Genomic DNA, 41,170 nt, shown 5'->3' on the forward strand with positions numbered 1-41,170 from the left:
GCCGCTGAACGACATCGCCAGGCATCTCGTCTATGCGGAAAACGGCAGCTCGATCGAGATGGTGATGGTCGACGGCGCGATCGTGCTCGAGGACGGCAGGCTCACTACCATCGACGAGCCGGCGGTCCTCGCCGAGATCCGCGAGACGGTGCCGGCCTGGCTCGCCGAGCACGCCAAGCTGGAGGAAAAGAACGCGGTCTTCGAGCCATATTTCGCCGAGATCCACCGCCGCGCGACGATGCAGGACATCGGCCTCGACCGCTATGCGGGGGATGCCCCGCAATGGCCGGGGGCGAACCGGTAGAACCGCGCTTGCGTGCTTCGAGGCTCCGCCGCGCGGAGCACCTCAGCATGACGAGGTGGGTGAAGACGGTTACCAAAGGGCCGTGCAGCACTTCTTCCAGGACTGGTCCGAAAACCCAACCTCGCCATCCTGAGGTGCCCGACCAAAGGTCGGGCCTCGAAGGACGCACGGCGCGGCGGAGCCTCGAAGCACGCCCGGAATCCCGAACGCGCATCCTCAATAGGGCGTCTCGCCGCCGTCGATATTGATCGACTGGCCGCGGATGATGACCGCGGCATCGGAGAGCAGGAAGGCGACGACGCGGCCGACCTCGACCGGTTCGACATGGCGCTTGAGCTGGGCGGGGACCATGCCGGCGAACAGGGTCGCGGCGTCGCCGAGGCCGTCGCGTTCGAGCTCTGCCGCGACCTCGCGGAGCATCGGCGTCGCGACGCTGCCCGGGCAGACCGCGTTGACGTTGATGCCGTCCGCCGCCCACTCGCCGGCAAGCGAGCGGGTGAGGTTGATGACCGCCGCCTTGGAGGCGTTGTAGGCGGCCATGTTGCCGAAGCCGACCTTGCCGGCATTCGAGGCGATGTTGACGATCGCCCCGCCCCTGCCGGCGAAGGCGCGCCAGGCGGCCTGGGCGCCGAGCATGACGCCGCCGGCATTGACCCGGAGCTCGAAGTCCCAGCCTTCCGGGGTGATGGCCGCCGCCGGGCCCATCCGGACGATGCCGGCATTGTTGACCCAGCCATGAAGTGCGCCGAAGCGTTCGATCGTGGCCGCGACCGCCGCGTCGAGCGAGGCGGGGTCTGTGACGTCGGCGGTGATAGCGACGGTGCGCCCTCCGTCCGGGTCGAGGCGTTTTGCGGTTTCGGCCGCAGCATTCGCGTCGAGGTCGAGGAGTGCGACATGGCCGCCCGCCTCGAGGATCGCTTGCGTGATGCCGGCGCCGATGCCGCGGGCGGCGCCGGTGACGGCGATGGTGCGGCCGGCAAGCGCCGTCTCGGAAAGGATGGACATGGCCGGGTTCCTCAGAAGGAGGGCGTGGCGGTGACGCCGCCGTCTATAACGAGGTTGGCGCCGGTGACGAAGCGCGACGCGGGCGAGGCGAGGAAGAGCACGGCGTCGGCGACGTCGTAGTCGTCGCCCATCCGGCCGAGCGGCGCGGCGGCGAGCCACCGCCTGACGCCTTCCGGCCAGTTCTCCTCGATGCCCTCGGCATGGATGACGCCGGGCGAGACCGCATTGGCGCGGATGCCGTGGCGGCCGAATTCGAGGGCGGTGGCGCGGGTGAACATGATCAGCCCCGCCTTGGTCGTCGCGTAATGGCCATGGGTCAGCGCCGGCTGCAGCCCCTCGATCGAGGCGATGTTGACGATGGCGCCGCCGGCGCCGCGCGCGACCATCGCGTCGGTGACGACGCGGGTGGTGTGGAAGACGCCGTCGAGGTTGGAGGCGAGCATGTCGCGCCACTCGCCGGCCTCCATCCCGGCGATGGTCGAATGGGTCTGGCGGGCGGCGTTGTTGACCAGGATATCGATGGGTCCGAGGGACTCCGCGACTTTCGCGAAGGCCGCCCGGACGGAGACGAGGTCGGTGAGCTCGGCACGGATGGCGATGGCCTTGCCGCCCTTTGCCGTGATGGTCGCGACCAGCGCAGCCGCAGCGTCCCGTCCGCCGCGATAATGGACGGCGACCGCGGCCCCGGCCTCGGCGAGACGGCGCGCGATTCCCGCGCCGATGCCGCCATGCGCGCCGGTGACGACGGCGGCCTTGCCGGAGAGGTCGAGGAGGCGGTCGACCGGGAGTTCGGGATCATGCATGGCGGATCTGCCCTGTTCGCAGGATGCGGGGTCCCATCATCGCCGACCCGGATAGAAAGGCCAACCGGCAGGAGGGCGAACGGGTATCCGCGTGCCCGTTGTGAGAGGGAAATCCGGCGCCGATGCCGCCGCGCTCCCTTCCATCGCGGTGATGGCGGCGGGGACGCGTATTCTCTATGATCCGCGCCGTTCGATTTTCCGGCCACTCCGGAAGTTCCGTCGAAACCCGATTCCAAGAAGGGCCGGGTCCGTCCCCCTCGCGGGCCGCCTGTCCGGTGAAGAGCTGAAGCCTCGAATGGAAGCCCCCGCACCTCCCGCCGACGACAGGTTGCGGGGCATCCTGCTGATCGTGGTGGCGGCGGTGCTGTTCGCCGGGATCGATGTCTTCAGCAAGCTGCTCGCCCCGACCCAGTCGGTGGGCCAGATCGTCTGGGCCCGCTACACCATGGCGCTGCCGCTGCTCTTGGCGACGACCCCGCCGTCGCGGTGGCCGGGCATGTTCCGGACGGCGCGGCCGCTGTGGCAGATCGTCCGCGGTGTCATCCCGATGGGGACGAGCGTCGGCATGGTCCTGGCGGTCCGCCATCTGCCGCTGGCGGAGGCGACGGTCATCCTCTTCACCGCCCCGTTTCTGGTCGTGGCGCTTTCGGCGGCGGTGCTCAGGGAGCAGGTGGCGGCTGCGAGCTGGATCGCGGTCTTCGTCGGCTTCGCCGCGGTGTTGCTGGTCGCCCGGCCCGGATTCAGCGAATTCTCGGAATATCTCATCTTTCCGCTGATCGGGGCGCTCTTCTTCGCGCTGCTCCAGCTTGTCACGCGGCTGCTGCGCATGCGGGGCGAGGCCGCCCATACGACGCTTGCCTGGACATTGGCGACGGGCTGCGTGCTGGCCACGCCCTTCGCAATCGCCACCTGGCGGCCGGTCAGCGGCGAAGCGTGGCTGCTGATGGCGGGCCTGGGCCTCGTCTTCGGCGGCGCGCAGGCGTTGCTGGTCCGCGCCTTCGCCTATGCGCCGGCCGGCGTCCTGACGCCTTTCACCTATGTCCAGATCATCGCCGCCGTGGTCATGGGCATGATCGTCTTCGGCGTCATCCCCGACATCTGGTCGCTGATCGGTATCGTCATGATCATTGCCGCGGGCGTCACCGTGGCGCGAACCAGAATGCCTTCGTGAGCGGCAACACACTACCGGACGGCCGCCGTCCGTGCTTTGTTGCCGCCAGTCTGTGACAGGAGATATTCGACAGAATGCTGGACTTCGACATTTCGCGATTCATCGGTATCCAGTCGGGCGCCGTGGCGCTGATGGAACGGCTGGACAGGACAATCGGCGCGCTGCTCGACGAGGGCGCCAACAACATCTTCTTCCTCGGCGCCGGCGGCGCCGCCATCCTGATGCAGCCGGCCGTCCAGCTGTTGCGGACCAGGTCGACATTCCCGGTATTCTGCGAGAACGCGGCGGAGCTGGTGATCGGCGGCTCGCGGCACCTCGGTCCCGGATCGATCGTGGTCATCCCGTCGCTTTCCGGGACGACCAAGGAGAGCATCGAGACGCTCCGCTATTGCCGGGAGAAGGGCGCGACGATCCTGACGCTGGTCGGCCATGCGGCGACGCCGCTCGGCGAGGGCGGCGACCATGTCTTCGTCAATTTCGCCGAGGACGACACCTCGTGCGAATCCTTCTACATCCAGGCGCTGGCGATCGTGCTGTCGATCATGGAGCGGCGGGGAGAGGCGAGCGGCTTAGCCGGCTTCATGGAGGAGGCGAAACGCCTGCCGGAGGCGCTGGTCGCGGTCAAGGAGCGTTTCGAGACGGAAGCCGAGGCCTTTGCCGAGCAGATCAGGGACGAGCCCTATCACATCATAACCGGGGCGGGATCGACCTGGCCGGAGGCCTTCTATTACGGCATGTGCATCCTCGAGGAAATGCAGTGGATCCGGACCCGGCCGGTGCATGCCTCGGACTTCTTCCATGGCACGCTGGAGCTGCTCGAGCCGGGGGTCAGCCTGATCCTGCTGAAGGGGGAGGACGAATACCGGCCGCTGGTCGACCGGGTCGAGGCCTTCGCCGCCGGACACACCGACAAGCTCACCGTCTTCGATGCCGCCGGCGCGGAACTGGACGGCATCTCGCCGGCCTTCCGCGCGCTGATCTCGCCGGTGGTGCTCGCCACCATGCTGGAGCGGGTCAGCGCCCATCTCTCCGCCAAGCGCGACCATCCGCTGACCACGCGCCGCTACTACCGGCGCGTCGCCTATTGAGCGGATGAGCGGGATCGCGATGCTCGCCACGGTCGGCGACAACTGCATCGACCGCTATCTGGCGCTGAAGCAGTCGACGGTCGGCGGCAACGCGGTGAATGTCGCCGTGCATCTTGCCGCCGCCGGCCTCGCCGTCGCCTATTTCGGGGCTGTCGGGTCGGACGGCGAGGGGCAGCGGATCCTCGCCGCCCTGCGGGAGAATGGCGTCGATGCGAGCGGCGCGCGGGTCCTCGCCGGGACGACCGCCTTTACCGACATCGCCGTCGACACGGCCGGCGAGCGGATCATCGCCTTCGAGGATTTCGGCGCCTGTGCCGGCTATCGGCCGACGGCGGCGGAGACCGACGCGTTGCGCCGCTGTCGCCATGTCCATATCGGCTGGCTCGACGACGGCGGTGAATTGAAGGATGCGCTTGCCGCCTCCGGCACCAGCGTCTCGCAGGACCTGTCGGTGAGCCAGGCGCCGGACCATGGCAAGAGCGAGGGCCTGGCGATCGCCTTCATTTCCGCCGGTCCGTCGATCGAGGACGGCCGGCGGCTGCTGGCTGAAGCCCTGGCCGGCGGAGCGCGGACCGCCGTCGTCACCTGCGGTGCGTCGGGCAGTCTCGCAGGCAATGGGCTCGAGATGGCGGAGACGGGTGTCCTGCCCGTCGAGGTCGTCGACACGCTCGGCGCCGGCGACACCTTCATAGCCGGCTTCGTAGCGGCAAGCCTCGCCGGCGCGGGGCTTCGCACCTGCCTCGAGGCCGGCCGCGATGCCGCGGCCGCGACCTGCCGGCATCTCGGCGGCTTTCCGCAGGCACCGGGCAATCTCGCCTGAACCGGGTCGCGCCGGAGCGAGGCGTGGCGACCGGCCGTCGCGATGGGGGAGTCCCTGAAAACTGCAGCCTTTCCGTTGCCGCAACGTTTTGAAGTCGCTAAGGTCGAGCGGGGAGTTGAAAAAATCTCCGGAAAGGGACCTTTCTTGCCCGCGTCGGGCAGCCAGGCGTCAACGTGTTGCGTTGGCGCGATTTTGGGAGGAATGACAGTATGAGAATGAAACGCGTGATGGCCGGTGCCGCTGCGCTGACCTTTGCCACCGGCATGGGCGCCGTCCAGGCGGCGGAATTCGACGGCGTGACCGTCAACGTGATCACCCAGACCGGAGCGATCCAGGAGCCGCTGCAGCGGCGCGCGCCCGATTTCGAGAAGATGACCGGCGCCAAGATCAACGTCATCGCGGTGCCGTTCTCCGACCTCTACCAGAAGGTCCTGACCGACTGGGCGAGCGGCACCAATTCGGTCGACGTCGCGGTCTTCGCGCCGCAGTGGATGGTCGACTATATCGCCGGCGGCTATCTCGAGGATCTGACCCCGCGCGTCGATGCCGACCCGAACATCCAGCAGGATGACGTCGGCGCCTTCTTCCGCGATTTCTCGGAGAAGTATAACGGCAAGGTCTACATGATCACCCTCGATGGTGACTTCCACATGATGTACTACCGGAAGGACCTGCTGGAAGAGGCCGGCCTCGAGGTGCCCACCACGTGGGACGAATATCTGGCGGTCGCCAAGGCGCTCCACGGCAAGGACATGAACGGCGACGGCACGCCGGACTTCGGTTCGTGCATCGGCAAGAAGCGCAACGCCCAGAGCTACTGGTTCGTGACCGATGTCGTCGGTTCGATGACCCAGTCCAAGGGCACCAGCCAGGGCGCCTTCTTCAACACCGCCGACATGACCCCGCTGGTCGACAACGAAGCCTTCCGCAAGGCGCTCGACTTCCTCAAGGCGTCGACCGAATACGGCCCGCCGGACGAGCTGAATCTCGACGTCTCGGACACCCGTCCGCTGTTTGCCTCGGGCCGCTGCGCGCTCAACCTCGACTGGGGCGACGTCGGCACCATCTCGATCGATCCGGAGAATTCCAAGGTCATCGGCAAGTGGGGCGCGGCGATCATGCCCGGCTCGAAGCAGGTTCTCGACTGGGATAGCGGCAAGCTGGTCGACTGCGACGCCAATACCTGCCCGTATGCGATCGACGGCGTGAACCACGCTCCCTTCGCGGCCTTCGGCGGCTGGGGCGGCGGCATCAATGCCGCGGCCGACGACAAGGTCAAGGACGCGGCCTATGCCTTCCTGTCCTACATGACCCAGCCGGCGCAGTCGAACCAGGACGTGACCATCGGCATCACCGGCTTCAACCCCTACCGGACGTCGCAGCTCAGCTTCAGCGACCTGTGGAAGGATGCCGGCATGAGCGAGGCCGAGGCGGAGAACTATCTCGGCGCCATCAACGCCTCGATGAGCAGCCCGAACATGATCCTCGACCTGCGCATCCCGCAGAACCAGCGCTACCAGCAGGTGGTCCTGGACGAGGCGATCTCGCGCTTCCTCGCCGGTGAGATCGATGCCGACGCCACCGTCGCGGCGGTCGCCAACGGCTGGGAAGAGCTGACCGACGAGATCGGGCGCGACGAGCAGCTCGAGATCTACAGGGCCACGATCGGCGCCAACTGACGTCCGGTCGTCGCAATCCCGTCCGGCGCGGTCGATCCGCGCCGGACCCTCTCCTCGGGCTCCGCTTCCGGAATCAACGCGAGATCACATGACCGCTTCCGCCACGACCGCCAGTGACACCGCGCCGCGCCCGGGGCTGGCCGAGCGGTTCGACCGCCACGCCGGCCGACTGATGGTGCTGCCCGCGGTCGTCGTCATCCTGTGCTTCGCGCTCTTTCCGCTGATCATCTCGGCCTACCTCTCGCTGACCCGCTTCGCGCTCGCGCCGGGCGGCTTCACGCTGAAATATGTAGGCAATTTCAACTACAAGAAGCTCCTTTTCGGGTCGCAGCAATACCACCTGCTCGGCACCTTCAAGGCGTTCGGCGTGGTCGGATGGGTCCTGGTCGCCGCGATGGCGGCGCTCATCCTCTTCCTGCTGGGGCGCTACTTCATGTCCGGCCGGGCGACGATTTTCGGCACGATCGGGCGGCTGATCACGTCGAGCCTGGCGATGGGGCTGACGGTGCTCGTGGTCGCCACCATCGTCGCCGGCGGCGTGCCCGGCACCATGGTGACAACGCTGATCTATGTCGGCGTCGGCGTCGCCGCCCAGTTCCTGCTCGGCCTCGGAATTGCGATGCTCTGCGCCCAGGCGATCCGCGGCCGGAATTTCTTCCGGGTGCTGTTTTTCGTGCCGCTGATGGTGACGCCGGTCGGCATCGCCTACACCTTCCGGATGCTGGCGGATATCCAGAAGGGGCCTTTCGCGCCCCTGCTCCAGTCGCTCGGCGTCACCCAGTGGTCCTGGGCGACGGACGCATGGTCGGCGCGGCTTATGGTGCTGGTCGGCGACACCTGGCAGTGGACGCCGTTCATGTTCATCGTCCTGCTCGCGGCGATCGAGAACCAGCCGCGTGACCAGGTCGAGGCAGCCCGCATCGACGGCGCCAACGGCATCCAGATCTTCCGCGACATCACCTGGCCGGCGATCGCCCCGGTCGCGGCGACCATCGTTCTCATCCGCCTCATCGAGGCGTTCAAGATCATCGATCTGCCCAACGTCCTGACCGGCGGCGGTCCCGGCCTCGCCACGGAATCGATGACGCTCCATTCCTTCATCGCCTGGCGGACGCAGGACCTCGGCGGTTCGGCGGCCGTCGGCTACATGCTGCTCTTCGTCTCGACCATCGTCTGCGTGTCGTTCTTCAACTTCATGGTGCGGCCGGCGCGCCGTCTGGAATCATGACCGAAAACCGCTCCCTGATGCGCCGCCTGTTCGAGCCGAAATCGCTCGACCACCAGGCACCGGCCTCCAAGGTCGTCACCTACGGGCTCCTGCTGATCTGGTCGCTGGTCGTCCTGGTGCCGCTCTACTGGGTGCTGATCACCGCCTTCAAGAACGAGGGCGACGTCGCCAACGGCCCCTTCTACCTGCCATTCATCGACTTCCAGCCGAAGACCGATGCCTGGCATTTCATGCTGGTCGAGAACAACACGATCGGCCCCTACATCAACTCGGTTGTGGTGGCGCTTGGCAGTACCTTCCTCGCCATCCTGGTCGGGTCGCTGGCGGCCTATGCGCTGGTCCGTATCCGCTTCCGGGTGAAGCTGGCAATGGTGGCGATCTTCCTGATCCTGCTCGTCGGCGTCATCGTCGCGGTGGCGACCTTCGGCATCCCGTGGGAGATCGCGCTTGCCGTCGCGATAGCGCTCTTCGTCATCGCGCTGTTCACGGTCGGCCGCCGGATGAAGCTCTCGCTCGGCAACAGCGACGTCGAGTTCTGGATCATCTCGAACCGGATCATGCCGCCGATCGTGGCGGTGCTGCCGATCTACATCATGTTCCAGCAGCTCGCGCTGCTCGATACGCAATTCGCGCTGATCGCGACATATATGGCGGTGAACCTGCCGATCGTCGTGTGGCTGACCCGCGACTTCTTCGCCGCGATTCCGATCGACCTCGAGGAGAGCGCCCAGATCGACGGCGCCTCGAAGCTGCGGGTGTTCTTCACCATCGCCCTGCCGCTCGTCCGTTCCGGGCTGGTCGCGACCTTCCTGCTGGTCCTCATCCTCGCCTGGAACGAATATCTGCTCGCCCTCTTCCTGACCAATGCCGACGCCCAGACCATGCCGGTGCTCGTCTCCGCCCAGAACACCACGCGGGGGCCGCAGTGGTGGAACATGTCGGTGCTCATCGTGGTGATGATCGCGCCCGTGATCATCATCGCCACCTTCCTGCAGAAACATATCGCGCGGGGCCTTCTGGTCGGCGCGGTCAAAGGCTAGATCGCATGCGTGTCACGCTCTCCGATATCTACAAGTCCTTCGGCATGGTCGAGGTGGTCAAGGGCCTCGACCTCGAAATCGCCGATGGCGAATTCCTCGTCCTGCTCGGTCCCTCGGGATGCGGCAAGACGACGGCGCTCCGCATGGTCGCCGGCCTCGAATCCGTGACCTCCGGGAAGATTTCGATCGGCGATCGCGACGTGACCGAGGTGCTGCCGAAATATCGCGACGTGGCGATGGTCTTCCAGTCCTACGCGCTCTATCCGCACATGACGGTGGGGAGGAATATCGGCTATCCGCTGAAGCTTCGCGGCGTGCCGAAGGCGGAGCAGGACGTGCAGATCAAGGCCGCCGCCGAGCAGGTGCATCTCGGCGACTATCTCGACCGCTTTCCCCGCCAGCTCTCGGGTGGCCAGCGACAGCGCGTTGCGCTTGCCCGCGCCATCGTCCGGCGGCCGAGCGTCTTCCTGATGGACGAGCCGCTGTCGAACCTCGACGCCAAGCTCAGAAGCTACATGCGCGCCGAGCTCAAGCATCTGCAGAGCGACCTCAGCACCACGACGATCTACGTCACCCACGACCAGATCGAGGCGATGACGCTGGCCCATCGCGTCGCGGTGATGAACCGGGGCGTCGTCCAGCAGATCGCTTCGCCGCGCGAGATCTACGACAACCCCGCCAATCTCTTCGTCGCCGGCTTCATCGGCTCGCCGCCGATGAATACGCTGGAGGGATCGATCGCCGACGGCGCCTTCGTCGCGCCGGAGGGCAAGGTGCGGGTCGGCAATTACGCGCCGCGCGACAAGGTGGTTTTCGGTTTCCGTCCGGAAGATGCGCGGATCGTCGATCCGTCGGAGAGCGACATCCGGGCGAAGATCTATGCTTGCGAGCTGACCGGCAACGAGACCATCGTCACCTGCCAGATGGGCGAGTCCCAGGTCGTGGTTAAGATGGACAAGAACTACGACATGCCGTCGGATACCGTCGTGGCGCTCAGCATCGCCGAGGAGAAGATGTGCCTGTTCGATCCGGAATCCGGCGACCGGATCCCGCGGCCCGCCTGACTCCGCCTACGGATCGAGGCGCCGCAGGAAATCGGCCATCGCGGTCCTGAATCCGGCGACATGTCCATCCCGGTCGGCCGACTTCGAGACGAGAGTGACCATCGTCGCAGCCGGTATCGCCGCGGCAAGCGCCTCCGCGAAGCCGAGCGGATGGACAATGTCATCGGCGGTTCCGAGGACCAGCACAGGCAGGTCGAGCGCGCGAACCTCGTCGACTGAAACCCCGGGCCCGTCACCGGCGATCGCGCCAAGCAACGCGGCGGTTGCGGTGAGGTCAGGGCGATCGAAGAAGCCGCTCAACGAGGCGAGGTTGTCGGGCGCTTCCCTGGCGGCGCGGATAGCGATTTCAGACCGGGCGAAGGCGGCGCGCGCCGAGTCCCGCCCGTGGGTCCGCAGAAGCCCGGCGATCAGCGCGAAGGCCTTCATATTCTCCGGTGCCGGTTCGAAGGTCCAGGCCGGGCGCGCCAGAACCAGGGCGCGGACGAGGTCGGGCCGGCGGACCGCCAGCCTCAGCGAGATCGCCGCGCCCATCGAGATGCCGCCGAAGACCGCGGGGCCGGAGAGGGTCCGTTCGGCGAGCGCGGCGACATCGTCGGCGAAGGTCGCGATCGAAAGGGCCTGATGCGGACCGGCTTCCGACAGGCCCTGCGAGCGGCATTCGAGCGTGATCCGGCGGGCCGGCGGCTCGGACGGGAAGACCTCGGCGACCTGGGCGGCGTCGGCGCCGAGCCCATGCTGGAAGACGACGGCCGGTCCGCCGCCGGCATCCTCGTAGCGGAGGGCGACGCCCTCCCGGTCGAAGGTGGCGAAGGTCATGACGCGTCCGGCGTGGCGATGAGGTCGCGGAGGAAGGCGGCGACGCCCGGTGCCTCGCCGGCATCGAGTCCGTGGGCGATCAATGCGCCATCGAAGCCGGCGCGGCGCAGTTCGGCGAGGTAGTGTGCGTAGTCGAGGACGCCCTGGCCGGCGACGGAGAAGCTGCCGTCGGCGGCGCGGTCCTTGGCATGGGCGATGGCGATGCGGTCGGCGAGGAGGTCGACCGCCCGCGACACGATTATCCGCTGCTCGGCCAGGCTCGCCTGCTCGAACAGGTTGGCGGCGTCGAGGACGATCCGGATGCGGGGGCTGCCGATGTCGTCGATCAGCCGCAGCGCCAGCCCGGCCGAGGAGACGACGTTGGCGAGCTCCGGCTCGATGCCGAGGTCGATGTCGTTCGCCTCGGCGATGGCGAGCGCCGCCTCCATGGCGACCAGCAGGTCGGACCAGGCTTCGGGCGCCGCGTTGTCCGGGTGGGCGCGCCACTGGTCGTCCGGGTCGCGGGTGCCGGTGCAGAGCGTGACGAGCCGGGTCCCCATCGGTCGCGCCGCCCTGGCGAGGATCGCCAGCTTCTCGAGACCGGCGGAGCGCACCGCCGGGTCGGGATGGATCATGTTGAAGGTGCCGGAGAGCGCGGCGATCGCAACGCCTGCGCCGGTCGCAGCCGCGCGGACGGCCTCGATGGCCGCCTCGTCGATCCGGTCGGGGAGCGAGGGCAGCCCGGAGCAGGCCATGTTGTACTGGGTCGTCGAGAAGCCGGCCGCGGCGACGTCGCCGAGGACGGCGCGCGGGTCGCTGCCGGGGAAGGTCTTGGCGAAGATGCCGATCCGCATCACAGGCCCCCCGTCGCTTCGGCGAGCGCGACCGGCCGTCCTTCGCGGACCGAGCGGGCGATGGCGATCATGGCGCGGACCGAGGCGACGCCGTCCTCGGCCGTCGCGGCGGGGGCCGGCTGGCCGGAAAGGACCGCATCGGCGAAGCCCTCGACCTGGCGCCGGTAGAAATGGCCGTCGGCGGCGAGCGGCCGGCAGGAGGTCGCGTCGCGCTCGCGGAAGATGTCGACCTCGCTCGACCTGAAGTACCAGGGATTGAAGGTCCTGGCGACGATGCTGCCGTTCTCGCCATAGGCCTGGAAGCCCTCGTGCCAGTCCATGCGCACCGCGACGGTGAGGTCGAGATGGCCGAGCGCGCCATTGGCGAAGGCGACGTCGACGAACCAGCAGCGGATGCCGGCGCGTTCGCTGTAGCGGGCGTGGACGGTGTCGATCGGGCCGAACAGGAACCGGGCGGTATCGACGAGGTGGCTGCCATGGGCGAGCATCAGATAGCGCTGGCGATCGGCCTTGGGATCGCCGGCCGGTCGGCGCGAGCCGCCGCTGGTGACGATGGTCGGCTGGACCGCGTCGGTCATCACGTAGCGATGGGTCGAGTCGCAGTACCAGGCTTTCAGCGCGACGAGCGCGCCCATCTCCTCCGTGATGAAGTCGCGTGCCGCCTCGATGCCGCCGTCGTAGCGCTTCATGTGGCCGACATGGAAGACGAGGTCGGTGTCGGCGACGGCCGCCGCCACCTGCTCGGCCTCCTCGACGGTCATCGCCATGGGTTTTTCGCAGAGCACATGCTTTCCGGCGGCAAGCGCCCGCAGCGAGGCATCGACATGGAAGGGATCGGACGTGGCGACGATCACCGCGTCGAGGTCGGGATCGGCCAGCATCGCGTCATAGTCGGTGAAGGTGCGCGCCGGCTGGTGGGTGACCGCCATGCGTGCGAGCAGGTCCTCGGCGACGTCGCAGATCGCGTAGAGATCGGCATTCCGCGCCTTGACGCAGGATTCGAAATGCGCCGCCTGGGCGATCTGTCCGGCGCCGAGCACGCCGACGCGAAGCCGTCTTTCGTCCGTCATGAAACCTCCGGGCTGTTGGCAAGCAGATTATCGATCGCCGGGCCCTGGGGCATCGCTCCCATCGCGCCGGAGATTGTCGCCATGACGGCGCCGGCGGCCGAGGCGCGGCGGCCGATCGACGTCAGGGTCGCGGCGTCGAGGCTGGCGATGTCGGCAGCGAGCAGACCGGCCAGCAGGCTGGCGGTGAAGGCGTCGCCACAGCCGACCGTATCGAGGACATCGACGGCGAAGCCGGGAATCGCGACCCTGGCATCCGGGGTGAGGAGGATCGCTCCGGCCGCCCCGCGCGTCACCGCCATCACCTTGAGGCCGGGATGCCAGATGGCCGCGACGCCGGCCCGAATCCCTCTTGTCCCCGACAAGGCGGCGAGCTCTTCCTCGCTGATCTTGACGATATCGGCGGCGGCGACCGCTTCGCGGCCGGTGGCGAGCATCGCCGCCGGATCGCGCCAGACCGCCGGCCTGAGATTGGGATCGGCGGAGATCAGGGCGCCGGCCTCCCGTGCCGCCGCGACCGCGGCGCGCTGGGCGGCGGCGGAGGCGGGCGAGCCGAGCGACAGGGAGCCGGTGTGGAGGACCCGGGTAGTGCCGACGACGTCGAGGTCGAGCTCCTCCACCGCCAGGCTCGCGTCGGCGCAGCCTTCGCGATAAAGGGCGAAGTCGCGGTCGCCCGACGCGTCGAGCGAGACGACGGCGAGTGACGTGGTCTCGAAATCGGCGGTGGCGATCGCGCCGGTGTCGACGCCGGCACCGGCCAGCGTCTCGATCAGGATCTCGCCAAAGCGGCCTGGCCCGACCTTGCTGATCACCCCGGCGCGAAGGCCGAGCCTTGCGACACCGGCCGCGACATTGCCCGGCGCGCCGCCGGGCCGGGCGGCAAAGAGGATGTCGCTACCCGACCGGCCGGCCGGGATGAGGTCGATCACCAGCTCTCCCAGCGCCACCACGTCGAAGCGCGAAGAAGGGCCCTGGTCGCTCATGGCATCGGTTTTCCGGGGGGCCGGCGCGGAAGTGCGGCCGGCCTGGGCTCAGGCGAAATCGGGGTTGTCGACGAGCGTCGGCTTGCCGCCCTTGTCGACGACCAGCTTGCGCATGCCACGCTCGCGGATCGTCCCGTAATCGTGGCCGGCATCGGTCGCGCAGAACCAGACGAAGACCAGCTTCTCGTCGCCGGTATTGATGCTGCGATGCGCCCATTCCGGCGGGATGAAGGCGCAGACGCCGGGCTTCATCTCGACGGTGCGGACCTCGCCGTCGCGGGATTCGAGGAGGAGGAGGCCCTGGCCGGATTGGGTGTAATAGCCCTCGCCGCAATCCTTGCGCTCGTGGAAGTGGCCGCGGGTCATGAAATATTCGTCGCCGATCTTGCCGGGCATCATGATCGTGGTGCCGAAGGCGATGTCGCACTCTTCCTTGCGGTAGTCGACGACCTCATAGGCGACCGGATCGCCGGCCGCGACGGCCTTGTCGAAGGCCGCCGTGTCGCGGAAAAGCCCGCCCAGCTCGCTGAGCTTCTTCGTGTAGCGGCCGGTTGACGGGGTGACCTCGCCGCTGAGGCCATCGATTGCGACACCTTCGGGAAACAGCATGGAATTCCTCTTCCTCTATCGTGGCTATGGGCTAGGTCCGGGCGGCTGGCGTGTCAACCGGCAATCAGCCGTTAGACGGGTTTTCAGGAGGCGATGACGCCGTCGTCCCTGAGGTGGCCGATTTCGGAGCTGCCGAGGCCGAGAATATCGGCGAGCACGGCCTCGGTATCGGCGCCGAGGCGCGGGGCCTCGCCGGACGGATGGGGCGCCTCGCCGGGAAAGTCCGCCGCGGCCCCGGGGGTCGGATAGGCGTCGCCGCCCTGATGCGAGACCTGAGGCATGGCCTCGGCATGGACGGCGAAGCGGTCGGTGGCGACGGCCGCCTCATGGACGCTGCGATAGGGCGCCCAGCAGACGCCGGTCCCCTCGAACAGCGCGGCGAGCTCGGCCTCGCTGCGGGCGTCAATGGCGGCCTCGACAAGCGGGAAGAGTGCCTCGCGATGACGATACCGCTCGCCCTCGTCGTCGGTGAAGGAGGCGCCGAGCGACGATTCCAGCGCGGCGACCTGGTCGCCGAGGCCGAGTGTCCGGACGAGGTCGCGCCACTGCCGGGCGGTGATCGCGACGATCATCAGGCGGCGACCGTCGGCGGTGACGAAATCGCGACCGAAGGCACCGAACAGGTCATTGCCCTGGCGGGGACGGTCGGCGCCGGCAAGCAGCACCTCGGCGAGCTGGCCGAGGTGGCCGAGGGTCGCCGCGGCGAGATCGCCGAGCGGCAGGCGTATCTCGCGTCCCGCGCCGGTCTCGCGGCGGGCATGGTGGGCGGCGAGGAGCGCAAAGGCGCCGTAGGCGCCGGCCATCAGGTCCCAGGTCGGCAGGACGCCGTTGACCGGCGAATCGCCGAGCGCGGCCGGGCCGGTCATCATCGGGATACCCATCGCGGCGTTGACGGTGTAGTCGACGGCCGGCGTGCCGTCGCGCCAGCCCATGATGCGGAGCGTGACGATGTCGGGCCGCAGCGCCGCCAGCGCGGCGTGTGACAGGAAGCCGTCGGGCGGGAAATTGGTGACGAAGAGGCCGGCATCCGGTCCGGGGGCGGTGGCGAGCCGTTGTGCGAGTTCGCGGCCTTGCGGCTGGCGAAGGTCGATGGCGACCGATTTCTTGCCCTTGTTGAGGCCCTGCCAGTAGAGGCTGTCGCCCGCCGCCGTCTTTGGCCAGCGCCGCCGGTCCGGGCCGCCGCCAAGCGTGTCGATGCGGATCACCTCGGCGCCGAGCTGCGCGCAATGAAGCCCGCAGGACGGGCCGGCGACGAAGGACGCCGCCTCGACGATGCGCAGCCCCTTGAGCGGCGGCGCCATCAGCCGAGCGCCCGCCGCTGCAGCTTGCCGTTGACGTTGCGCGGCAGCGACTCGACGAAGAAGACCTGCTTCGGCCGCTTGTAGGCGGCGAGGCGGCCGCCGGCATGGGCGAGGACCCGGTCGGCGTCGATGCCGCTGCCCGGCCGGGCCACGACATAGGCGGCGATCACCGACAATGTGTCATCGACGCGATGTTCGGTCACCGCCACCTCGGCCACTCCCGGGCAATCCGCCAGCGCCGCCTCGACCTCGAGCGGCGACACGCGGAAGCCGCCAGCATTCATGATGTCGTCGGCGCGGCCATGGTACCAGACATAGCCGTCGTCATCGAAGGCGGCGAGGTCGCCGCCGACGAACCAGTCGCCGCGGGTGGTCGCGGCGTCCTCCTCCGGGCGGTTCCAGTAGCCGAGCATCAGGCCGGGGTCGGAACGGTGGATGGCGAGGAGCCCGGTCTCGCCTGTGGGAAGCGGCGTGTCGTCGCCGTCGACGGCGAGGATCGCGATGCGCCGTGTCTGTTGCGGCTTGCCGGCGCTGCCCGGCCGGACCGGGACCGACGGGCCGGAGGAGATGAAGGTCGAGCATTCGCTCATGCCGAGCGACTCGTAGAGCGCCCGGCCGGTCGCGGCGCGCCATTGCTCGAGGATCGACGGGTGCATCGCCTCCCCGGCGCAGAGGCAGTGGCGGATGGTGGCGAAATCGGCCGGGTCGAGCGCGGCATGCTTGAGCATCTGGCGGTAGAGCAGCGGTACGGCGGCGAAGAGCGTCGCGCCGGCGAGCCGGATCAGCCGCGGCCAGACCTGGATGTCCTGGGGGCCGTTATAGAGCACCGCCGCCGCGCCGACCGACCAGGGGTCGAGCAGGCCGACGCCGAGCGTGTAGCTCCAGTTGAAGGTGCCGGCATGGAGCATGACGTCGTCGCCACCGATCGCCTGCCAGTCGCGGTGCATGGGGATGCGCCCGAGCGCGACCCGCTGGGCATGGACGACGCCTTTCGGCCGGCCGCTCGTGCCCGAGGTGTAGATCATGTAGGCGGGGTCCCCGGCCGCCGTGTCGGCATAGCCGGGGCGCGGGTCCGACCGACGCAGGCGGTCGATCGCAGCGGTGTCGAAGACCTTCGCCGCGACACCGGCGAGCGGGACGACGAGGCCGTCATCCATGGCGATGCCGGCGGCGCCCGAGTCGGCGAGGAGGAAGGCGATGTCCCTTTCGGTCAGCATCGACGAGACGGGAATCGGGACAAGGCCCGCCGCGATCGCGCCGTAGAAGAGGAGCGCGTAGCTGCTGTTATTGGGGAGCCGCAACAGCAGCCGGTCGCCGGGAGCGAGCCCGGCCTCCTCCAGCCCGGCGGCGACGCCGCGGACCGCCCGGTCAAGGTCGCCATAGGTCCAGTATTCGGCGGCCCCGGGTCCGGCGGCGACGTCGCCGACGACGGTCAGGGCGACCTTGCCGGGCTGCGCCGCGGCCGACTGTTCGAGGCAATGGCGGGCGAGGTTGAACCGCTCGGGAATCGGTATGCGGCCCGGCATGGCCTAGCGCTGGAACCGGTCGGCGATATGTACCATGCCCTGCACGATCCAGCCGCCGTCGACCACCAGGACCTGCCCGGTGATGTAGCTCGCCCTGTCGCTGGCGAGGTAGACGATCGGTTCGGCGATCTCGTGCGGTTCGGCGAGCCGCCCCATCGGGATTCGCTCGGTCTGCCACTCACCGCGAATCGAGCCATCCTTGAGGCCCTGCTCGACCAGCTTGGTGCGGGTCGAGCCGGGGGCGACGGCGTTGACCCGGATATTGGCCATCGCGGTCTCGGTGGCGTAGACGCGGGTCAGGCTCTCGATGCCCGCCTTGGCGGCGCTGTAGGGGCCACGGCCGGGAATACCGACATGCGCCGCCGTCGAGGCGACGCTGACGATCGCGCCGCCCTTGCCGCGGGCGCGCATGCGGGAGATCGCCTGGGCGGAGCAGAGGAACATGCCGGTCAGGTGGGTGTTGAGGACGAGATGCCAGTCCTCCGGCGACATGTCCTCGGCGAGATCGACACGCTGCACCCCGGCATTGTTGACCAGCACGTCGATCTGACCGGCGTCGCGGTCGATGCGCGCGAAGGCGTCGGCGACGCTTGCCGCATCGCCGACGTCGGCGGTGAGATAGGTGACGCCCTCGCGCGCCTCGTCGGGATCGCCGAGATCGAGCGAGAAGACCGTGGCGCCCTCCGCGACCAGGCGTTGCGCCACGGCGTCGCCGATTCCACGCGCGGCACCGGTAATCGCCGCGACCTTGCCGGAGAATTCACCGGGCATCGCTTCCTCCCTGTCAGGCGTCAATACATCAGCCAGCCGCCGCTGACATTGATGGTCGCGCCGGTTATGTAATCCGCGTGGTCGGAGCCGAGGAACAGAACGGTGCCGGCGAGTTGCGACGGCCGCGCGAGATAGCCGAGCGGAATCTGGGCGGCGACCGCGGCGAGACCCTCCTCGTCCATGCCGCTCCGCATCATCGCGGTGTCGGCGGCGCCGGGCGAGACGGCGTTGACGGTGATGTTGTGCGGCGCCAGCGACCGTGCCAGCCCGCGGGTCATCGAGACGATGCCGCCCTTGGTCGCGGCATAGGCGACCGAGCCGCCAAAGCCGCCGCTCTGCCAGCCCTGGGCGGTGAAGTTGATGATCCGGCCGCCGCTGCCCTGGTCGCGCATCGCCCTCGCGGCCGCCTGGGCAAGGAAGAAATTGGCCTTGAGGTTGATCTCGTGCTGGAAATCCCAGTCTTCCTCCGAGACGTCGAAGACCGACGGCCGGCGGACGAGCACCGCCGCGGTCTGGACCAGTATGTCGAGGGAGCCGAAGGCGTCGGCCACCTTGTCGATCAGCGCGGCGTGGCCGCCGACCGGCCGGAGGTCATAGGCGATGCCGAGATGCGGGCCCCCGTCCATTTCCTCGACGACGGCAGCGACCCTGTCCGCATCGAGATCGACGGCGGCGACGCGCGCCCCGACACTGCCGAAGGCGAGCGCGACTTCGCGACCGATTCCACCGGTCGCGCCGGTCAGCAGGACTGATTTGCCCTTGAGGCCCGCGCCGAGATCGAATGTCATCTTTTCCTTCCCCCTCAACGACCGTCGGGCGGCGCAACGACGGTCTGTTCCCCGACGAAGCAGGACTGCGCCTCGCCGATGAAGAGCTTGCGGTCGGCGACCAGCATCGACAGGTAAGGCTCGGTCGCGAAGGCTTCGTGCGCCGCCTCGATCGAGTCGAACCAGACCTCGCCGACCCCGTCCCAGGCCGCCTCCTCCGGCGTCCAGCTCTTGACCCGGCCGAAGCGCAGGCCGCGCAGTCCCGGAAGCTGGCGGACGATATCGGCATGCGGGCCGGTCCAGTGGGCGTAGAAGGCCTCGGGAGTCATGCCCTGCTTGCGGCGGAGGAAGCTGATCCGCTTGATCATGCCGCGGCTCCCGGCTTTGCCGGCTGGTAGAATTCGAGGGTGATGCCGTCGTGGATTCTCAGGTAAGCGGCCCGCGCGCCCTTGTTGGGCCCGCCGTCGATGTCGATCGGGCCTTCCGGCACGATCGGCGTCGCGCCGGCATCGACCGCCTTCCGCCAGGCGACCGCCGCGTCGTCGACCTGAAGGCAGAGATGGACGTTGCCGGGATTGGCGGTCCGGTCCGAATTCTGCTCGCGGTCGGCTACCTGGTAGTCGAGGAGCTCCAGCGTGTTGCCGCCGGGCAGGTCGATGAAGGCGGCCTTGATCGTCACCCCCGGATAGCCGACATGCTTGCCGAGATAGGGCCGATCGAGAAGCGTGCGCCAGCGCGCGCGCACGCCGAGAAAGGCTTCCCAGAAGGCGAGCGCGGTGTCGAGGTCGGCGACGCTCATCCCGACGTGATGGAGCCCGGTGGCGCTCGCGGCTTTGCCTGCGACTGTCATCCTGCCTGTCCTCAGATCCGGAAGATGCGCTCGGCGTTGCCGGAGAACATCTTCACCTGATCGTCCCTCGGAAAGCCCGAGATGATCGCGGCATAGGCGTTGATCACGTCGGGATAGGAGCTGAACATCCGGTCGACCGGCCAGTTGGTGCCGAAGACGACGCGATCGACGCCGAAGGCCTCGATGCTGCCGAGCACGTAGGGCCGGATCGACTCCACCGTCCAAAGCGGGTCGCACATGCCGAGGCCGGAGATCTTCATCATCACGTTGGGCGACTCGGCCATGATGTCCATCGCCGCCCGCCATTGCCGGAAGCTCTCCGGATCGCGCGCCATCGGGATCGCGCAATGGTCGACGCAGATGACGATGTCCGGGAAGGTCCTGGCGAGATCGAGAATGTCCGGCGCCAGCTCGACGCGGGTATCGATGCAGGAGACGAGGTTGCGGGGGCCGAGCTCGGCGAAGCCCTTCCGCCAGGCATCGTCGATGAGGTAGTGGCCCTCGCCGAAATTCCGGATGCCGCGGACGTTGGGATACTGGAGATGCCGGTCGAGGACGTCCGCCGCGTCGGGCCTCGCCAGATGGCATTCGGCGACGATGCCATGCGGATAGCCGGTCTCGTCGGCGAAGGCCTGCAGCCAGATCGTCTCGTCGACCGGGTCCGGCGTGTTGACCGCGGCCTGGACGTGGATCGCCTTCGGGACGTTCGAGAAGCGGATCTCGGCGAGATAGTCCTTGATGAAATAATGCTGCGACTTCAGCGGATCGGTGTCGGGAAGGAAGCCATGGACTGCGTCCGGCTCGAGCCACCCGTAGCGGAGCGTCGGGTGCTTCATGTCGTGGAGGTGGAAATGGGTGTCGACGAAGGCGAGTTCGGCCATGCTGAAAATCCTCCCCGGCAAGAAGCGGCGCTTCCTGAACGACGCCTTCCCCTCGCCGATCGTCGCATGCGGGCCGTCCGCCGTCAGGCGGAGACCGACGCGGGTGCGACAGAATAATATCGTTTCAATCCTAACAGGGAGCGTGGCGATGTTCAAGATCGGGACCGCCGCGGCACGGAGCCGCCGAACCGTACCATGCGTGCCTCGGCATCCGTGGGTGGCTGACGCGCCGGAAACGATGAAAGCGTGGCCCGGCGGCGCGGGATGGCGGGCGGGATCGCGCGTGCCGAAGCTGTCCTCGACCCGGCCGGAGGTCATGAATTCAGCGGAATTCCCTACGGAATGGCCACGGCGTGGGGCTTGCGATCCCGGCGAGGCCGAACCGCAATGACCCTGCCGGGCATCTCTGCAAGGGCAACTACCTGGCCCGCCGACATGCCTGAGGCCACATCCGGCGGGAAACACCCTGCGGCTGCCCTCCAGCGACGCGGAGCGGCCAAATCTGCAAAACAAAAGGGCTTGCGCGCCACGATAACGTTTCAATATAGTCGAGCCCACGAAAGGGACGGGATTTTCGATGCGGGAGGAAGACCGCAAACGGGCTGTCGTGACCGGCGCCGCAAGCGGCATCGGCAAGGCGGTGGCGCTGAGGCTGGTCGAGGAAGGCTGTGCGGTGCTCGCGGTCGATCTCGACGGCGCCCGGCTTGCCGCGCTCGCCGCCGAAGGCTGCGACACCAGGGTCGTCGACGTCGCCGATCAGGATCAGCGCGAGGCGCTTGCCGCGTCGGTCGAAGGCTTCGACTATCTCGTCAATTCGGCCGGGATCATCCGCATCATGCCGATCTTCGAACTGACCGTCGAGGACTGGCGGCAGGTCCAGACGGTCAACGCGGAGTCGATCTTCTTCCTCTGCCAGAAGATCGGCCCGCGGCTCCGGCCCGGCGGCGCGATCGTCAATCTTTCGTCGAGCTCGGCGAAGCTCGCGACGTCGACCGACGTCGCCGCCTATGCCGCCTCCAAGACGACGATCCTGTCGATCACCCGGTCCTTCTCCTATGCGCTGGCCGACCGGCCGGTCCGGGTCAACGCCATCTGTCCCGGCATTGTCGAGACCGAGATGCAGGAGAAGTTCCTCGCGGAGGTCGCCGGCCACCGCAACACGACGGCGGCCGATTTCGACGCCCTGCGCAAGAAGGGCGTGCCGCTCCAGCGCGGCGCCAGCGCCGAGGAATGCGCCGGCGCCATATGGTTCCTGCTTTCGGACGAGGCTGCGTACATGACCGGGCAGGCCATCAACTTCACCGGCGGCCTGGTCAACTGGTGAGAACAGGGAGGAAGGAATGAAAAAGCCGACAGTGGTGCGCGCCACCGGGCTCGGCCACCCCGAGGGCCCCTATGAGCTCGATGACGGGCGGGTGATCTACGCCAACACCTACAGGAGCGAGATCGGCTACTGGGATCCGAAGACCAACGAGCAGGGCACCTATGCCTTCGTCGGCGGCGGCCCGAATGCCTGCATGCTCGGCACCGACGGCGCGGTCTATTCGACCCAGACGCCGACTGTCGGCGCCTGGGTGGCGCCGGAGCACCGCCCGCCGTCGATCCAGAAGACGACGCCGGACGGCAAGGTCGAGATCCTCGTCACCGAGGCCGATGGCGTCAAGTTCGACGGACCGAACGACCTGACCTTCGGCCCGGACGGCAAGCTCTATTTCACCGATTCCGGCGACTGGGCGCCCGACACCAAGCATCATCCCGGACGCATCGTGATGGTCGAGACGAACGGCGTCGCCAGGATTCTCGAGGAGCTCGACCACGTCTATCCGAACGGCATCGTCGCCGAGCCGGACGGCTCGCTGGTCTGGGTCGAATCCTATAACCGCCGCGTCATCCGCCGGACGCCGGACGGCACCAAGACGACCCTCTGCACGCTGCCCGAGAACCATATCCCGGACGGCTTCAAGATCGACGAGAAGGGCGACTTCTGGATCACCACGGTGTCTTCGGGCGGCGTCGACCATGTCGGCAAGGACGGCACGCTGATCGATTTCCTCGAGGTCGGCGTCACCCCGCTCAATTGCTGCTTCGGCAAGGGCGGCAAGCTCTTCGTCGCGGACATGGGGCCGTTCGACGTGACCGGCGCGGCGATGACCGGACAGCTCGTCGAGGTCGACCTCGGTATCGAAGGCATGCCGCTCTTCCGCGGCGCAATCGGGTAAGGCGCGAAAGATGAAGATTGCCAAGGTCGAAGCCATTCCGGTCAGCTACCCGGAACCGAACGACTTCAACGCGCTGCGCCATCTCTGCCTCGCCAAGATCACGGCCGACGACGGCCAGGTCGGCTGGGGCGAATCGATCACCCAGTTCCCGGAAGCGAACTTCGCCGCCAGGGCGATCATCGAGGGCATGGCGCCCAACCTGATCGGCAAGGATCCGGTCGAGACCGAGGCGCTGTGGCGGCAGAACAAGCAGCAGGCCTGGTGGTACGGCTATCATGGCGGCATCGCCTCCTATGCGACAGCCGCGATCGACATCGCGCTTTGGGACCTCAAGGGCAAGGCGCTCGGCCGCAGCGTCCTCGACCTGCTCGGCGGCTGCGTCCACGAGAAGCTGCCGGCGATCGCCTCCTGCCATGCCCATTACGAGTCGATCCCCGACATGGCGGAGGAGACCGCCGAGTGGATCGCCACCGGCCTGCAGGGGCTCAAGACCGGCTTCGGCAAGCGCGGCAACGCCAACCTCGGCTACGAGCACGACCGCGACGTCGCCTATGTCAAGGCGATGCGCGAGGTGCTCGGTCCCGACCGGATGCTGATGATCGACAACGGCATCAACATCAAATGGGACGTTACCGACGCCGTCCGCCGCGCCCGGGATATGGAGGAATTCAATCTCGACTGGATCGAGGAGCCGCTCGGCGCCTGGGATCCGGAGGGCTATGCCAACCTGCGGGCCAAGACGACGACCCGCATCGCCTACGGCGAGCGCGAATGGACGCTCGAGCAGTTCGAGCGGATCCTCGCCACCGGCACCGTCGACGTGATCGGCGTCGACCCCGGCCGGGCCGAGGGGATCACCGGCTTCAAGAAGATCACCGAACGCTGCGAATTCTATCGCCGCCAGGCCAATGCCCATGCCTGGTCATCGGCGATCGTCACCGCCGCGAGCCTTGCCATCTCGTTCAACTCGCCGTCGTGCAAGCTGTTCGAGTTCAAGCCGCTGCGCAATCCGATGCAGCACGACCTCGTCGAGAAGCCCTTCGAGCAGGTCGACGGCTGGGTCTACCCGCCACAGGGGCCCGGCCTCGGCATCGAGGTGATCGAGGACGTGGTCGAGGGCTATCGCAGCGAAAAGGTCCTCGGGATGGCGTGAGGCAAGGCCGTCACGCCGCAACGCGCGGCGCCCGCAGGCTCCGGTCCGGCGATGGACGGAGAGGCGGTGCCGGAGGGGAATGTGAAGGCGCCGCGAGGCGCATCCTGATGATGTCAGCGTAACACCAGGGAGGAACCCATGAGACAATCCGTACGTCGTGTTCTTTTCGCAGCGGTCGGCTCGACCGCTGTCGCCATGGCCGGGGCAAGCCTTGCCCAGGACAGCGAGAGCCAGATTCCGACCGCCGGCGAGAAGGTCGAAGGCGCCCCCTTCGAGGTCAAGCGGGACTGGGGCACGTTCAAGCTCGCCGACCGGATCGCCGAGAAGGTGAAGGCCGGCGAGACAATCAACTACGTCTTTTCCTACCAGGCTTCGGGCATTCCGCTCTTCTCGCCGCAATACCAGCTCGGCTTCGAGATGGGCTGCGAGCTGGGCAACGCCATCTATCCGATGGAATGCGCGTCGATCGCCCCGGTCCAGAACGACCCGAACCAGCAGGTCTCCCAGATCGAGGCGAAGCTCGCCACCAACGAGATCGACTGCATCAGCATCGAGCCGGTAAGCTCCGACGCGATGACCGCGATCACCAACCGGATGATGGACGAGGGCATCCCGGTCTTCACCGCCGGCGTCACCTCGCGCGGCCACGAATTCACCAACTTCACCCAGGTGCCGATGAAGGAAGGCACCTATGCCGCCGAGACGGTGCTGAAGTGGATCAAGGACAACGGCAAGGACGACATCAAGGTCTTCGCGGTCTCGGGTGGCGATCCCACCCAGTTCTGGGCCCAGGGCCGGATGAAGGGCTTCCATGACACGATCATGGCCGCCATTCCCGATGCGACCTTCGTCACCACCGAGGAGAATGGCCTCAACACCAGCTACGAGCCGGGCAAGACCTTCGACATCTACCGCTCGTTCCTGACCGCCAACCCGAATGTCCAGTTCATCCAGAATGTCGACATCGGCGCCGAGCATGCCGACCGCGCCATCGAGAGCCTCGGCCTCGAGGGCAAGGTCTACACCATCGGCTGGAACTCCTCGAAGGGCCAGCTCGACGCGATCGAGAAGGGCATCCAGGTCGCCCTGTTCGACCAGCGCTGGCCCGACCAGGCGGCGTTCGGCGGACCGGCCTGCGCCGAGTTCCTGAAGAACGGCGTCATCCTGCCCAACACCCAGACCCTCAAGGCGGTGACCGCCGACGGCGTCGAGCAGGCCCGCGCCGAGCTCAACAAGGTGCTTGGCGAATAAGCCCGCGGCAATGACGGGGCGGGTCGCTTCCGGCGGCTCGCCCTGACTATTTGGAGTGACGAGGACAGGATGGCTCCGACCGATACCCCCCAGACCACGGCCACGCACGGACCCGGCATAAGGGCGGCCGGCAGGGCGACCGTGGACGTCGCGCTGCGGGTCGGCGGGTTGTTCGCCGCGGTGATCGTCGTCGCCATCATCTTCATCATCATCAACCCGGCCTTCGCCAATCCCAATCTCGCCGTCTCGGTGCTGCGCTCGATGAGCTCGGTGGCGATCATGGCGATGGGCCTGACGCTGGTCATCGTCGTCGGCGAGATCGACCTCTCCTTCGGGGCGATGTACGGCCTCGCGGCGAACTCGCTGGCGGTGATGTGGATCGTCGGCGGCGTGCCGGTCTACCTCGCCATCCCGCTGGTGCTGTGCATCGGCGCCGTGGTCGGGCTGTTCAACGGCGTGCTGGTCACCAGCATCAAGATACCGTCCTTCATCGTCACGCTGGGCAGCTACAACCTGCTCTACGGGCTTTCGCTGTGGGTGACCAATTCCGGCACCTTCAACCCGGTCTATCCGCCGCCCGGCTCGACCATGGACCAGGGCCAGCTCGATTTCTTCATCGGCCTCACCCAGAACATCGGCGCCTACCGGCTGTCGATCGAGGTCTTCTGGATGATAGGCATCGCGATCGTCGTCGGCTTCCTCCTCCACCGCACGCTGTTCGGCTTCCGGCTGACCGCGATCGGCGGCAACCCGACCGCCGGCCAGCTCGCCCGGCTGCCGGTCAAGCGCTACAAGATCCTCGCCTTCGTGCTCTGCGGCGTGCTCGCCTCGATCGCCGGCATGCTCGACTTCTCCTTCATCCAGACGACCCAGCCCGACATCGGCCTGTCGCAGACCTTCCCGGTCTTCGCCGCGGTGATCATCGGCGGCGCCAGCCTCACCGGCGGCAAGGGCACCATCATCGGCACGCTTGGCGGCGCGCTGCTGCTCGCCGAGCTGCAGATCGGCCTAGCGCTGCTCTCGCCCGGGCCGCACGTCCAGCAGATCTTCCTCGGCGCGGTGACCATCGGCGCGGTGGCGCTCGACCTCTTCCTCACCCGGATCCGCAAGAGCAGGGCGGCATGACCGACGTCCTGGAAAAGGGCATCTCGCTTCGCGGCGTCACCAAGACCTACGGATCGACCGTCGCCCTCGCCCAGCTCGACCTCGACCTCCGTCCCGGCGAGGTGCTCGGCGTCGCCGGCCCGAACGGCGCCGGCAAGTCGACCCTGGTGCGGATGATCGCCGGCGAGGAGCGCCCGACCCTCGGCACCCTGACCTTCGACGGGCGGCCATGGTCGCCCTCGGTCGAGTGGCAGGCGGTGGCGGTCGTCCACCAGGAGCCGCAGCTCTTTCCCAACCTCACCGTCGCCGAGAATGTGATGGTCGGCCGCGAGGCGAGCGGCACCCGGCGGCCGAAGCTCGGGGCGGCCGACGCGGCGGTGATGGAGGCGCTCGGCATCGGCGACCTGCGCAATCGCGCGCTCGAGGATTGTTCGCTCGCCACCCAGCAGCGCACCGAGATCGCCCGCGCGGTCGCCCGCGCCGCCAGGGTCTTCCTCTTCGACGAGCCGAACTCGGCCCTGACCGCCAAGGAGTCGGACGAACTTTTCCGCGAGATCCACCAGCTTGCCGACAGCGGCCGCATCGTCGTGCTGATCACCCATCGCCTCGAGGACCTCGTCGAGCAATGCAAGCGCGTCGCGGTGGTGCGCGACGGCCGCGTCCGCACCATCCTCGAGGGCGAGGCGCTGACCGAGGAGGGCCTCGCCCGCCAGCTCGTCGTCGATGCGACGGTGACGGTGGCGACCGACACCGCGAGCGGCGCGACGCGCGATCCGAACGCGCCGCCGGTCTTCGCGACGCGCGGCTGGACGCTGCCGGGCGTCTTCAGCGACATCACCCTCCATGGCGCGCCGAACGAGATCGTCGCGCTGATGGGCGTCGAGGGATCGGGCGCGCGCGAGCTGCTGCGCTCGCTCGCCGGCCTCGAAGGCTGCGGCGGCGCGCTGACGATCAACGGCGTGGCCGGCACCGAGGCCATCGACCGCTTCACCGCCTATGTCCCGGCGACCCGGCAATTCAGCCTCTATTCCAACTACACCGTCGGCGAGAACCTGCTGGTCCGCCTCGGCCGGCCGGAGATTGCCGGCGCCGCCTTCGCGCTCAGGAAGCGGCAGATGAAGACGCTCGCGGAGGACGCGGTGAAGCGCTTCATGGTCAAGACCGGGTCGATCACCCAGCCGATCCGGTCGCTGTCCGGCGGCAACCAGCAGAAGGTCGCGATCGCCCAGGCGCTGAACTGCTCGCCGAAGCTCCTGCTGCTCGAGGAGCCGACCCGCGGCGTCGACATCCATTCGAAGAGCGAGATCTACCGGCTGCTCGAGACCTTCGCGGCCGAAGGCAATTCGGTCGTGATGTTCTGCACCGAGGTGCTGGAGATCTACGAGGCCGCCCACCGCGTCCATGTCGTCTCGGAGGGGCGGCTGTCGCCGCCGTTGGCGATCGCCGACTATGATCATGTCGAGCAGCTGGCGACCGACATCACCCGGCTGGAGGGCGAGCAGCGGGGCGGGGCCGTCGCGGCGGCCGAATAGGCCGCGATCCGGGGTCCTGGCCGGATTCCGGAGCCGGATTGAACCGATTACACGTCCGATATTTTCGCGAAACTTATGGTGGTTTGCCGCCGCGAGTTCCAGCTTGACTCGAACTTTGGAAACGATATTTTCGTTTCAAGCGCAAGGAAATGATGCCCAGAGAAGGCATTGGCGGCCGTCAACGCATGGTCCGCCAGCGCGGGGAGGAGAACCGGATGCGGGGCCTGAAGGGCAAGGTTGCGGTCGTAACCGGCGGGGGTTCCGGCATCGGCCGGGCGGTCGCGGAGCGGCTGGCCGAGGAGGGATGCCGTGTCGCCGCCCTCGACTGGAACCAGGACAACGTCGAGGAAGCGGTCGCCGGCATGGTCGCCGCCGGAGGCGAGGCGATCGCCCTCAAGGCCGACGTCGGCGACGAGGCGGCGGTCGCCGCGGCCTTCGGGACGATCGTCGAGCGGTTCGGCGCGGTCGATGTCGTCTGCTCCAATGCCGGCATCTTCACCGCCGAACGCGACGGCAAGGTCGCGGACCTGCCCAAATCGGTCTGGGACGAGATCGTTGGCGTCAATCTGACCGGCATGTTCCACACCTGCAAATACGGCATCGCGGCGATCAAGGAGACCGCCGGCAAGGGCGCGGTGGTGCTGACCGGGTCGCCGACCGGAATCCTCGGCTGCACGCCCGCGAGCACCGCCTACTCATCCAGCAAGGCCGGCGTTCATGGCCTCGCCCGGATCATGGCGGTGGACTATGCGCTGGAGGGGATCCGGGTGAATGTCGTGATCCCGGGATTCACGCTGTCGCCGCTGGTGCGCGAGCTGGTCGCCGACCCGGAGGTCTACGAGTGGAACGTCAAGAATATACCGATGCGGCGCGGGGCCGAGCCGGACGAGATCGCGGGCGCGGTCGCGTTCCTTGCCTCCGATGACGCGTCATACATGACCGGATCCTTCATCACGGTCGACGGCGGGCTGACCGCTGTCTGAGCGTGGGAAGTCTACGGCGGGACGGGTGGTTACCCGAGTCGCCGGTGGTAACGGGAATAAGCAAGACCATCAAAAACTCGGGAGGAACGACGTGCATAGATACAAGATAGCGATGGCGGCGACCCTGCTCGCCTCCGCCGCAGCCATCGCGCCGGCCGCGGCTGAAGACATCACCCTCGGCTTCGTGACCCATGCCCAGGGCAACCCCTTCATCCAGCAGATCATCGACGGCGCCGAAGCCGCCGCCAAGGATCTCGGCGTCGAGCTCGAAGTCGCGCAGCAGCCGGGCAGCCAGGCCGAGGGCCAGCTCAAGCTCACCCAGAACTTCGCCAATGCCGGCGCCCAGGGCGTGGCCACCTCGATCCAGGGCGAGGCGATGACCCGCGGCCTCAACGAGCTCGTCGAGGCGGGCGTGCGGATCGTCCAGTTCAATACGCTGTCGACCAACATCAACGCGCCTTATGTCGGCGAGAAGTCGGTGGAGAGCGGCCGCGTCCTCGGCAGGATGATCGTCGACAAGCTCGGCGGCGCCGATGCCAAGGGCACGGTGATCGTCGGCATCTGCTTCCCCGGCATCCAGGTGCTGGAGAACCGCTCGCAGGGTGTCCAGGAATCGCTGAAGGCGGCCCCCGGCCTCAACGTGCTCGGGCCGTTCGACGTGAAGGTCTCGGAGGTCGAGAACTACAATCGCTGGGAACAGCTCTATGCGGCGAACCCCGAAGCGGTGGCGATGATCGGCCTCTGCGCGCCGGACATTGCCAGCCTCGGCAAGCTCAACGCCGCCAATGGCGACAAGTTCGTCGCCGGCGGCTACGACCTGACCGAGCCGAACCTCAAGGCGATCCAGGACGGCCACGCCTTCGTCTCGATCGGCCAGAGCGCCTTCGTCCAGGGCTACCTGCCGGTCGCCCTCATGGTCGACGCGATCAAGAACGACAAGCCGCTCGAGGTCGGCTTCTACGATGCCGGCGCGCAGATCGTGACCGCTGACACCGTCGACATGGGCAACGGCCTGCCGCCGATCAGCTTCGAGGAGGCGATCAGGCTCGCCGGCGATCCGGCCGCCACCGCCGAATACTACAAGCCGTGGACCGAGAAGGTCTCTGCCGACCCGACCGCCGGCATGCAGCCGATCGCGGCGGAAGCCGAATAGTCCGGGTCTGAACCCCGCGGTTGAATTGGGGAGGGCGGTCCAGCGGATCGCCCTCCTGCCATGAGGACCGACCGATGCCGGGCGACATCCTGATCGAGGTTCGCGAGCTCACCAAGCGCTACGGCGGCGTGGTGGCGCTTGCCGACATGAACCTCACGGTCGAGCGCGGCACGGTCCATGCCGTGGTCGGCGAGAACGGCGCCGGCAAGTCGACGCTGATGAAGATACTCGCCGGCGCGGTCCATCCCGATTCCGGCACCATCAAGGTCGGCGGCGAGACGGTGGCCTTCGATTCGCCCAACGACGCCCGCAAGCGCGGCATCGGCATCGTCTACCAGGAGCTCAGCCTGTTTCCCGAGCGCTCGGTGCTCGCCAACCTCTACGTCAACCGCGAGCCCGCTGCCTTTGGCATCGTCTCGACGCGGAAGATGGAGGCGGAAAGCCGCGATATCCTCGACCGGCTCGGTCTTCACGTCGAAGTCGATGCGCCGGTCGGCCGGCTTTCGATCGGCGAGCGCCAACTGGTCGAGCTTGCCCGCGTCCTCCTCGAGGAGCCGCAACTGATCATCCTCGACGAACCCAACTCAGCGCTGAACGAGCGCGAGACGCAGCGGCTCTTCGCCGTGCTCCGCCAGCTCTCGGCCCGCGGCCATACCATGCTCTATGTCTCGCACCGGCTGGAGGAGGTCTTCGCCATCTCCGACCGGGTGACGATCACCCGCAACGGCCGCGACGTGCTGACCAGGGACCGCGCCGACCTCACGATTCCCGAGGTGATCGAGGGGATGATCGGGGCGCAGCAGGATGCGCTCTTCCCGCCGCCGTTGCCGGCGGTCGCCGGCCGCGCCGAGGAGCGGATCGTCATCAAGGGGCTCTCCGGCGGTCCACTCAAGGATGTCGACCTGACGGCGCGGTCCGGCGAGGTCGTCGGGCTCGCCGGCCTTGAGGGGTCCGGCGTCTCGGCGCTGCTCGCCATCCTGTTCGGGACGCAGAAGGCGCGCGCCGGCAAGGTGACCTTTCCCGACGACAGGGGACTGCCGCGCAGCCCGACCGACGCGGCGCGGCGCGGTGTCTGCCTGGTGCCCGCCGACCGCCGGCGGAACGGGCTGATGCTCGAGAAGAGCATCCTCTTCAACATCAGCCAGGTCTTCGTCGGCGCCCAGACCGGCGGCTCCTGGCTGTACCGCAACGGACCGGCCTTCGCCCGCGCGCAGCGCCAGATCGACAACCTCAAGATCAAGGCACGATCGCCCTGGACGCTCGCCAACCAGCTTTCCGGCGGCAACCAGCAGAAGATCGTCATCGGCAAGTGGCTCGAGGTCGGGCCGAAGGTCTTCCTGCTCGACGATCCGACCCGCGGCGTCGACGTCGGCGCCAAGCGCGAGATCTACGGGCTGATCCGCAAGATGTCGTCGGACGGCGGGATCGTGCTCTTCTCCTCGACGGAGCTGCCCGAGCTGGTCGGCCTCTGCGACCGCATCGTCGTCTTCTACCAGGGCCGCATCGCCGGCGAGCTCTCCGGCGTCGACGACCACACGCTCCTCCATGTCATCAACACCGGCGAGATGCCGGCCGCAGCAGAAAGATCCGAGGCCACGCCATGACCGACACCGGTACCGCGCCGGAGCCATCCGCCTCCCGCCGGCGCTTCCGGATGCCCGAGGAAACGGGTGTCATCATCGCTCTGGTGCTGATGATCCTCATCATCGGCATCGCACGGCCGCGCTTCCTCAACCCGATCAACCTGCTGACCATCCTCAGCCACACCACCTTCCAGGGAATGCTGGCGGTCGGCATGGTCTACCTGCTTGCGATCCGCGAGATCGACCTCTCGGTCGGCTGGATCTTCAATTTCTCCGCCGTCTTCACGGGCCTGCTGATGGTTGCTGGCGTCGACCCGTGGATCGCCGCCTTTGGCGGCGTCGCCTTCGGGGCACTGCTCGGGCTGTTCAACGGCATCCTCTCCGTCGGCCTGCGCCTGCCGGCGATCATCGTCACGCTCGGCACCTACTCGATGTTCCAGGGGCTTTCGCTGGTGGTCAATAACGGTCGCGCGGTGGTGCCGCCGGACCAGGACACGAGCTACTTCAATGCGGTGGCGGCCAAGATCTTCGGCATCGTGCCGGTCGCGGCGCTGGTCTTCGTCGTGCTTGCGATCGTCATGCATTTCGTGCTCCACCGGACCAAGTTCGGCTACCGCGTCCAGGCCGTCGGCAGCAACCCGGAGGCGGCCGAGCTCGCCGGCATCTCCAACGCCACGATAAAGCTCCAGACGCTGGTCCTGATGGGGGCGATCTGCGGGCTGTCGGGGGCGATGTATATCGGCTTCCGCGGCGCGATCGATCCGAACGAGGGATCGGACTTCGTGCTGGTCGTGGTAGCGGCGGTGATCATCGGCGGCACGCCGCTTTCCGGCGGCTATGGCACGGTGATCGGCGCCGTCGTCGGCATGATGATCATCCAGGTGATCTCGAGCGGGCTGATCTTCTTCGGCATCGACGCGACGTGGTCGACCTTTGTCACCGGCGCGGTGATCGTGCTGGCCGTGTCGCTCGACCAGCTGATCAAGTTCCAGCGCGCCCGACGGGCGAACCGGGTCAAGCTCGAACAGGATTCCGCGACGGAACCCTAACCGGAATGGTCGCCGTCGGCTTCGGCGTCCGGTGCCCGGGCGAGGGTGGCAAGCGCCCGCCGGTAGACCGGCAGGTCGATCATCCGGCCGCCGAGCGCCACCGCGCCCCGGCCCTTTGCCATCGCGGTCTCGTAGACCGAGCGGATCGCGCGCGCCTCTTCGATCTCGGCCGCGGTCGGAGCGAAGACGGCGTTGAGCACCGCGACCTGGCGGGGATGGATGGCGAGTGCCCCGGTCATGCCGATCGCCCTGCCGGCACGGGCGATTTCCGTGAACCGGTCGATGTCGTCGATGATCGCGAGCGAGCCAGGAAGGCCGAAAGCCGGCTTTCCCGCCGCGCGCGCCGCCATGGCGATCTGCTGCGCGGGCATGGCCAGCCCCTGTTCGTCCGGCGCGATGCCCATGGCAAGCGAGAAATCCTCGCTGCCGAAGGCCAGCGCCGCGATCCGCGCGCCGGCTTTGGCGATGGCGGGCGCATTGATGACGCCGAGCGGGGTTTCGAGGATCGGAACCACCGCCGGCGCGGCGAGCCGCGCGACGATCGCCGCGACCGAGTCAGCCTCCCCGGCCTTGGGGAGGACGACGCCATGGAGACCCGCGCCGTTGGCGGCGGTGATATCGTCCGCGATCAGGTCCGGCTCGTTGTTGATCCGGACGAGGACGCGCTGGCCGGCCGCGACGAGCCGGTCGACGGTATCGGCAAGCGCCGCCCGCGCCGCATCCTTCGCGTCGGGCGCGACCGCATCCTCGAGGTCGAGGATGACGGCGTCGGCACCACGCTCCGGGGCTTTGGCGATCAGCCGCTCAGCCAGCATCGGAACGAAGAGCAGCGAGCGGATTCGCGATGCGTCGAAAGACGGGGTATTCGGGCTCATGTCAGGGCATCCCAAAAGCTCTACCGGACGACACGAGGATAGCGGGACGACGATGACCGACTGGTCGGACTGGATCGGGCGAAGGCGCACCATAGAGGACCTGGTGACGCCGGCAATGGTCGCGGGCCTCAACGCCACCCTCGACGCGGAGACGGTCGAGCAGGCGACGGGCGCCGCGCCGCAGGCGATCCACTGGCTGCTCGCCAGGCTGTTCGCGCCGATGCGGGAGATCGACAGCGACGGCCATCCCCGCCGCGGCGGCTTCCTGCCGCCGATCCCGCTGCCGCGCCGGATGTGGGCGGCGAGCGACGTGACCTTCGCGGCGCCGATCATGATCGGCGAGCCGCTGAAGCTCGACTCGGTCGTCTCCGCGATCACCCCGAAATCGGGATCGACCGGCGAACTGGTCTTCGTCGAGATAGCCCATACCGTCACCGCCGGCGGTGCGCCACGGGTGCGGGAGAAGCAGACCGTCGTGTTCCGTGGAGCGGGCCGTAATGCCGGGGCCGGACCGGAGGCCGCGCCCGACGCCGATTTCGTGCGCGACCTGATCCCCGATCCGGTGATGCTCTTCCGCTATTCGGCGCTGACCTTCAACGCCCATCGCATCCACTATGACCGGCCCTATGCGCGGGAGGTCGAAGGCTATCCCGACCTTGTCGTCCATGGTCCGCTGACCGCGAGCCTGCTCATCGACCTGTGTTCGCGGGCGCTCGGGGCCAACCGGCTCGCCACCTTCGCCTTCCGGGCGATAGGCCCGGCCTATGTCGGCGAGCCGCTGAGGCTCGCGGCGCGGCGCACGAATGCCGGATTCGATCTCGAAGCGGCGGCATCGGGCAAGGTCACCATGCGCGCCTCCGCCACGCTCGCCTGAACGGGTCACGCCGTGACCGGGGCGCAGGATCCGCCGAGGATCAGCCGGGTCGGCAGGGAGATGCGCTGCGCCGGGCGTTCCTCGGATGATGCAAGCCGCTCGAGCAGGAGATGGGCCGCCGTCCGGCCGATCTCCTCGATGTCGCGGTCGATCAGGGTGATCGGCCCTGGGTAAAGGAGGGCGAGGTCGGTCTGGTCGCAGGCGATCAGGGAAACGTCACCGGGGATCGAGACCCGGTTCTGCTGGATGACGCGCAGCACGCCGACCAGGATCCGGTTGCCGGCTGCGATGATCGCCGTCGGCTTCTCGCGCTGCAGCAGCGTCGACGCCTCGCGGAATCCGTAGTCGGCCGAGAGGCTCTGGGCGCGGATCAGGTCGGCGGGCACGTCGAGCCCGTGTTTCTGGAAGGCTTCGACGAAGCCGCGCACGCGCTCCCGCCCCGGCCGGATGTCGCGTCCGCCGGTGATCAGGGCGATGCGGCGGTGGCCGAGGCCGATCAGGTAGTCGGTCGCCTGCCGCATTCCGATGGCATGGTCTGTCAATACGGCATCGATATCGAGCGGGATGGCGCGATCGAGCAGGACGGACGGAATCCGCAGCTCGGCGAGCCGTTTCAGCGTGCCGGGATCCTGCTCGCTGTTGATGGTCATGATCACGCCGTCGGCACGGCCGTGCTGCAGCATGTCGATCGCCGCCGCCTCGTTGTCGGCGCCGCCGCTGGTGTTGACGAGATAAGGCGAAAAGCCCCGCTCGCGCATCACCGCGCTGACCGCCTTGAAGGTGGCGGCATGCAGGGGGTTGCCGATGTCGTCGACGACGAATCCGACGGTCATGGTGTGCCGCCGCCGCATGATCTGCGCCCGGCTGTCGGGCCGGAATCCCAGCGCCTCGATCGCCGAGCGAACCTTGCTCAGCGTTGCCGGCCGGACCGAGTCCGGCGCGTTGAGGCTACGTGAAACGGTTCCGACAGATACGCTTGCGGCGCGGGCGACATCGCGAATGGTGATCGATCTTCCGGTGGCTTTCTTCATCGCGCCATTCCGCCTGGTCATTCGCCGCAAATGCAGGTTTCTTCACTGGGAACCCATCATAAATGCTTTTGCGTCGAGGTGCGAGGGGCCCCGGCTTTCGGATACGCCGCGGAGTCCCCTTGACCGCCGATCAGCCGGGAGACTATGGTTGGAAACGTTTCGAAAACGAGGATATCCGAGGCATTTCCACGTGGCTCCGCAGCTGAAGATTGAGCGCATCGAATGCGTTCCCTTGTCAATGCCCCTGCCGCGCACCTTCCGTGGCAGCAACTATTTCATGACCCACCGCTGCACGATCATAACCCGCGTCTACACGTCCGCGGGGATCGTCGGCGAGATCTATAACGGCGACGAGTTCGAGACCCAGGCCGAGGTGGTCCGGATCATCCTCGACGAAATCCAGCCGCTGCTGATCGGCATGGACGCTTTTAACATCGAGGGCTGCTGGGAGAAGATGCGGAAGCCCTCGACCAACATCCTGCGCGATCGCAAGCTCGCCATGTGCGCCCAGGCCGCCGTCGACAGCGCGCTGTGGGACGCCGTCGGCAAGGCGCTGGAGGTCCCGCTCTACAAGATGTGGGGCGGCTATGCCGACAAGCTGCCGGTGATCTGCATCGCCGGCTATTACGAGGAAGGCAAGACGCTCGCTGATTTCGGCCGTGAAATGGAGCAGATCCGCAAGGACGGCTACATCGGCTGCAAGTTCAAGGTCGGCGGCCTGACCCCGAAGGACGACGCCGAGCGGGTACGCGCCGGACGATCGGCGGCGGGCGACGATTTCGTCATGATCGTCGATGCCAACCAGGGCTGGAGCCGTGCCCAGGCGATCGAGTTCTGCCGCCATGCGGAGGAGCTCGACATCCGCTGGTTCGAGGAGCCGGTGCACTGGCAGAACGACCGGCTCGACATGGCCGCGACCCGGGCCCAAGGGGGTATACCGGTCTGCGCCGGCCAGAGCGAGATCAGCCGCGCCGGCTGCCGCGACCTGATGATGAGCGGCGCGATCGACGTCTGCAATTTCGACGCAAGCTGGGGCGGCGGGCCGACCGAATGGCGCCGCGTGGCGGCACTTGCCCAGGCCTTCACCGTCGAGATGGGGCATCACGAGGAACCGCAGGTTTCGGCGCAGCTTCTGGCTTCCATTCCCAACGGGACGTATCTAGAAACGTTTCACAGGGACCGCGATCCGATGTTCTATGATCTCGTCGCCAACCGCTCGGCCTTCGACAACGGCTATTACGCGGTGCCACAGGGCCCGGGCTTCGGTATCGAGATGGACAAGGCGACGATCGAAAAGCACCGCGTCTGACGTCGCCGATCGGCGGTGGAACGAAAAGAGCAGGGTGGAGCGCGCAGGGAAATGGCCCCGAGGAAGAAAGCGTCGAGAGACAGCAACCAGGTACCCAATCCGCTGACCGACGAGGACCGTGTCGAGCTCTTCCGCTCGATGGTCGGCATCCGCGAATTCGAGGAGCAGGTCCAGCGGAGCTATCTGGAAGGGCTGGTCCACGGCACGACCCATCTTTGCAACGGCCATGAAGCTGTCTCCTCCGGCGTCATCAAGGCGCTGCGGCCGGACGACTACATCAGCTACACCTATCGCGGCCATGGCCACTGCCTGGCGCGCGGCATGGATATGGAAGCCGCATTCGCCGAGCTGTTCGGCCGGGAAGACGGTGTCTGCGGCGGGGTCGGCGGCTCGATGCACCTCACCGACATCGACAAGGGGCTGATCGGCGCATTCGGCATCGTCGGCGGCGGCCTGCCGGTCGCGGTCGGGGCGGGTCTTTCGGCCCAGCTTGCCGGCAAGGAGCAGATATCGGTCGGCTTCTTCGGGGACGGCGCGGCCAATATCGGAGCCTTCCACGAGTCGCTGAACATCGCCCAGGTCTGGAACCTGCCGGTACTCTTCGTCTGCGAAAACAACCTCTACGGCGAGTTCACCCGCATCAACCACACCACGCCCTATGAGGATCTCGTCATCCGCGCCCGCGGCTACGCGATGGAAGCGGTCCAGGTCGACGGCAACAATGTCGAGGAGGTCTACGCGGCGGCCTCGGTCGCCGCGATGCGCGCCCGCGGCGGCGGCGGCCCGACCTTCATCGAGGCCAAGACCTACCGGCACCGGGGCCACTCGCGGACCGACCCGGCCAAATACCGCGATCCGGCCGAGGTCGAGGCGTGGATGAAGCGCGACCCGATCGATCTCTATCGCAAGGAGCTGGAAGCCAGGGGGGTGCTCGACGACGCCGGCGCCGACGCGATCATCGAGGAACTGAGGGCCGCCGCCAAGGAAGCCGCCGACCGCGCCGCCGCGTCCGAATGGCCGTCGGCCGACCAGGACTTCATGGCCAAGACCTTTGCCTGAGGACACCAGCGGCCGCTCGTCGCCCGACGGCCGCACCCAAAACAGACCGGACCGGGGACGGAGACCGCCGCAATGGCAACGCAGGAAATGACCTATCGCGAGGCGATCGTCCTCGCCCTCCAGGAGGAAATGCGCCGCGATCCGACGACGCTGATCATGGGCGAGGACATTGGCGAGTCGGAAGGGCCGTTCAAGACCTGCCAGGGGCTCCTCGAGGAATTCGGCGCGGCGCGGGTCCGTGACACGCCGATCGCCGAGACCGGTTTCGTCGGCGCCTCGCTCGGCCTGTCGCTCACCGGCTACCGGCCGATCGCCGAGATCATGTTCGCCGATTTCCTCGGCGTCGCCTTCGACCAGATCGTCAACGGCATCGCCAAGCACCGCTTCATGTCGGGCGGCAAGGTCAAGACGCCGATCGTCATCCGGGCGATCGGCGGCGCGGGGCTTCGCTTCGCCGCCCAGCATTCCCAGACCGCCGAATCCTGGATGCTGTCGGTTCCCGGCCTCAAGATCATCTGCCCGTCCAATCCCGAGCAGGCCTACCTGATGCTCAAGGCCGCGATCCGCGACGACAACCCGGTTCTGGTGCTCGAGCACAAGGCACTGATGTCGATGAAGGGTCCGGTGCCGGTCGGGACCGAGGATATCGCCATGCCGACCGGGCCGAATATCCTGCGCCAAGGCTCGGACGTCACCATCGTCGGCAGCCTTGCCATGGTCGGCCGGTCGCTCGGCGCGGCCGAGCTCCTGAAGGACGAGGGTATCGAGGCCGAGGTCATCGACATCCAGGTCCTGCGTCCGATGAATGTGGAGCTGATCGCCGACAGCGTCAGGCGGACCAACAACCTGGTCGTTGTCGAGGAACAGGCGCCGACCGGCGGCTGGAGCTCGGACGTGGTCGCCGACGTCGTCTCCCAGGCCTTCGACTATCTCGACAGCCCACCGGCGCGGGTGACGCTTCCCGACCATCCGCTGCCCTACAGCCCCGGCCTCGAGGACGCCATGCTGCCCTCGCCGGAGAAGATCGCCGCGACCGCCAAAGCGCTGCTCGAATAGGAGACGCGACGGCATGGATTTCCTCCTCCCCAAGCTCAGCGCCACCATGGAAACCGCGGTCGTCGGCCGCTGGCTGAAGAAGGTCGGCGACGCGGTCAAGACCGGCGAGCCGCTTCTCGAGCTCGAGACCGACAAGGCGACCATGGAGGTCGAATCGCCGGTCGACGGCAAGGTGATCGAGCTGATGGCCGATGCCGGCGCCGAGCTGCCGGTCGGAGCGGTGCTTGCCCGCTTCGAAACCGCCGGCGCCGCGGCGGCCGCGACAGGCGGCAAGTCCGCCAAGCCGGAAACGTCCAGGCCGCCGCCGAAGGCGCCGGCCGCGGCAGCCGCCACGCGGCAGGCAGCGGCGGGCGAGCGGATCCTCGCCTCGCCGATGGCGAAGCGCCTCGCCGGCATCCACGGCGTCGATCTCGCCGGCCTCACCGGCTCGGGCCCGCATGGCCGAATCCGCGCGCGCGACGTTCTGGCGGCTGCCGAGACAAGGTCCGAGGCGCCCGCCGAGGCACGGCCCGCCGCGCCGGCTGCAGTTCCCGCTCCGATCGCCACCGGTCCGCTACCCGCCAATGCCGAGCCGCTGTCGCCGATGCGCAGCCGCATCGCGACCGCGGTTTCGCTGAGCCGCCAGACGATCCCCTCCTTCGTGCTCGATCGCTGGATCGACACCACCGCGGTCGCGCGCGCAAAGGCGATGCTCGGGCCGGAGGTAGAACAGTCGGCCAGCGTCAAGCTGACCTTCACCGACTTCCTGCTCCAGGCGCTGGCCGACTGCCTCGCCCAATCGCCGCGGATGATGGTCCGCTATGTCGAAGGCGAGGGGCAGCCGGCGCTGGTCCGTTCCTCGTCAGTGGACATCGGCCTGGTGGTCGCGGTCGAGGACGGGGTGATGATCCCGATCCTCCGCAATCTGGCGGACAAGCCGCTGGCGTCGATCGCAACGGCCCGGCAGGCGGCCGTCCAGCGGGCGCGCTCGGGACGACTGGCGCAATCCGACTCCGAGCCGGCGTCCATGTCGCTGTCGAATGTCGGGCGCGCCGGAGCGGATCGCTTCGAGGCGATCATCCAGCCGCGCGAATCGAGCATCATCGCGATCGGCCGCGAGCACGACAAGGTCGTGCCCCGTGCCGGCGGTATCGCCGTCAGCACCGGCATCAACGTGACGCTCTCCGTCGACCATCGGCTGATCGACGGCGTCACCGGCGCCGAATTCCTTGGCAATCTGGCGGACCGGATCGAACTCGGCCCCTGGTCGGCGCACTGATTGCGGCGGCGCCGACCAGCCCATTGTCAAACACCGCCGGCAGGAATCCTGCGCGATACGGGCGCGATTATCGGCCCCGGAGCGGTCGATCCACCCGCCGCCCGAGGGCCAATCCCGATCGTTCACAGCCGTGCCGATGCCGGCGCGGCCCGCCTTGCCGATCCGCCGACCGGCCGCCAGATCGAAGGCACGGTGGCGCGTCCCCGGGACGCAACCACAGACGGTGACGCCATGCGCCTGGGTTGGTATGATCTTCCCCGGCTAAGTTCTACTGCACGCGACAGGGCTATCATGCGTCTCGGAAAGGTCGGCTATTATTCGGATTTCGTCGTCTATCCGGTTGCAATTGTCGGCATGGCCAGCTTCGCCTTGTGGCAGGCACCGCCGCAGCAATACGGAATCACCCTTGCCGCATTCGTCGTGGGGGTGGCGATCTGGACCCTGGTCGAATATGTCATGCACCGCTACGTGCTGCATCACCTGCCGGGTGTCCGCGAGATGCACGAAGCCCATCACCGCGAGCAGGCCGCGCTGATCGGCACGCCGATCTGGCTGAGCCTGATCCTGATCTTCGGCTTCGTCTATGTGCCGCTTTATCTGGCGGCTCCGCAGGTCGCGGGCGGCCTGACCGCCGGGTTCATGCTCGGTTATCTCTGGTATGTCTCGGTCCACCACCTGATCCACCATGGCGGCCTCGGCCGGAATGCCCTCGCCATGCGGCTCAAGCGGCGGCACATGCTCCATCACCATTTCGACGATGAGGGCAACTACGGCGTAACGAGCGGCTTCTGGGACAAGGTCTTCGGGACCGACATCAAGGTCCGCGGTACCGGGGCCGCGGACAGATCCGGCCGCCATTGATCCCCTTGCGGCCGGTGCCGATCGCCGGGCGCGTCAACCATCTCTTAGTAAGAACCTGCGAAATGCCGGGCAGTGGCGCGCCGATGCCCTAGAATGGCGGAAACGCGTTTTGAGTCTCCGTTGCGTGCGTCATGAGCATCATCGCCATCCAATGCCCGAAGACCGGGCAGACGATCTCCACCGGTATCGAGGCCGACACGGCCACTTTCGAGAC

General features: G+C 67.7%; 39 protein-coding genes and 1 pseudogene. 24 read left to right on the forward strand and 16 right to left on the reverse strand.

The features are described from left to right. A pseudogene (locus KDJ86_RS17735) lies at positions 1-304 on the forward strand (amidohydrolase family protein); the annotation flags it as partial. Positions 305-520: 216 nt separating this feature from the next. On the opposite strand, the gene KDJ86_RS17740 reads toward KDJ86_RS17735, so the two are convergent. Next, a complete protein-coding gene (locus tag KDJ86_RS17740) occupies positions 521-1,309 on the reverse strand; it encodes an SDR family NAD(P)-dependent oxidoreductase (protein ID WP_291748894.1) in 789 nt (262 codons plus the stop codon). An 11-nt stretch (positions 1,310-1,320) separates the two neighbouring features. Continuing rightward, complete coding sequence (locus KDJ86_RS17745; protein ID WP_291748896.1) at positions 1,321-2,112, reverse strand: SDR family NAD(P)-dependent oxidoreductase; 792 nt, start codon at positions 2,110-2,112, stop codon at positions 1,321-1,323. Between the two features lie 295 nt (positions 2,113-2,407). Here KDJ86_RS17745 and KDJ86_RS17750 point away from each other — a divergent pair, with 295 nt between their 5' ends. From KDJ86_RS17750 to KDJ86_RS17780, 7 genes are all read left to right on the forward strand, one after another. Then, on the forward strand, positions 2,408-3,283 hold the full coding sequence (locus tag KDJ86_RS17750) for a DMT family transporter (RefSeq protein ID WP_291748898.1): 876 nt from the start codon (positions 2,408-2,410) through the stop codon (positions 3,281-3,283). A gap of 74 nt (positions 3,284-3,357) precedes the next feature. After that, the gene (locus KDJ86_RS17755; protein WP_291748900.1) at positions 3,358-4,371 is read left to right on the forward strand and encodes an SIS domain-containing protein; all 1,014 of its coding nucleotides are present in this window, start codon (positions 3,358-3,360) and stop codon (positions 4,369-4,371) included. Between the two features lie 4 nt (positions 4,372-4,375). Beyond that, a complete protein-coding gene (locus KDJ86_RS17760; RefSeq protein WP_291748902.1) occupies positions 4,376-5,191 on the forward strand; it encodes a PfkB family carbohydrate kinase in 816 nt (271 codons plus the stop codon). Positions 5,192-5,400: 209 nt separating this feature from the next. Beyond that, positions 5,401-6,870: an ABC transporter substrate-binding protein gene (locus tag KDJ86_RS17765; protein WP_291748905.1), complete on the forward strand. Its 1,470-nt coding sequence runs from the start codon at positions 5,401-5,403 to the stop codon at positions 6,868-6,870. Between the two features lie 88 nt (positions 6,871-6,958). After that, positions 6,959-8,098, forward strand: a complete 1,140-nt coding sequence (locus KDJ86_RS17770) for a carbohydrate ABC transporter permease (protein ID WP_291748909.1) — start codon at positions 6,959-6,961, stop codon at positions 8,096-8,098. A gap of 17 nt (positions 8,099-8,115) precedes the next feature. Continuing rightward, positions 8,116-9,138 carry a carbohydrate ABC transporter permease gene (locus tag KDJ86_RS17775; protein WP_291748911.1) on the forward strand — a complete coding sequence of 341 codons (1,023 nt, stop codon included), beginning with the start codon at positions 8,116-8,118 and terminating at the stop codon, positions 9,136-9,138. 5 nt (positions 9,139-9,143) lie between these two features. Beyond that, positions 9,144-10,202 (forward strand): ABC transporter ATP-binding protein, encoded by a 1,059-nt coding sequence (locus KDJ86_RS17780; protein ID WP_291748914.1) that lies wholly within the window; start codon positions 9,144-9,146, stop codon positions 10,200-10,202. A gap of 6 nt (positions 10,203-10,208) precedes the next feature. On the opposite strand, the gene KDJ86_RS17785 is transcribed toward KDJ86_RS17780, so the two are convergent. The 12 genes from KDJ86_RS17785 to KDJ86_RS17840 form a co-directional block, all read right to left on the reverse strand. After that, entirely contained in the window at positions 10,209-11,018 is an 810-nt protein-coding gene (locus tag KDJ86_RS17785; RefSeq protein WP_291748916.1) for an alpha/beta fold hydrolase, read from the reverse strand. Further along, positions 11,015-11,851 (reverse strand): sugar phosphate isomerase/epimerase family protein, encoded by an 837-nt coding sequence (locus KDJ86_RS17790; RefSeq protein WP_291748919.1) that lies wholly within the window; start codon positions 11,849-11,851, stop codon positions 11,015-11,017. Before KDJ86_RS17790 ends, KDJ86_RS17785 begins: the two co-directional genes overlap by 4 nt. Beyond that, positions 11,851-12,921 carry a Gfo/Idh/MocA family protein gene (locus tag KDJ86_RS17795; protein WP_291748920.1) on the reverse strand — a complete coding sequence of 357 codons (1,071 nt, stop codon included), beginning with the start codon at positions 12,919-12,921 and terminating at the stop codon, positions 11,851-11,853. The genes KDJ86_RS17790 and KDJ86_RS17795 overlap by 1 nt, the downstream gene beginning before the upstream one ends. Beyond that, a complete protein-coding gene (locus tag KDJ86_RS17800; RefSeq protein ID WP_291748923.1) occupies positions 12,918-13,901 on the reverse strand; it encodes a carbohydrate kinase family protein in 984 nt (327 codons plus the stop codon). Before KDJ86_RS17800 ends, KDJ86_RS17795 begins: the two co-directional genes overlap by 4 nt. Before the next feature lie 48 nt (positions 13,902-13,949). Next, entirely contained in the window at positions 13,950-14,510 is a 561-nt protein-coding gene (locus KDJ86_RS17805; RefSeq protein WP_291748925.1) for a glucose-6-phosphate isomerase family protein, read from the reverse strand. An 83-nt stretch (positions 14,511-14,593) separates the two neighbouring features. Next, positions 14,594-15,811 (reverse strand): CoA transferase, encoded by a 1,218-nt coding sequence (locus KDJ86_RS17810; RefSeq protein WP_291748928.1) that lies wholly within the window; start codon positions 15,809-15,811, stop codon positions 14,594-14,596. Then, positions 15,811-17,337 carry a class I adenylate-forming enzyme family protein gene (locus KDJ86_RS17815; RefSeq protein WP_291748931.1) on the reverse strand — a complete coding sequence of 509 codons (1,527 nt, stop codon included), beginning with the start codon at positions 17,335-17,337 and terminating at the stop codon, positions 15,811-15,813. The genes KDJ86_RS17810 and KDJ86_RS17815 overlap by 1 nt, the downstream gene beginning before the upstream one ends. 3 nt (positions 17,338-17,340) lie before the next feature. Further along, positions 17,341-18,108: an SDR family NAD(P)-dependent oxidoreductase gene (locus KDJ86_RS17820; RefSeq protein WP_291748934.1), complete on the reverse strand. Its 768-nt coding sequence runs from the start codon at positions 18,106-18,108 to the stop codon at positions 17,341-17,343. Between the two features lie 20 nt (positions 18,109-18,128). Next, positions 18,129-18,896 carry an SDR family NAD(P)-dependent oxidoreductase gene (locus tag KDJ86_RS17825; protein ID WP_291748937.1) on the reverse strand — a complete coding sequence of 256 codons (768 nt, stop codon included), beginning with the start codon at positions 18,894-18,896 and terminating at the stop codon, positions 18,129-18,131. Between the two features lie 14 nt (positions 18,897-18,910). Beyond that, on the reverse strand, positions 18,911-19,243 hold the full coding sequence (locus tag KDJ86_RS17830; protein WP_291748940.1) for an EthD domain-containing protein: 333 nt from the start codon (positions 19,241-19,243) through the stop codon (positions 18,911-18,913). After that, positions 19,240-19,725 (reverse strand): VOC family protein, encoded by a 486-nt coding sequence (locus KDJ86_RS17835; protein WP_291748943.1) that lies wholly within the window; start codon positions 19,723-19,725, stop codon positions 19,240-19,242. The genes KDJ86_RS17830 and KDJ86_RS17835 overlap by 4 nt, the downstream gene beginning before the upstream one ends. Before the next feature lie 11 nt (positions 19,726-19,736). After that, positions 19,737-20,606: an amidohydrolase family protein gene (locus KDJ86_RS17840; protein WP_291748945.1), complete on the reverse strand. Its 870-nt coding sequence runs from the start codon at positions 20,604-20,606 to the stop codon at positions 19,737-19,739. Between the two features lie 577 nt (positions 20,607-21,183). On the opposite strand from KDJ86_RS17840, the gene KDJ86_RS17845 reads away from it, so the two are divergent. The 10 genes from KDJ86_RS17845 to KDJ86_RS17890 all read left to right on the forward strand — a co-directional run bounded on the left by KDJ86_RS17845 (position 21,184) and on the right by KDJ86_RS17890 (position 32,633). Beyond that, positions 21,184-21,930, forward strand: a complete 747-nt coding sequence (locus tag KDJ86_RS17845; RefSeq protein ID WP_291748948.1) for an SDR family NAD(P)-dependent oxidoreductase — start codon at positions 21,184-21,186, stop codon at positions 21,928-21,930. 16 nt (positions 21,931-21,946) lie between these two features. Beyond that, on the forward strand, positions 21,947-22,825 hold the full coding sequence (locus tag KDJ86_RS17850; protein ID WP_291748951.1) for an SMP-30/gluconolactonase/LRE family protein: 879 nt from the start codon (positions 21,947-21,949) through the stop codon (positions 22,823-22,825). Positions 22,826-22,835: 10 nt separating this feature from the next. Beyond that, positions 22,836-23,978: a mandelate racemase/muconate lactonizing enzyme family protein gene (locus tag KDJ86_RS17855; RefSeq protein ID WP_291748954.1), complete on the forward strand. Its 1,143-nt coding sequence runs from the start codon at positions 22,836-22,838 to the stop codon at positions 23,976-23,978. A gap of 138 nt (positions 23,979-24,116) precedes the next feature. Further along, the gene (locus KDJ86_RS17860) at positions 24,117-25,229 is read left to right on the forward strand and encodes a sugar ABC transporter substrate-binding protein (RefSeq protein ID WP_291748957.1); all 1,113 of its coding nucleotides are present in this window, start codon (positions 24,117-24,119) and stop codon (positions 25,227-25,229) included. Between the two features lie 69 nt (positions 25,230-25,298). Then, entirely contained in the window at positions 25,299-26,354 is a 1,056-nt protein-coding gene (locus KDJ86_RS17865) for an ABC transporter permease (protein ID WP_291748960.1), read from the forward strand. Continuing rightward, complete coding sequence (locus tag KDJ86_RS17870) at positions 26,351-27,865, forward strand: ATP-binding cassette domain-containing protein (protein WP_291748964.1); 1,515 nt, start codon at positions 26,351-26,353, stop codon at positions 27,863-27,865. The genes KDJ86_RS17865 and KDJ86_RS17870 overlap by 4 nt, the downstream gene beginning before the upstream one ends. 215 nt (positions 27,866-28,080) lie before the next feature. Continuing rightward, on the forward strand, positions 28,081-28,848 hold the full coding sequence (locus KDJ86_RS17875; RefSeq protein WP_291748967.1) for an SDR family NAD(P)-dependent oxidoreductase: 768 nt from the start codon (positions 28,081-28,083) through the stop codon (positions 28,846-28,848). A 91-nt stretch (positions 28,849-28,939) separates the two neighbouring features. Next, complete coding sequence (locus KDJ86_RS17880) at positions 28,940-30,001, forward strand: sugar ABC transporter substrate-binding protein (protein WP_291748969.1); 1,062 nt, start codon at positions 28,940-28,942, stop codon at positions 29,999-30,001. A 74-nt stretch (positions 30,002-30,075) separates the two neighbouring features. Then, a complete protein-coding gene (locus KDJ86_RS17885) occupies positions 30,076-31,605 on the forward strand; it encodes a sugar ABC transporter ATP-binding protein (protein ID WP_291748971.1) in 1,530 nt (509 codons plus the stop codon). Continuing rightward, complete coding sequence (locus KDJ86_RS17890; protein WP_291748973.1) at positions 31,602-32,633, forward strand: ABC transporter permease; 1,032 nt, start codon at positions 31,602-31,604, stop codon at positions 32,631-32,633. The genes KDJ86_RS17885 and KDJ86_RS17890 overlap by 4 nt, the downstream gene beginning before the upstream one ends. Here the strand turns inward: KDJ86_RS17890 and KDJ86_RS17895 are convergent. Then, the gene (locus KDJ86_RS17895; protein ID WP_291748975.1) at positions 32,630-33,508 is read right to left on the reverse strand and encodes an HpcH/HpaI aldolase/citrate lyase family protein; all 879 of its coding nucleotides are present in this window, start codon (positions 33,506-33,508) and stop codon (positions 32,630-32,632) included. The two genes, KDJ86_RS17890 and KDJ86_RS17895, sit on opposite strands and share 4 nt — an antisense overlap. 52 nt (positions 33,509-33,560) lie before the next feature. Between KDJ86_RS17895 and KDJ86_RS17900 the strand changes: the two genes are divergently transcribed. Further along, positions 33,561-34,382: an HTD2 family dehydratase gene (locus tag KDJ86_RS17900; protein WP_291748978.1), complete on the forward strand. Its 822-nt coding sequence runs from the start codon at positions 33,561-33,563 to the stop codon at positions 34,380-34,382. A gap of 5 nt (positions 34,383-34,387) precedes the next feature. Here the strand turns inward: KDJ86_RS17900 and KDJ86_RS17905 are convergent, their stop codons facing one another. Beyond that, a complete protein-coding gene (locus KDJ86_RS17905; RefSeq protein WP_291748981.1) occupies positions 34,388-35,413 on the reverse strand; it encodes a LacI family DNA-binding transcriptional regulator in 1,026 nt (341 codons plus the stop codon). Positions 35,414-35,651: 238 nt separating this feature from the next. On the opposite strand from KDJ86_RS17905, the gene KDJ86_RS17910 reads away from it, so the two are divergent. From KDJ86_RS17910 to KDJ86_RS17930, 5 genes are all read left to right on the forward strand, one after another. Continuing rightward, a complete protein-coding gene (locus KDJ86_RS17910) occupies positions 35,652-36,722 on the forward strand; it encodes a mandelate racemase/muconate lactonizing enzyme family protein (RefSeq protein WP_291748998.1) in 1,071 nt (356 codons plus the stop codon). Between the two features lie 51 nt (positions 36,723-36,773). After that, positions 36,774-37,781, forward strand: a complete 1,008-nt coding sequence (locus KDJ86_RS17915) for a thiamine pyrophosphate-dependent dehydrogenase E1 component subunit alpha (protein ID WP_291748985.1) — start codon at positions 36,774-36,776, stop codon at positions 37,779-37,781. Between the two features lie 72 nt (positions 37,782-37,853). After that, complete coding sequence (locus KDJ86_RS17920) at positions 37,854-38,837, forward strand: alpha-ketoacid dehydrogenase subunit beta (RefSeq protein WP_291748988.1); 984 nt, start codon at positions 37,854-37,856, stop codon at positions 38,835-38,837. A gap of 13 nt (positions 38,838-38,850) precedes the next feature. Beyond that, the gene (locus tag KDJ86_RS17925) at positions 38,851-40,095 is read left to right on the forward strand and encodes a dihydrolipoamide acetyltransferase family protein (RefSeq protein WP_291748990.1); all 1,245 of its coding nucleotides are present in this window, start codon (positions 38,851-38,853) and stop codon (positions 40,093-40,095) included. Positions 40,096-40,386: 291 nt separating this feature from the next. Beyond that, positions 40,387-40,956: a sterol desaturase family protein gene (locus KDJ86_RS17930; RefSeq protein WP_291748994.1), complete on the forward strand. Its 570-nt coding sequence runs from the start codon at positions 40,387-40,389 to the stop codon at positions 40,954-40,956. The last annotated feature ends 214 nt before the right edge of the window (positions 40,957-41,170 follow it).

The sequence above is a fragment of the Bauldia sp. genome (assembly GCF_020442045.1).
In the GTDB taxonomy this organism is placed as follows: domain Bacteria; phylum Pseudomonadota; class Alphaproteobacteria; order Rhizobiales; family Kaistiaceae; genus Bauldia.

Excerpts from the sequence above, each read along its gene's own strand:
- KDJ86_RS17740 (WP_291748894.1), bottom strand. The coding sequence starts at position 1,309 with ATGTCCATCCTTTCCGAGACGGCGCTTGCCGGCCGCACCATCGCCGTC.
- KDJ86_RS17745 (WP_291748896.1), bottom strand. The coding sequence starts at position 2,112 with ATGCATGATCCCGAACTCCCGGTCGACCGCCTCCTCGACCTCTCCGGC.
- KDJ86_RS17750 (WP_291748898.1), top strand. The coding sequence starts at position 2,408 with ATGGAAGCCCCCGCACCTCCCGCCGACGACAGGTTGCGGGGCATCCTG.
- KDJ86_RS17755 (WP_291748900.1), top strand. The coding sequence starts at position 3,358 with ATGCTGGACTTCGACATTTCGCGATTCATCGGTATCCAGTCGGGCGCC.
- KDJ86_RS17760 (WP_291748902.1), top strand. The coding sequence starts at position 4,376 with ATGAGCGGGATCGCGATGCTCGCCACGGTCGGCGACAACTGCATCGAC.
- KDJ86_RS17765 (WP_291748905.1), top strand. The coding sequence starts at position 5,401 with ATGAGAATGAAACGCGTGATGGCCGGTGCCGCTGCGCTGACCTTTGCC.
- KDJ86_RS17770 (WP_291748909.1), top strand. The coding sequence starts at position 6,959 with ATGACCGCTTCCGCCACGACCGCCAGTGACACCGCGCCGCGCCCGGGG.
- KDJ86_RS17775 (WP_291748911.1), top strand. The coding sequence starts at position 8,116 with ATGCGCCGCCTGTTCGAGCCGAAATCGCTCGACCACCAGGCACCGGCC.
- KDJ86_RS17780 (WP_291748914.1), top strand. The coding sequence starts at position 9,144 with ATGCGTGTCACGCTCTCCGATATCTACAAGTCCTTCGGCATGGTCGAG.
- KDJ86_RS17785 (WP_291748916.1), bottom strand. The coding sequence starts at position 11,018 with ATGACCTTCGCCACCTTCGACCGGGAGGGCGTCGCCCTCCGCTACGAG.
- KDJ86_RS17790 (WP_291748919.1), bottom strand. The coding sequence starts at position 11,851 with ATGCGGATCGGCATCTTCGCCAAGACCTTCCCCGGCAGCGACCCGCGC.
- KDJ86_RS17795 (WP_291748920.1), bottom strand. The coding sequence starts at position 12,921 with ATGACGGACGAAAGACGGCTTCGCGTCGGCGTGCTCGGCGCCGGACAG.
- KDJ86_RS17800 (WP_291748923.1), bottom strand. The coding sequence starts at position 13,901 with ATGAGCGACCAGGGCCCTTCTTCGCGCTTCGACGTGGTGGCGCTGGGA.
- KDJ86_RS17805 (WP_291748925.1), bottom strand. The coding sequence starts at position 14,510 with ATGCTGTTTCCCGAAGGTGTCGCAATCGATGGCCTCAGCGGCGAGGTC.
- KDJ86_RS17810 (WP_291748928.1), bottom strand. The coding sequence starts at position 15,811 with ATGGCGCCGCCGCTCAAGGGGCTGCGCATCGTCGAGGCGGCGTCCTTC.
- KDJ86_RS17815 (WP_291748931.1), bottom strand. The coding sequence starts at position 17,337 with ATGCCGGGCCGCATACCGATTCCCGAGCGGTTCAACCTCGCCCGCCAT.
- KDJ86_RS17820 (WP_291748934.1), bottom strand. The coding sequence starts at position 18,108 with ATGCCCGGTGAATTCTCCGGCAAGGTCGCGGCGATTACCGGTGCCGCG.
- KDJ86_RS17825 (WP_291748937.1), bottom strand. The coding sequence starts at position 18,896 with ATGACATTCGATCTCGGCGCGGGCCTCAAGGGCAAATCAGTCCTGCTG.
- KDJ86_RS17830 (WP_291748940.1), bottom strand. The coding sequence starts at position 19,243 with ATGATCAAGCGGATCAGCTTCCTCCGCCGCAAGCAGGGCATGACTCCC.
- KDJ86_RS17835 (WP_291748943.1), bottom strand. The coding sequence starts at position 19,725 with ATGACAGTCGCAGGCAAAGCCGCGAGCGCCACCGGGCTCCATCACGTC.
- KDJ86_RS17840 (WP_291748945.1), bottom strand. The coding sequence starts at position 20,606 with ATGGCCGAACTCGCCTTCGTCGACACCCATTTCCACCTCCACGACATG.
- KDJ86_RS17845 (WP_291748948.1), top strand. The coding sequence starts at position 21,184 with ATGCGGGAGGAAGACCGCAAACGGGCTGTCGTGACCGGCGCCGCAAGC.
- KDJ86_RS17850 (WP_291748951.1), top strand. The coding sequence starts at position 21,947 with ATGAAAAAGCCGACAGTGGTGCGCGCCACCGGGCTCGGCCACCCCGAG.
- KDJ86_RS17855 (WP_291748954.1), top strand. The coding sequence starts at position 22,836 with ATGAAGATTGCCAAGGTCGAAGCCATTCCGGTCAGCTACCCGGAACCG.
- KDJ86_RS17860 (WP_291748957.1), top strand. The coding sequence starts at position 24,117 with ATGAGACAATCCGTACGTCGTGTTCTTTTCGCAGCGGTCGGCTCGACC.
- KDJ86_RS17865 (WP_291748960.1), top strand. The coding sequence starts at position 25,299 with ATGGCTCCGACCGATACCCCCCAGACCACGGCCACGCACGGACCCGGC.
- KDJ86_RS17870 (WP_291748964.1), top strand. The coding sequence starts at position 26,351 with ATGACCGACGTCCTGGAAAAGGGCATCTCGCTTCGCGGCGTCACCAAG.
- KDJ86_RS17875 (WP_291748967.1), top strand. The coding sequence starts at position 28,081 with ATGCGGGGCCTGAAGGGCAAGGTTGCGGTCGTAACCGGCGGGGGTTCC.
- KDJ86_RS17885 (WP_291748971.1), top strand. The coding sequence starts at position 30,076 with ATGCCGGGCGACATCCTGATCGAGGTTCGCGAGCTCACCAAGCGCTAC.
- KDJ86_RS17890 (WP_291748973.1), top strand. The coding sequence starts at position 31,602 with ATGACCGACACCGGTACCGCGCCGGAGCCATCCGCCTCCCGCCGGCGC.
- KDJ86_RS17895 (WP_291748975.1), bottom strand. The coding sequence starts at position 33,508 with ATGAGCCCGAATACCCCGTCTTTCGACGCATCGCGAATCCGCTCGCTG.
- KDJ86_RS17900 (WP_291748978.1), top strand. The coding sequence starts at position 33,561 with ATGACCGACTGGTCGGACTGGATCGGGCGAAGGCGCACCATAGAGGAC.
- KDJ86_RS17905 (WP_291748981.1), bottom strand. The coding sequence starts at position 35,413 with ATGAAGAAAGCCACCGGAAGATCGATCACCATTCGCGATGTCGCCCGC.
- KDJ86_RS17910 (WP_291748998.1), top strand. The coding sequence starts at position 35,652 with ATGCCCCTGCCGCGCACCTTCCGTGGCAGCAACTATTTCATGACCCAC.
- KDJ86_RS17915 (WP_291748985.1), top strand. The coding sequence starts at position 36,774 with ATGGCCCCGAGGAAGAAAGCGTCGAGAGACAGCAACCAGGTACCCAAT.
- KDJ86_RS17920 (WP_291748988.1), top strand. The coding sequence starts at position 37,854 with ATGGCAACGCAGGAAATGACCTATCGCGAGGCGATCGTCCTCGCCCTC.
- KDJ86_RS17925 (WP_291748990.1), top strand. The coding sequence starts at position 38,851 with ATGGATTTCCTCCTCCCCAAGCTCAGCGCCACCATGGAAACCGCGGTC.
- KDJ86_RS17930 (WP_291748994.1), top strand. The coding sequence starts at position 40,387 with ATGCGTCTCGGAAAGGTCGGCTATTATTCGGATTTCGTCGTCTATCCG.